Annotated in this window: 50 protein-coding genes (1 of these 50 only partly in view); 23 read left to right on the forward strand and 27 right to left on the reverse strand. The window is 46.5% G+C overall.

Annotated features, from left to right (window positions below; all coding sequences use genetic code 11):
* Positions 1 to 90 precede the first annotated feature (90 nt).
* From NLX73_RS21215 to NLX73_RS21240, 5 genes are all read left to right on the forward strand, one after another.
* A complete protein-coding gene (locus NLX73_RS21215; protein ID WP_254327263.1) occupies positions 91 to 435 on the forward strand; it encodes a DUF805 domain-containing protein in 345 nt (114 codons plus the stop codon).
* A 152-nt stretch (positions 436 to 587) separates the two neighbouring features.
* On the forward strand, positions 588 to 2,183 hold the full coding sequence (locus NLX73_RS21220; RefSeq protein WP_254327264.1) for a spore germination protein: 1,596 nt from the start codon (positions 588 to 590) through the stop codon (positions 2,181 to 2,183).
* A 36-nt stretch (positions 2,184 to 2,219) separates the two neighbouring features.
* Positions 2,220 to 3,425 carry a Ger(x)C family spore germination protein gene (locus NLX73_RS21225; protein WP_254327265.1) on the forward strand — a complete coding sequence of 402 codons (1,206 nt, stop codon included), beginning with the start codon at positions 2,220 to 2,222 and terminating at the stop codon, positions 3,423 to 3,425.
* 303 nt (positions 3,426 to 3,728) lie between these two features.
* Positions 3,729 to 4,850 (forward strand): GerAB/ArcD/ProY family transporter, encoded by a 1,122-nt coding sequence (locus NLX73_RS21235; RefSeq protein WP_254327267.1) that lies wholly within the window; start codon positions 3,729 to 3,731, stop codon positions 4,848 to 4,850.
* 240 nt (positions 4,851 to 5,090) lie between these two features.
* Positions 5,091 to 5,489, forward strand: a complete 399-nt coding sequence (locus tag NLX73_RS21240) for a hypothetical protein (RefSeq protein WP_254327268.1) — start codon at positions 5,091 to 5,093, stop codon at positions 5,487 to 5,489.
* Between the two features lie 82 nt (positions 5,490 to 5,571).
* Here the strand turns inward: NLX73_RS21240 and pyk are convergent, their stop codons facing one another.
* The gene (pyk, locus tag NLX73_RS21245; protein ID WP_023986598.1) at positions 5,572 to 6,987 is read right to left on the reverse strand and encodes a pyruvate kinase; all 1,416 of its coding nucleotides are present in this window, start codon (positions 6,985 to 6,987) and stop codon (positions 5,572 to 5,574) included.
* Between the two features lie 179 nt (positions 6,988 to 7,166).
* Between pyk and NLX73_RS21250 the strand changes: the two genes are divergently transcribed.
* The gene (locus NLX73_RS21250) at positions 7,167 to 7,955 is read left to right on the forward strand and encodes a helix-turn-helix domain-containing protein (RefSeq protein ID WP_254327269.1); all 789 of its coding nucleotides are present in this window, start codon (positions 7,167 to 7,169) and stop codon (positions 7,953 to 7,955) included.
* A gap of 292 nt (positions 7,956 to 8,247) precedes the next feature.
* Here the strand turns inward: NLX73_RS21250 and NLX73_RS21255 are convergent, their stop codons facing one another.
* The 7 genes from NLX73_RS21255 to NLX73_RS21285 form a co-directional block, all read right to left on the reverse strand.
* Positions 8,248 to 8,604 (reverse strand): hypothetical protein, encoded by a 357-nt coding sequence (locus NLX73_RS21255; protein WP_051718046.1) that lies wholly within the window; start codon positions 8,602 to 8,604, stop codon positions 8,248 to 8,250.
* Positions 8,605 to 8,643: 39 nt separating this feature from the next.
* Positions 8,644 to 9,234: a hypothetical protein gene (locus tag NLX73_RS21260; RefSeq protein ID WP_238808316.1), complete on the reverse strand. Its 591-nt coding sequence runs from the start codon at positions 9,232 to 9,234 to the stop codon at positions 8,644 to 8,646.
* Between the two features lie 477 nt (positions 9,235 to 9,711).
* Complete coding sequence (locus tag NLX73_RS21265; RefSeq protein WP_013308350.1) at positions 9,712 to 11,130, reverse strand: sucrose-specific PTS transporter subunit IIBC; 1,419 nt, start codon at positions 11,128 to 11,130, stop codon at positions 9,712 to 9,714.
* 67 nt (positions 11,131 to 11,197) lie between these two features.
* Complete coding sequence (locus NLX73_RS21270; RefSeq protein WP_165179601.1) at positions 11,198 to 12,673, reverse strand: glycoside hydrolase family 32 protein; 1,476 nt, start codon at positions 12,671 to 12,673, stop codon at positions 11,198 to 11,200.
* A 180-nt stretch (positions 12,674 to 12,853) separates the two neighbouring features.
* Entirely contained in the window at positions 12,854 to 13,876 is a 1,023-nt protein-coding gene (locus NLX73_RS21275) for a LacI family DNA-binding transcriptional regulator (RefSeq protein WP_165179600.1), read from the reverse strand.
* Positions 13,877 to 14,050: 174 nt separating this feature from the next.
* Positions 14,051 to 14,893 carry an aldo/keto reductase gene (locus NLX73_RS21280; protein WP_165179599.1) on the reverse strand — a complete coding sequence of 281 codons (843 nt, stop codon included), beginning with the start codon at positions 14,891 to 14,893 and terminating at the stop codon, positions 14,051 to 14,053.
* 31 nt (positions 14,894 to 14,924) lie between these two features.
* Positions 14,925 to 16,121 carry an MFS transporter gene (locus NLX73_RS21285; RefSeq protein WP_061830747.1) on the reverse strand — a complete coding sequence of 399 codons (1,197 nt, stop codon included), beginning with the start codon at positions 16,119 to 16,121 and terminating at the stop codon, positions 14,925 to 14,927.
* 187 nt (positions 16,122 to 16,308) lie between these two features.
* Between NLX73_RS21285 and NLX73_RS21290 the strand changes: the two genes are divergently transcribed.
* Complete coding sequence (locus tag NLX73_RS21290) at positions 16,309 to 16,674, forward strand: winged helix-turn-helix transcriptional regulator (RefSeq protein WP_069292048.1); 366 nt, start codon at positions 16,309 to 16,311, stop codon at positions 16,672 to 16,674.
* Positions 16,675 to 16,754: 80 nt separating this feature from the next.
* Here the strand turns inward: NLX73_RS21290 and adhP are convergent, their stop codons facing one another.
* Complete coding sequence (adhP, locus tag NLX73_RS21295; RefSeq protein WP_061830749.1) at positions 16,755 to 17,771, reverse strand: alcohol dehydrogenase AdhP; 1,017 nt, start codon at positions 17,769 to 17,771, stop codon at positions 16,755 to 16,757.
* Between the two features lie 224 nt (positions 17,772 to 17,995).
* Between adhP and NLX73_RS21300 the strand changes: the two genes are divergently transcribed.
* The gene (locus NLX73_RS21300; RefSeq protein WP_165179598.1) at positions 17,996 to 18,835 is read left to right on the forward strand and encodes a carbonic anhydrase; all 840 of its coding nucleotides are present in this window, start codon (positions 17,996 to 17,998) and stop codon (positions 18,833 to 18,835) included.
* Positions 18,836 to 18,946: 111 nt separating this feature from the next.
* On the opposite strand, the gene NLX73_RS21305 is transcribed toward NLX73_RS21300, so the two are convergent.
* On the reverse strand, positions 18,947 to 20,233 hold the full coding sequence (locus tag NLX73_RS21305) for a Gfo/Idh/MocA family protein (RefSeq protein WP_254327270.1): 1,287 nt from the start codon (positions 20,231 to 20,233) through the stop codon (positions 18,947 to 18,949).
* 138 nt (positions 20,234 to 20,371) lie between these two features.
* Between NLX73_RS21305 and NLX73_RS21310 the strand changes: the two genes are divergently transcribed.
* Entirely contained in the window at positions 20,372 to 21,208 is an 837-nt protein-coding gene (locus NLX73_RS21310; RefSeq protein ID WP_165179596.1) for a helix-turn-helix transcriptional regulator, read from the forward strand.
* A gap of 10 nt (positions 21,209 to 21,218) precedes the next feature.
* Here NLX73_RS21310 and NLX73_RS21315 read toward each other — a convergent pair whose 3' ends face one another.
* The 4 genes from NLX73_RS21315 to NLX73_RS21330 form a co-directional block, all read right to left on the reverse strand.
* A complete protein-coding gene (locus NLX73_RS21315) occupies positions 21,219 to 22,049 on the reverse strand; it encodes a carbohydrate ABC transporter permease (protein WP_013308340.1) in 831 nt (276 codons plus the stop codon).
* Positions 22,039 to 22,911 carry a carbohydrate ABC transporter permease gene (locus NLX73_RS21320; RefSeq protein WP_061830759.1) on the reverse strand — a complete coding sequence of 291 codons (873 nt, stop codon included), beginning with the start codon at positions 22,909 to 22,911 and terminating at the stop codon, positions 22,039 to 22,041. Before NLX73_RS21320 ends, NLX73_RS21315 begins: the two co-directional genes overlap by 11 nt.
* A gap of 38 nt (positions 22,912 to 22,949) precedes the next feature.
* Complete coding sequence (locus NLX73_RS21325; RefSeq protein WP_165179595.1) at positions 22,950 to 24,248, reverse strand: ABC transporter substrate-binding protein; 1,299 nt, start codon at positions 24,246 to 24,248, stop codon at positions 22,950 to 22,952.
* Positions 24,249 to 24,497: 249 nt separating this feature from the next.
* Entirely contained in the window at positions 24,498 to 25,055 is a 558-nt protein-coding gene (locus NLX73_RS21330; protein ID WP_165179594.1) for a GNAT family N-acetyltransferase, read from the reverse strand.
* A gap of 165 nt (positions 25,056 to 25,220) precedes the next feature.
* Here NLX73_RS21330 and NLX73_RS21335 point away from each other — a divergent pair, with 165 nt between their 5' ends.
* A complete protein-coding gene (locus NLX73_RS21335; protein ID WP_254327271.1) occupies positions 25,221 to 26,096 on the forward strand; it encodes a hypothetical protein in 876 nt (291 codons plus the stop codon).
* Positions 26,089 to 26,703 carry a hypothetical protein gene (locus tag NLX73_RS21340; protein WP_165179592.1) on the forward strand — a complete coding sequence of 205 codons (615 nt, stop codon included), beginning with the start codon at positions 26,089 to 26,091 and terminating at the stop codon, positions 26,701 to 26,703. Before NLX73_RS21335 ends, NLX73_RS21340 begins: the two co-directional genes overlap by 8 nt.
* 71 nt (positions 26,704 to 26,774) lie before the next feature.
* Here NLX73_RS21340 and NLX73_RS21345 read toward each other — a convergent pair whose 3' ends face one another.
* The 9 genes from NLX73_RS21345 to NLX73_RS21390 all read right to left on the reverse strand — a co-directional run bounded on the left by NLX73_RS21345 (position 26,775) and on the right by NLX73_RS21390 (position 36,513).
* A complete protein-coding gene (locus NLX73_RS21345; protein WP_165179591.1) occupies positions 26,775 to 27,230 on the reverse strand; it encodes a hypothetical protein in 456 nt (151 codons plus the stop codon).
* 49 nt (positions 27,231 to 27,279) lie between these two features.
* Positions 27,280 to 28,242: an ATP-binding cassette domain-containing protein gene (locus NLX73_RS21350; protein ID WP_483311712.1), complete on the reverse strand. Its 963-nt coding sequence runs from the start codon at positions 28,240 to 28,242 to the stop codon at positions 27,280 to 27,282.
* Entirely contained in the window at positions 28,235 to 29,272 is a 1,038-nt protein-coding gene (locus NLX73_RS21355) for an ABC transporter ATP-binding protein (RefSeq protein ID WP_069290854.1), read from the reverse strand. Before NLX73_RS21355 ends, NLX73_RS21350 begins: the two co-directional genes overlap by 8 nt.
* Before the next feature lie 75 nt (positions 29,273 to 29,347).
* Positions 29,348 to 30,193 carry an ABC transporter permease gene (locus NLX73_RS21360; RefSeq protein ID WP_254327273.1) on the reverse strand — a complete coding sequence of 282 codons (846 nt, stop codon included), beginning with the start codon at positions 30,191 to 30,193 and terminating at the stop codon, positions 29,348 to 29,350.
* A gap of 4 nt (positions 30,194 to 30,197) precedes the next feature.
* The gene (locus NLX73_RS21365; protein ID WP_023986565.1) at positions 30,198 to 31,148 is read right to left on the reverse strand and encodes an ABC transporter permease; all 951 of its coding nucleotides are present in this window, start codon (positions 31,146 to 31,148) and stop codon (positions 30,198 to 30,200) included.
* Positions 31,149 to 31,220: 72 nt separating this feature from the next.
* Positions 31,221 to 32,840: an ABC transporter substrate-binding protein gene (locus NLX73_RS21370; protein ID WP_254327274.1), complete on the reverse strand. Its 1,620-nt coding sequence runs from the start codon at positions 32,838 to 32,840 to the stop codon at positions 31,221 to 31,223.
* Positions 32,841 to 32,997: 157 nt separating this feature from the next.
* Positions 32,998 to 33,360, reverse strand: a complete 363-nt coding sequence (locus NLX73_RS21375; protein ID WP_061831915.1) for a DUF1304 domain-containing protein — start codon at positions 33,358 to 33,360, stop codon at positions 32,998 to 33,000.
* Positions 33,361 to 33,490: 130 nt separating this feature from the next.
* Positions 33,491 to 35,002: a methyl-accepting chemotaxis protein gene (locus tag NLX73_RS25030; protein ID WP_220026707.1), complete on the reverse strand. Its 1,512-nt coding sequence runs from the start codon at positions 35,000 to 35,002 to the stop codon at positions 33,491 to 33,493.
* Between the two features lie 257 nt (positions 35,003 to 35,259).
* Positions 35,260 to 36,513: a cation:dicarboxylate symporter family transporter gene (locus tag NLX73_RS21390; protein ID WP_061831913.1), complete on the reverse strand. Its 1,254-nt coding sequence runs from the start codon at positions 36,511 to 36,513 to the stop codon at positions 35,260 to 35,262.
* Between the two features lie 211 nt (positions 36,514 to 36,724).
* Here NLX73_RS21390 and NLX73_RS21395 point away from each other — a divergent pair, with 211 nt between their 5' ends.
* Positions 36,725 to 38,029 carry a sensor histidine kinase gene (locus tag NLX73_RS21395; protein ID WP_250267207.1) on the forward strand — a complete coding sequence of 435 codons (1,305 nt, stop codon included), beginning with the start codon at positions 36,725 to 36,727 and terminating at the stop codon, positions 38,027 to 38,029.
* 5 nt (positions 38,030 to 38,034) lie between these two features.
* A complete protein-coding gene (locus NLX73_RS21400; RefSeq protein ID WP_061831911.1) occupies positions 38,035 to 38,964 on the forward strand; it encodes a response regulator in 930 nt (309 codons plus the stop codon).
* Between the two features lie 79 nt (positions 38,965 to 39,043).
* Here NLX73_RS21400 and NLX73_RS21405 read toward each other — a convergent pair whose 3' ends face one another.
* Both NLX73_RS21405 and NLX73_RS21410 read right to left on the reverse strand, forming a co-directional pair.
* On the reverse strand, positions 39,044 to 39,547 hold the full coding sequence (locus NLX73_RS21405) for a MarR family transcriptional regulator (RefSeq protein ID WP_250267206.1): 504 nt from the start codon (positions 39,545 to 39,547) through the stop codon (positions 39,044 to 39,046).
* A gap of 103 nt (positions 39,548 to 39,650) precedes the next feature.
* Positions 39,651 to 41,150: a monooxygenase gene (locus NLX73_RS21410; protein WP_254327275.1), complete on the reverse strand. Its 1,500-nt coding sequence runs from the start codon at positions 41,148 to 41,150 to the stop codon at positions 39,651 to 39,653.
* Positions 41,151 to 41,459: 309 nt separating this feature from the next.
* On the opposite strand from NLX73_RS21410, the gene NLX73_RS21415 reads away from it, so the two are divergent.
* Both NLX73_RS21415 and NLX73_RS21420 read left to right on the forward strand, forming a co-directional pair.
* Positions 41,460 to 41,957 (forward strand): DinB family protein, encoded by a 498-nt coding sequence (locus NLX73_RS21415; protein WP_023986557.1) that lies wholly within the window; start codon positions 41,460 to 41,462, stop codon positions 41,955 to 41,957.
* Between the two features lie 203 nt (positions 41,958 to 42,160).
* Entirely contained in the window at positions 42,161 to 43,360 is a 1,200-nt protein-coding gene (locus NLX73_RS21420) for an MFS transporter (protein ID WP_254327276.1), read from the forward strand.
* 21 nt (positions 43,361 to 43,381) lie between these two features.
* On the opposite strand, the gene NLX73_RS21425 is transcribed toward NLX73_RS21420, so the two are convergent.
* Together NLX73_RS21425 and NLX73_RS21430 are read right to left on the reverse strand one after the other, a co-directional pair.
* Entirely contained in the window at positions 43,382 to 44,203 is an 822-nt protein-coding gene (locus tag NLX73_RS21425) for an endonuclease/exonuclease/phosphatase family protein (protein ID WP_254327277.1), read from the reverse strand.
* Positions 44,204 to 44,208: 5 nt separating this feature from the next.
* On the reverse strand, positions 44,209 to 45,873 hold the full coding sequence (locus NLX73_RS21430) for a PTS transporter subunit IIBC (RefSeq protein WP_250259879.1): 1,665 nt from the start codon (positions 45,871 to 45,873) through the stop codon (positions 44,209 to 44,211).
* A gap of 242 nt (positions 45,874 to 46,115) precedes the next feature.
* Here NLX73_RS21430 and NLX73_RS21435 point away from each other — a divergent pair, with 242 nt between their 5' ends.
* The 8 genes from NLX73_RS21435 to NLX73_RS21470 all read left to right on the forward strand — a co-directional run.
* Positions 46,116 to 47,123: a LacI family DNA-binding transcriptional regulator gene (locus tag NLX73_RS21435; protein WP_103048414.1), complete on the forward strand. Its 1,008-nt coding sequence runs from the start codon at positions 46,116 to 46,118 to the stop codon at positions 47,121 to 47,123.
* A gap of 154 nt (positions 47,124 to 47,277) precedes the next feature.
* On the forward strand, positions 47,278 to 49,560 hold the full coding sequence (locus NLX73_RS21440) for a glycoside hydrolase family 65 protein (protein WP_254327278.1): 2,283 nt from the start codon (positions 47,278 to 47,280) through the stop codon (positions 49,558 to 49,560).
* A gap of 26 nt (positions 49,561 to 49,586) precedes the next feature.
* On the forward strand, positions 49,587 to 50,252 hold the full coding sequence (pgmB, locus tag NLX73_RS21445; RefSeq protein ID WP_025722091.1) for a beta-phosphoglucomutase: 666 nt from the start codon (positions 49,587 to 49,589) through the stop codon (positions 50,250 to 50,252).
* Between the two features lie 250 nt (positions 50,253 to 50,502).
* A complete protein-coding gene (locus NLX73_RS21450) occupies positions 50,503 to 51,981 on the forward strand; it encodes a spore germination protein (RefSeq protein ID WP_254327279.1) in 1,479 nt (492 codons plus the stop codon).
* A gap of 4 nt (positions 51,982 to 51,985) precedes the next feature.
* On the forward strand, positions 51,986 to 53,140 hold the full coding sequence (locus NLX73_RS21455) for a Ger(x)C family spore germination protein (RefSeq protein ID WP_254327280.1): 1,155 nt from the start codon (positions 51,986 to 51,988) through the stop codon (positions 53,138 to 53,140).
* Complete coding sequence (locus NLX73_RS21460) at positions 53,140 to 54,258, forward strand: GerAB/ArcD/ProY family transporter (protein ID WP_254327281.1); 1,119 nt, start codon at positions 53,140 to 53,142, stop codon at positions 54,256 to 54,258. Before NLX73_RS21455 ends, NLX73_RS21460 begins: the two co-directional genes overlap by 1 nt.
* 193 nt (positions 54,259 to 54,451) lie before the next feature.
* A complete protein-coding gene (locus NLX73_RS21465) occupies positions 54,452 to 56,107 on the forward strand; it encodes an SWIM zinc finger family protein (RefSeq protein ID WP_254327282.1) in 1,656 nt (551 codons plus the stop codon).
* Positions 56,104 to 57,671: the 5' portion of a DEAD/DEAH box helicase gene (locus NLX73_RS21470; RefSeq protein WP_254327283.1), read on the forward strand. 1,396 nt of this gene lie beyond the right edge of the window; 1,568 of the gene's 2,964 nt are visible here — the first part of the coding sequence; its start codon is at positions 56,104 to 56,106; its stop codon lies beyond the right edge, outside the window. The genes NLX73_RS21465 and NLX73_RS21470 overlap by 4 nt, the downstream gene beginning before the upstream one ends.

Here is a 57,671-nt window from a genome sequence, read left to right on the forward strand (position 1 = left end):
TAAAATTCTATATGTTTCCTGCCGATATACCTAAAAGGACAATTTTACGTGTATAGAAACATTTAGATTTTATAAGGAGGTGAAAAATATATGCAATGGTATTTAAATGCATTAAAAAACTATGTAGGATTTCAAGGTAGAGCAAGACGTACAGAGTATTGGATGTTTATCCTATTTAGTGTAATCGTTAGCTTTATAATCAGTCTAATCGATAGTCTTGTAGGCTTATCACCGATATTGACTTACATTTATTCTTTGGCTGTCCTGCTGCCATCCTTGGCCGTCCTGGCCCGTAGACTGCATGATACAGGCAGAAGCGGATGGTGGATTCTAATCGCTCTGATTCCTCTGGTAGGGTCAATTATTTTGATTGTATTCACATGCCAAGACAGTCAGCCTAACGACAATAAATATGGGAAAAACCCTAAATTGTAATGGTTGTAGATGTCTAAAACCTCTTTCACTTTTGTGAAGGAGGTTTTTTTCATATCTGCATCTCCCCATCGAAATTTCAGCAGTAAGTTTATCTAGATCCCCCGGCGTCCATACTGGATTAAAAAGTATCCTCAAAGAGAGGGAGAACGTGCATGCGTTTTCGGAAAAGAACCCCCCCTAACAAAATTAAAAAGCCGCCAGTCCAGCACAGCGAAAGTAAGTCTGAGCATTCAGGAGAGCAGCTCAGTGCGAATATCGGAAGCAATCTTCAGCAAATCAGACAAGCACTCGGTAACAGCACTGACATCATCATAAGAGAAATTCGTATCGGCAAGGATGGTGACCAGCTCATTGCAATCCTCTATACGGACGGTTTGGCGGACAAAAATATAGTCTCCGACTTCATTATGGAATCGATGATGCTGGATAGTAGCTTGTCCAGAGACGTAGAGTGCAGGCTCCAGAACTCCTCTAGTGTCATGCAAGTATTAAAAGATTACGCTCTAACCATCGGGGGCATCCGGGAGATTATCGACTTTGAAACCTTATATAATGCGCTGTTGTCCGGGGATGCTGTCATTTTGATTGACGGTGAGACACAGGGAATAGTAGCCAGCGCACGTGGATGGAAGGATCGCGGTGTCACCGAGCCTGCCTCGGAAAATGTCGTCCGTGGGCCGCGGGAAGGATTTTCTGAGACACTGCGCACGAATACGGCATTGATTCGGCGTAAGATTAAAGATCCGAATTTGTGGCTGGAAACCAAACAAATCGGTCGTGTAACCCAGACCGAAGTCGCTGTCATGTATATCAAGGGGATTGCAAACCCTAAATTGGTCGAGGAAGTGCATGAGCGATTGAATCGCATTGATGTGGACGGCATTCTCGAAAGCGGGTATATCGAGGAGTTAATCCAAGACGAAACTTTTACGCCTTTTCCGACAGTGTACAACTCTGAACGCCCGGACGTGATCGCCGCCGAGCTGTTGGAAGGAAAAATCGCGATCCTGGTGGATGGAACCCCGTTTGTGCTTGTCGTGCCTGCGCTGTTTGTTTCCTTCCTGCATGCCGCGGAGGATTATTATCAGCGTGCAGACATTAGCAGCTTCATCCGGGTTCTTCGTTACACCGGAGTTTTTATCTCCCTGCTCGGTCCGTCCTTATATGTTGCCATCACTACGTTTCATCAGGAAATGCTGCCGACCTCACTGTTGATCGGTCTAGCGGCACAGCGGGAGGCTGTTCCCTTCCCTGCCTTTATTGAAGCACTCATGATGGAACTGACTTTTGAAATATTGCGGGAAGCTGGCGTTCGTATGCCGAAGTACATCGGGGCAGCCGTCTCTATCGTGGGCACACTCGTCATCGGACAAGCTGCCGTCGAGGCGGGCATCATATCTGCTGCGATGGTTATTGTCGTATCGATTACCGCGATTTCCAGCTTTGTACTTCCTGCCTATAATATGTCCATCGCTTTTCGTATGCTGCGGTTCCCCTTGATGGGACTTGCCGCTTCCTTTGGGCTGTTCGGAATTATCGTTGGAGGCATTGCCCTGATCCTGCATATGTGCAGTCTTCGTTCGTTCGGCGTTCCCTATATGACTCCTTTTGCACCTCTAATACCGACGGACACCAAAGATACCATATTTCGACTCCCTCACTGGATGATGATTTCACGTCCCCGGTTAGTCGATCAAAAGAATGTCAAACGTCGAAACAGCGCTCCACCTCGCAAATCAAGGGAATAAAAGAAAAGAGAAACAGTCGGAAAGGAGTGGATAATCATGAAGCGGAAGAAAGCGATTCTGTTCCTGATTCTTGCACTCGTTTTACTTCTGACGGGCTGTTGGAATCGCAGGGAGTTGAATGAACTTGCCATCGCCGTTGGTATGGGGATTGATAAACAAGGAGATCAATTCCGGGTCTCTCTCCAAGTGGTGGACCCTGGAAAAGCATCGGCCAAAAAAGGATCAGGCGGCGGCGCTCCAGCCACCTTGTATACAGAGGAAGCGGATACCATATTTGAAGCGATCCGAAAAATAACAACGATTAGCCCCCGGAGAATGTATTTTTCTCATCTGCGTATATGTGTAATCGGTGAGTCGATGGCCACCGAAGGAATGGCGAAAGCTTTAGATTTACTCTCCAGATATCATCAGTTCCGAACCGATTTTTATATTGTAGTGTCCAAGGGCACTAGTGCGGAGGATACATTAAAAATTATGACACCTTTAGATCCGATTCCCGCAAATGACCTTTTCTCCTCTCTGGAAACATCACAGAAAAACTGGTCGCCCACTACGACAGTAACTTTGGATGAATTGGTATCAGCACTCACCAGTGAAGGAATGCAGCCTGTCTTGACAGGACTCCGGATCGTTGGCAATAAAGAAATGGGAGAAACCAGCGGCAATGTGCAAGAGATCGCCCCATCCGCCCGATTACAGTATTCCGGACTTGCTGTATTTAGAAAAGACCGATTAATCGGTTGGTTAAATGAAACTGAAAGTAGGGGCTACAACTTCATCCTCGGCAAAGTGCAGAGCTCTGTCGGCTTTGTGGCTTGCCCCGAAGGCGGCAAAGTCGTCTCGGAAATCATTCGAACCCAAACCTCTATAAAAGGGAGCGTTTATAGGGGGGAGCCCCAGATTAATATAAAAATGCAGGTTGAGGCCAACGTGGGGGAAGTTGAATGTACTGGCCTGGATTTGACCCAGGTGGGGACGATTTATGACCTTGAAAACAAAGAGGAAGAAAAGATAGAAGAGATTATGAAAATGGCTGTAAGAAAAGCCCAAAAATCATACAAAGCTGATATTTTCGGATTCGGTGAAGCCATTCACCGTGCTGACCCGAGAACCTGGAAATCCATTAAAAAAAATTGGGATTATGAATACTTTACAGAATTACCTGTACATATCAAGGTGGATTTCAAGATTCGGCGCTTGGGTACGATTGGCAGCTCATTTTTGAATGATATTAAGGAGTAAGATCCCTTACCCTACAAAAGAAGGTGTTTTCCAAGATGCTGTCTCATATGGTGAACGTTTTGGGCATATTACTGATCGCTGCTGCAATCAGCTTGGTCGAGGTCCCCTACATGTGGAAAAAGGGATTAAAAAAAGAACTTTGGTTATTTTCCATCCTTCTCTTTGTTGCGGTCGGAATCAGCTGCGCCAAGGCATTACACTGGCTTATTCCCACTCCCCTGGATTGGATAACAGCCGTATATAGGCCATTTAGCGATTTCCTGACCTATATGGGTTTAATCAGATAAGACGAGGTGAACATTGGTGCCCGGACAGATTAAAATTTCAGCACGCCAAATTATGATATTAACAACTTTATTTACGATCGGGAGTGCAATCCTCATCGTCCCTTCGGGCATGGCATCGGTAGCCAAACAAGATGCGTGGATTGCCGCGCTCGTTGGAGTCGGGGTAGGGCTCCTTATCTTGTATATGTACAGCAAGATTGCATCTCTGTATCCAGAGATGACCCTGATTGGGATTATGGAAACCCTGCTCGGAAAATGGTTAGGCAAAGCGGCAGGTCTTCTGTTTTTCATCACACTATTCATCAATGCCCCTGCACCTGTTTTATTTTATATAGGAAATTTTATGACTACTCAAATGATACCGGAAACACCGATTCTAGCGGTAAATATTCTCTTTGCGCTTATTGTAGTATTGGCTGCTCGACTGGGTCTCGAAGTGCTGGTCCGTTCGGCTGAACTGCTATTTCCGTTATTTACTCTGCTTTATATTTCTTTTGTAGGTTTAGTGGTGTCCAATATTAAGCTGGAAAATGTTCAACCTGTATTGGAGGCGGGAGTTGGACCTATTTGGCCTGCTGCCCTGTCCTTTGTTAGCACTGTGTTTATACCTCATATTATTTTGCTCATGATCTTCCCGGCTTCTATAAATCGTTCCGCTCAAACCCGTAAAGCTTTTTTCATAGGCAGCGTGATTGGCGGATTGATGTTGGTCGTGGTGGTTGCATTGGCAATATTGGTATTAGGTCCTGAATTAACGGCAAGAAATATATATCCTAGCTATGCGTTAGCCAAAAAAATTAGCATCGGCAATTTTCTACAGCGCATCGAAGCAATCATGGCTACTATGTGGTTTATTTCGCTCTTTTTTAGAATTACGCTGTATATGCACACCACGGTGACAGCAATAGCCCAAATCTTCCGTTTGAAAGAAGACCGACAATTGGTGCTTCCTCTCGGAATGATTTTAGTCATCCTGTCCATCATCGTGTATCCTAATGTCCCTTACCAACACACCTATGATACAAAGACGTGGGTTCCTTACTCACTATCCATCGGGTTGTTTTTCCCCTTACTGCTGCTCTGTATTCATGGGATACGAACAATGTGGTCAAAGAAAAGGGCAGAATCCAAAGGGTAAATCACATCCATTATTCGCATCCGTGAATTTTTTTTGGCTTTACCTGTTTACATCCTCCTCTTTTAGTTTATTTTAAACGAGTATTAAGCTGGCGCTAAGATTGGGTGTGTATGATGTATATTAGAATCTGGTAACTACATAAGCCGGATCGGCTAAAGGCATAAACATTACTCCCGTTGGATATCCATATAAGGCTCCACCCTGTCAGAAATTGAATGAACACAAAGGAGATTTACACTTATGAATCGAAAACGAATGTTGGTCATCTGTACACTGTTGCTGGCGTTATCTATTGGGCAGTCTTCTACTTGGGGAAGTCGGGCTAATGCTGCTACACTGGCTCCAGAGAGAGCCCCTCAGGTACAGGATAATGAAGCTTCCAAGGATGATGAACTTTTGAAAACACTGGGCGCATCCTCGGATGAGCAATTGTATGAAGCGTTATATAACGGTCAAACCTTGGCAGATATTGCACAATCCAATAAACAGGACGCACAGGCTGTCGTTGATTTACAGGTAGCTCAGTTAACGGAGCAGTTGGATCAACGACTGGCCAATAAGAGCATTACGCCTGAGCAATACCAAGCCCATAAGGCAGAATTGACACAGGTCGTTGCTAAAAGTGTGTTCGGGCTGTAAGTTAGTGACATGACAGAATGTGAAAAAGGCGCTGAACCCATGGGGACCAGCGCCTTTTGGCTTGTCTATATTTGGTTGTAAATTACACTTGGTATACTCGGATCAAGTTAGTGGTGCCCGCCTCAGCGACAGGAACACCTGCTGACAGGACTACAGTATCGCCTTTATGGATATATCCTGCATTCAGCGCGTTACGGATGGAGGATTCGAACATTTCATCCGTTGTTGCTACTTTATCCCCCTTGATCGGGAATACGCCGGATAACAGGCAGATTTTAGCGAATACCGTATTATTCGGAGTAACCGCAATAATAGGTGCCTTCGGACGATATTTGGATACCATACGTGCCGTGAATCCGCTGGCAGTCGATGTAATAATTGCTTTCGCATCCAGCTCCAGGGACGAACTCACCGCACCCTGACTAATCACTTCGGTGATGTTGGTGCTTTGACGTGCTCTGCGCTTATCGAACTGCTCCTGATAATCGAATTGCGATTCTGCTCTGGCAGCTACAGCGGCCATGGTCCGTACAGACTCGACAGGATATTTACCCGCAGCTGATTCGCCCGACAGCATAACAACATCGGCTCCTTGCATAACGGCATTAAACACGTCACTAACTTCGGCTCTCGTCGGACGCGGGTTCACCTGCATGGATTCCAGCATGTGGGTAGCTACGATAACGGGTTTGCCGACCAGATTACACTTGTCGATCATTTCTTTTTGCATCACAGGCACATCTTGAATCGGCACTTCGACACCCAGATCGCCACGGGCTACCATAATGCCATCGGAAGCTTCGATAATATCATCCAGGTTTTCCATGCCTTCAGCATTTTCAATTTTGGAATAGATTTGTACATGCTCAGCATGATGTCCCTTCAAAATCTCACGGATTTCACGGATATCGTCGCCTTTACGCACAAAAGAAGCCGCAATAAGCTCAACACGCTGCTCCACCCCAAATTGGATGTGCCTCACATCTCGCTCCGTCACGCCTGGAAGGGTCGTATGAATCCCTGGCAGGTTTACACCTTTTCTCGGTTTCAAAATACCGCCGCTTACAATATTACAAATCATTTCCGTACCTTCGATGGAGGTTACAGTCAGATCAACCAAACCGTCGTCAATGAGAATGCGGTCGCCTGGTTTGATGTCCTTCGGCATATCCGGGTAATTTACTGAAATACGATGCTCGTCCCCTAGGATCTCTTCTGTGGTCAGAATGAGCTGGCTACCTGGTTTCAACAGACAAGATGCCTCTCTCAGCTTGCCAATCCGTATTTCTGGTCCTTTAATATCCATCATGACAGGTATAAAGGTATTCATTTCCTTCGCAGCCTGACGCACATTTTCGATACGTTTAACGTGATCTTCTAGCTCCCCGTGAGCCATATTCAAGCGGGCTACAGTCATACCAGCCTGGATCATTTCTTTTAGCAAATGAATGGAGTCACAGGCAGGTCCCATAGTACAAATAATTTTCGTTTTAAGCATAGTAATGTCATCCTCCTGAATGTCTTTACTGTATGGTTTTCTATTCCACTTTGCTTCTCTATCTACATTAAACTTATATAGCTCTATTCTACCTGTACCCGTGCACCAAGACTATGAACTATAGTATGATGAATGTACTACAGTATAATGAATGTTGAAGACATCGGGGAGTGAGTTTCGTGATTACATTGGTGGATATTCGGCAGGACAACGGTGTGGACTGGTATGAAAAGGCTGGTGCAAATAGCGACAACGATGACTTACTGTTCATTTTGGTCACCTTTGGCAAATGTGTATATTGGGTGAACGATTGCAAATTCATTCTCGGTAAGGGTGAAACACTGCTTTTACCCAGTCATCTGGATTACTATGGCAAGAGCATTCCTACGCTTTTTCATACCAAGTATGTGATACATTGCCGCAAAACATGTACGAACAGCACACTTCCCATATTGAATACTGACAAGCCGTTGTTGATCAAACCTGGATGCTACGATATGCTGCATGAACGGATCAAATCGATGTACTATCAATGGACTGAACACCCAAGCTACTACACCCTGATGGCTGACTGTCTGCTGACCGAGGCAATGATATATATGAATCAGGAATGGGACAAAGGCGCCATTTCTTGCGATCGAGAGCGACATGTGGAACATATGAAACAGTATATCCAGAACCACTACCGTGAAAAGGTAACCAAGGAGGAGCTTGGCGACGCCATCCGTAAAACCCCCAATTATGCCGCGACGCTGCTGCGTGAGGTAACACGCCAAACGATCAGCGAGCATGTACATACGCAACGTATTAAAACCGCCATCTACATGCTGACCGAGTCCCGGCTAACGATTCGTGAAATTTCGGAGTATGTGGGATATAGTGATGTTTCCTATTTTCATCGGATCTTCAAACGATTGACAGGCTGCTCGCCGTCCGAATTTCTGGATGAACGTTCCTCAATCGTTTAGGTGTGTCTCAAGCTATAAATAAAGACTAATTATTAGTGAAATAAAGTTGTGGGAAGACAATAAAAACACGATCTTGGTGCATCTTCAGAAAGAGAATGCTCACTTAGTCATTCACGCCTAGATACAATGTGGTTGCGACTCGTTTTCCTACAAGGAGCCGTCAGGCAAAATGCTCTTTAACAATATTGAACGTCTAATATCATGCAATTTAATCACGATCTGGTTGGCTTGAGTTTGGGAATATACTCTAAATAAAAAAGAACGCTCATTTTTATGAGCGTTCCAGGAAAAATCAGTTTTTCCCATCTTTTTTTTCGTAAACAAAATTATTCACGATAACTTGCTTTGTCTCAGCTGTTATCTGCTCTTGATTATCCCGATTTGCAACTTCATCACTTGGATACTCATTCGGAACTTCGACAGGGAGAAAATCCCCATGTTTTGAGTGTAAAATTTCCGCTGGTGAAGAAAACACTTTTTCATTTATTTCCTTCTTTTTTTCAGGCGTTAGCCAGTCAGGCTCATTGTTAGTTTTGGTTTGAAGCGTACTACTGTCTGCAAAAGTCTGACTTTTGATGACGGCAACCGCCCCTCCGACAACGACAGTTAGACTTAAGACAATAACAACCGTTCTGAATCGCTTGTTCACTCTCACTCCTCCCTTCTAAAAGTAATCTAGTTAAAAAAATTAATAGCCAATGAATCCATTTCCAGAAATAGTGTAGTCATTTAAATTATTTACTAATATTTGATATGTCCCAGGTCCTGGCGCTTTGATTTCAAACTTTGTATTTGTGCCCGTATATCTTCCGGAAACCAAGTGAACCTTGCCCAAATAATCTTTATTCACAAGTGTATAACCTACATCGGGTTGTGACCAAGAACTATCATCTCCCCACTGCACCACATTTATAGGCATAGTTATTGCATAATCAACATAAAACTTATCAGTCCAATATCCATCGTGCTTAGCAAGGTGGTCAAATGCCCAAGATGTCAGGGCCATGGGAGAAATCTTCTCGATTGATTGAGTTTTATCGCTTTCGCTTTTTACAATTACTGACTCTAGTGGTACTGCATTTGTTATAGCTTCATTATACTCTTCAAGCGTCAAACCGCTCAAGAGCGTATCAGAATTAACAATTGAAGAATACGGCGGGAATAGGGACTGGTTAGAAGAGTCTTTAGCAGATGAGGATGAATCTGCATAAGAACTTGAAGGATTCAGCCCGATTGCTACCAACATAACAACTAGCATAGTTACAAGAAATTTTTTCACAAATAACTGCCTCCCAATGCTAAATTTTAACAACTATTGTATAATAGCACAATCAACCCCCCTTGAATATATATTTTTTGAAATTTTTACATTAATGTTACATTTTTTTGAATATTCGAGATTCTGATGATACAATACATTCAATTCCACACATAAGCAAATACCCAAACTATCAGTTGTTGGCCAAGCATATAGGGGTCATCTGTTTAACTTATAAAATTATCAAACAGGAGATGAAGAATAAAAATTGGGTACAATCTATATATCAATAATTAGATGATGCAGCACTACTGCATTGCAATAAAAGGCCTAAATTGCGAATAACCATCCATGCTTAATGGAAAAATGGTCGCTCCACTTGGAACCCTGCTCTAGCAGTCCTTTTTGATTAGGGACCAAGAGCGTTCCATATAGAACGACCATCATATTTATAATTACGCGTATAAATCTGCGTGTATTCGCATTACTTGGGTGGTGTTAATTGGAGGAACCCGCTGTTTTGACCTCTTCCAACATTTTATCGTTATAGCCAAACATCCAGGTCAGGACAAAGGCTACAACCATAGCAGCCAAGTTCGCCAAAATGTAAAGCGGAAGCTGATGATTCATGTAGAGCAACGTCCCTGGAATGACCGTAACTGCCATGCCTGTAGCCGCCAAATGGAAGACAGAAGCGATAAAACCGCCAACCGCCCCACCGATAAGGCCCATAACAAAAGGCTTCATGTATCTCAGGTTGACCCCGAAAATAGCCGGCTCCGTAATCCCCAGAAAAGCAGACAACGAGGAAGGAAGTGCCAACGCTTTCAGCTTGCTATTCTTCGTTTTCAGCCCAACCGCCAGACAGGCAGCACCTTGAGCAGCCATAGCGCAGGTAATGATGGCGTTAAAGGCATTTACTCCGTTCTTTTCAAGCAGTTGAATTTCCAAGAAATTAAATATATGATGCACACCTGTAACGACGATAATCTGATGCAAGAAACCGATGACAATCCCTGCAATACCGAAAGGCAAATCCAGCACAAACGTTGTTCCGTGCAGCACCCATTCTTCGAGTGAATGGAAAATCGGACCAATGGCAAACAATCCCAAAGTGATCATGATCAACAGTGTTAAAAACGGTGTGAGAATCAGATCTAGCGCTTCAGGCACCCGTTTGCGCAGCGCTCGCTCCAGCTTGGCTCCGATCAAGCCCACGAAGAAAGCTGGCAATACCGAGCCTTGATAGCCCACTACAGGAATGAACCCGAACATCGTCAACGGATGGGCTGAGCCGTCCGCAACACTATAAGCGTTGGGCAAGGCCGGGTTTACCAGCATCAGACCGAGAACGATACCCAGCACTGGACTACCGCCGAATACTCTAAAGGCTGACCATGCGACTAACGCTGGCAGAAAAGCAAAGGCCGTATCCGTTAATACTTGTGTGTATAATAGAAAATTGGGTGAAATGTCCTGTGGCGTCATGCCGAGTAGAGCGAGAATTTGCGGCTGAGTGAGCAAGCCACGTAGCCCCATGAACAGCCCCGTAGCAACCAGCACAGGAATAATGGGTACAAACACATCGCCAAAGGTACGAATGGAGCGTTGGAAGACGTTACCTTCCTTTTTCGCCTGACTCTTCACCTCTTCTTTAGATGAACCGGTCACGCCAAGCTTTTCGACCTCTTCAAAAATTCGATTTACCGTACCTGTACCAAAAATAATCTGATATTGCCCGGAATTGAAGAAAGCACCCTTGACCTTGTCGATCTCCTCAACTTTTTTCTGATCAATCTTCTCCTTGTCATGCACCATAATCCGCAAGCGCGTCGCACAATGAGCAAAAGATGCAATATTTTCTTGCCCACCGATTGCCTGGATCACTTCTTTAGCTATTTCTCTGTTTTCCGCCATGATGTTCATCCTCTCGTTCATCCCGTTATGTTTGATGATTAACGAACCACTTGATGTTTCAGCCTACTCATGTAAAATCCCATTTTACCGCCTGGAAGAGAGCCTCTCCCTTGTCGGCAAAAAAGCGTATTTCGTCACTCTCTGGATGCGGAAAAATACGACTGGTGAACACCTCTTCCCCATCGTTGACGAAAATCTCAACTGAAGACGCATCTACAAACAAATGTAGTTTGATATGATCTTTATCCCATGGACACTGCCGTACCTCACCATACGAAGTGGCTACAGGCTCACCCGATTGCGAACGGTCCAATACAAGTTTGCGACTGACGGCATTATATTTAATCACCGTCTTCTCAGTCTCACTCGCACGGAATTCAATACCAAACACCTTAGCGCTCAAAAGATCTACCTCACAGATCAGCTCATAGGCCGTACCTGTAAATCCTTCATAGGTTTTGCTCTCTGAAAATAACGTGTCAGCTACCCGATCCTCACGATTTCTACGCAGCGTAGTCAGCTCAGGGATCGGCCGCTGCAAGAGTTTGCCCTCATGAAGCGTAAGCTCCCTTGGTAATGTCAGACAATGAGCCCATCCGTTCGGATCTGTGGGATATTCGATATCCGGCAGGCCCATCCATGCCACCATAATACGCCGCCCCTGTGGGTCAATCATCGTCTGTGGCGCATAGAAGTCAAAGCCTCTATCGAGCTCGTGGAATGCACCGTGCTCCAGCGTTCTTGTTTCGGTATCCAACGGCTTGCCGATTACGTAGCCCGATTGATAAATATTGCGATTTTCATCCCCAGAAGGCTCCAAGCCCTGAGGAGAAAAGATCAAGACTCCCGCTTCGTTCAGTTCAAAATAATCCGGACATTCCCACATGTAGCCAAACGACTCCAGGCCTGTGCACAATTCTCCCTCAAACTCCCACGTACGAAGGTCGGTTGATCGGTAGAGGACGGCACAGCCTGTTAAATTCGTTCTCTGGGCACCAATCACACAGTAAAAGCTATCGCCGTCTTTCCATAGCTTGGGATCACGAAAATGGTCTGTATACCCTTCTGGCACATTGGAAATAACGGGGTGCTCCCATTTAGTAATGTGACCATTCTCGTCCATAACAGCCATGCATTGATAAGGATGTCTGATCCAGTCTTCATCTCGTGCATTTCCCGTATACAGCATATATAACTTGCCCTCATGCTCCAGTGCGCTGCCCGAATAAGCCCCATGTGAATCAAAATAATCCCCAGGTGCGATGCCAATACCCGCACTATTCCATGTGACCAAATCATTGGATTTCAGGTGATACCAATATTTCATCCCGTGATCCGTTCCGAGCGGAAACCACTGATAAAATAAGTGGTATTCACCTTGGTAATATGAAAAGCCATTGGGGTCATTGAGCAAACCTGTCGGTGGTTGGATATGAAATGCCTGCCGCCAGTGACATTGCTCCACTTTCTCCTCCAAGCCGGCTATTTCACCGGGCTCTGCCTGCTCGATCATTCGATACTTTTGTTCTCTTGTCATTTTCATAGTTGTACCTCATTTTTATTAAAACTTCGCTTTGGGAACCGGTTCCAAATTAATGAAAAAAATATTTGATCGGAACCGGTTCCTATACGATTAAAAAAATGCTATCTATGGATTTGCAACCGATTCCATTTGTGCCCGAATGCTATGGAACCGGTTTCGTAGAAATTATAATCCACTTGTTCAGCGTTTGTCAACGCTTTCTCTTTCGATAAGAGAATAATTCATGACCGTCACTTTTTCTACCGATTTATGTTCTACCAGCCGCATAATATTTTGCGCTGCTACACGTCCAGCCTCCATATACGGATATTGAACGGTTGTCAGGGCAGGGTGAATGACCTCCGTAATATCGTATCCCCCAAAGCCAGTTACCGACAAATCCAACGGGATAGCAATCCCTCTGGAATAAGCCGCATTGATTACGCCCAGCGCGATATTATCTGTAGCACACACCATTAACGTTGGCTTGAAATGGTCCAAAATGGCGGATGCAGCAATCCGTGCATCGGACATTTTAAATCCGGTCTCATAGTATCTGATATCATACCCTGCTGCTCGCATCGCATCGTCCGTATGAGACTCAGCAGGCAATGCATCGCGAACAGCCTGCCTAAAGCCCTCCTTGCGCTGCACACCGACGGCAACATCCTTTTCAGTAACACCAACGTAGGCAATTTCGCGGTGTCCCTGTGACAAAACGTACGTGCCGATATCATATCCTGCACGATAGTCATCATGGATAAGACTATGAAGCTGCTCGTGCTGCTGGCCCACCAGCAACACCGGAATACCAATGTCACGAATCGCGGCCAGATGGTCGTCTGTAATTTGAGCAGCCAGCAAAATGATGCCCGAAATCTTTTGTCTTCCCAGCTCATAAATGGCTTCGATTTCACGCTGTACATCCTGGCTCGTATTAGAGATCAGCATCTGATAATGCTGAGAACGCAGTTCCTCATCAATCCCCATCAGCGTATGAGATGTCGCAAAAGAATCCAGACGCGGCACAACGGTGCCGATGATGTTGGTCCGCTTCGCCTTAAGACTCTGGGCAAAGGCATTGGGCACATAGCCCGTGGCTTTAACCACTTTTTCAATTTTTCGTTTCGTATCCACGCTGACAGACCCGCCGTTCAAAAAACGGGATACCGTGCTCTTGGATACGCCAGCCATTTGGGCTATATCTGCAATCGTCTTATTCATGAAGTCCCCCGGTGATTTTTCGTATTCACAAGCTTCCAAAACATCTCTTTTCATATAACCCTATAATACCATATGGCGGGATTGGATTGCTGTAGCCCCAGACCCATCATGCACAAACAAAACGCCGTCCCTTCAGTGAAGAAGGAAACGGCGTCTTATGATGAACGTAATTTTTTAAAAATCAAAGTTATCCGGATCTGGACCTACCCGAAGATCGGCATTTAAAGCCTGGATTCGATCCATATCCTCGCCCGTCAGTTCGAAGTCAAAAATGTCGGCATTTTCGACGATCCGATGCGCCTTGGTAGACTTGGGAATGGTGACAACTCCCTGCTGCACATCCCAGCGTAAAATCACTTGCGCCACCGATTTGCCGTACTTGGTCGCTATGTCTTGCAGTACCGGATGATCGAGCAATTGGCCTTGCATTAACGGAGACCAAGCTTCCATTTGAATGTCGTTCTTTTGACAGAATTGCAACAGCTCGGCTTGCGTTAATTGTGGATGGAATTCCACCTGATTGATCATGGGCTTAATTTCGGCATCCTTCATGAGATCTTCCAAATGATGAATCTGGAAGTTGCTGACTCCAATGGCCTTAATCCGTCCTTCTTTATATAAGGATTCCAACGCTCTCCAAGCTTCTTTATACTTTCCTTGAACTGGCCAATGAATCAGATATAGATCCAGATATTCCAGACCCAGCTTGTCCAGACTGGCTTCATAAGCTGCTCGTGTCTCTTCATAGCCTAAATCTGCATTCCACACTTTGGACGTGACGAACAGTTCTTCTCTGGGCAGATTATTTTCCTGAAGGGCTTCCTGAATAGCCTGCCCTACACTGCTTTCGTTCGCATAGATTGCAGCTGTATCTATACTGCGGTAGCCATGCTTTACAGCAGCCTTTATAGCATCGACCAGCTCCGAACCTTCTTCCACTTTAAATACCCCGATGCCAAACCAAGGCATGCGAACTCCGTTGTTTAACAATGTTGTGCTTTGTAAGTTTTGTGTCATTTTGAATCTTCCTCTCTATTTTTTAAAAGCTTTAACCTGTAATGGGGGTTGTATCCCTTTTTTCGAGCATACGACTCCAGCCTGTGAGCAAAACCGCAACGAAAACCATAATGCTCCCGATCCAGGCCGTATGAATGAGACCGAGTGAATCCGTTACAATCCCGCCTACATAAGCTCCGATTGCTATCCCTGCGTTGAAAGCTGCAATATTAACAGCAGAGGCAACATCGACAGCTTTGGGTGCAAACCGTTCGGCTAACATGACGACATATACCTGTAGCCCGGGCACGTTCATAAACGCAAGCAATCCCATAAAGAAGATCGTAATCAGTCCTGCCGTTTTAAAAGGTGCCGTGAACAACAGGAGAAACAGGATCACTGCTTGAATCAGAAACATGTAAAACAAAGCTGAAAGCGGCTTGCGGTTTGCTGCTTTTCCGCCAATAACATTCCCGATGGCAATCGCAATTCCATACAGCAAAAGTATAAACGTTACCGTACTTTGCTGAAATCCGGTTATGTCGTGAAGTAATGGAGATAAATAAGTAAATACCACAAATGTGCCTCCATACCCCAAAGCTGTAATGATAAATGCGAGTAGCAAGCGACCATTGGTAACCAGTTTGACCTGCTCGCGGAAAGGAGTCTTGTTCCCTTTGCGCAGCGTAGATGGCAGCAGAATCAGATTGGCGATGAGTGCCACTACACCGACGACCACAATCGCCATAAATGCTGCCCTCCAACCCCATTGCTGCCCAATGTAGGTACCCAAAGGTACGCCTGTAACCGTGGCTACGGTCAACCCGGAGAACATAATGGAAATCGCACTCGCTCGCCGATCATCCGGCACAAGATCGGCCGCGATGGTGGAACCGATGGACATGAACACCCCATGAGCGAACGCCGAGATCACACGTGCAATCAGCAGCAAGGCAATTCCGCTAGAGACCGCAGCGAGGCTGTTGCCTGCAATAAATATAATCATGATCCACAGCAGCAACGTTTTACGGGGAACACTTGATGTTAATGAGGTCAAGACAGGTGCCCCGATGGTGACCCCTAATGCATACAGCGTTACAGTTAGTGCAGACATCGTTACAGATATGTGCAAGTCTTCAGCAATCAGGGGAAGCAGTCCCACGCTGATGAACTCAGTTGTCCCAATCGCAAAGGCGCTTACGGCTAGAGCCAGTAATGGCCAGATACTTCGTTTTGATTCTGGCGACATGTTTTTCACTCCTATCTATAGAAATCTTCGACCAGCAGATGTTATTATGAGTTATTCAAGCAAATATGAACAGTACGTACTTTTTAGTGATATAGGTACTAAAAAGTACCCTAAATAAAGTTCTTTTTAATCAAAACAGGCTGTTAAGGTATGTATAACAGAAGCGATACACATGGGGGGATCGGCATTGGGGAAGAAAAAATACAATATCTCTGTTGAGGCGACGTTAGAGGTGATCGGGGGGAAATGGAAATGCGTCATTCTGTGTCATTTGACACATGGAAAGATGCGGACAAGCGAATTAAAACGGATGATGCCTTCCATAACACAAAAAATGCTGACTCAGCAGCTTCGTGAATTAGAGGAAGACGGCATTGTCAATCGGATTAGCTATAATCAGGTTCCACCCAAGGTGGAGTACGAGCTTAGTGAATATGGATGTAGTCTGAAAGGCATTTTAGATTCTCTTTGTGCTTGGGGAGAAAGACATATTATTAAAGAATACGGGGATAAATCTGCGGTTTTGGAAGATAACATTCTGAATAATTTGTAAAGCCAAAAAGAGCGCCCGCAATACATCAGCAGGCGCTTTCTCTCTCTCCGAATTCCAAGGGTTACGAATTGGACATCATTTTAATTTGTGAAATCAATGACCATGCGTCCTTGAATTTTGCCCTGCTCCATCTCCTCGAAGATCTCATTAATGTCTTCGAGCGGACGTTTTTGTACAAGAGGGACGACTTTACCTTCTGCAGCGAACTGGAACGCTTCTTTAAGGTCTTCACGAGTGCCGACCAAGGAGCCAATAACTTGAATGCCGTCCAGAACCAGGCGTGGAATGTCCAGATCCATCTTATCGGTTGGGAGACCTACAGCTACGACACGCGCGCCGGCCTTCACAACGTCGATGGCCTGGTTGAAAGGTGTTTTGGCAACAGCAGTAACCACGGTTGCATCCAGACCAGCACCGTTTGTTAACTCCTTAGCTCGAGCGACCGGATCTTCTTTCATGCTGTTAACGATATAGTCAGCACCAATTTGTTTGGCCAGTTCTAGTTTTTCATCACTGATGTCAAAGGCTACAACTTTAGCATTGAATACATTTTTGGCGTATTGCACAGCCAGGTTACCCAAGCCACCAATGCCGAAGATACCGATCCATTGTCCTGGTTTGACTTCACTTACTTTAACTGCTTTATATGTGGTAACCCCTGCGCAAGTTACACTACTTGCAGCGGCAGGATCAAGACTATCTGGTACTTTGACCGCGTAGTCAGCTGTGACAATACATTGCTCTGCCATTGCACCGTCTACCGTATATCCGGCATTTTTAACTTCACGACACAGCGTTTCCCGCCCGGTTAGGCAATATTCGCAGTGACCGCAGCTTTGGAACATCCAGGCAATACTTACGCGATCACCAATCTTAAGACTGGTTACTCCTTCACCTAATTCAATGACTTTCCCAATACCTTCATGCCCCAGAACTCTGCCTGTGACATCACCGAAATCTGCATTTTTTACATGTAAATCTGTGTGGCAAACTCCGCAATACTCGACTTGGACTAACGCTTCCCCATGCTTCAGGGAGCGTAAAGGTTTCTCTTCTACACTGACTTTCTTGTCTTTTGTAACAATTGCTGCTTTCATGTAGATCTCTCCTTTAAATAATATGGAATTATTTTGTAATGCACACTCCATTATTATAGTAACTCTTGCCCAAAAAGGACAAACATAAATCTAACTTACTAACTTAAAACTATTTAATCGAAAAATGCTTCTTTCTAAGTCCTTGGACCCTTGTAGGAACTTTGTACAATAATTTACAATGTAAAAAGTTTCACATACTCTATTTGGAAGAAGGATAAAGAAACATGAAAAAAAACTGGAAAGGTTGCCTGTTCAGCATATTTGCCATTATCTTGGTTGTGTCAGTAACAGGATGCAATTCACAGCCCGCCATTTCTAGTACCACCAGCACTTCATCCTCATCAGCTACCAACGCTCATGCGGTTGTTCAAAAAGGCCCGCACTGGTCTTATGAAGGAGATCAGGGACCGGAGCATTGGGGAGAGCTGGAAAAAGATTTTGTTGCTTGTGGTAACGGCCACGAACAATCTCCTGTCAATATAGAGCATACCCATTTGGAAGCATCGCAAACGCAGCAACCGCTGCAAGTTCATTACACTAATACGAAAGCATCCATTTTGAATAATGGGCACACTGTGCAAATCAATGTTGCCGATGCCAGCAATAGCATCATGCTGGACGGTACTAAATTCACTTTAAAGCAGTTTCATTTTCATCACCCGAGCGAACACCAAATAGATGGTAAAAATGCTGAGATGGAGCTTCATTTTGTCCATCAAAGCGACAACGGAAGCACAGCTGTCTTAGGAGTCCTTATCCAAAGTGGCAAAGAAAACAAGGCTTTCAACCGCATTTGGTCCAAACTACCGAAGGATAATTCCCAAGAAGCGACGGCTCTAGATGAAGAAATAGATCTCGCTGCGCTGCTGCCAAAAGACCTGCACTCCGTTCGGTACAATGGATCGCTGACTACCCCGCCATGCACAGAACATGTAAATTGGACAGTGCTGGAGCAGCCTATTGAAATGTCCGCAGACCAAATCAACCAGTTTGCTGCCATTTTTCCGGATAACCATCGTCCTGTACAACAACTGGGAACCCGGGAACTGACTGCCGATAAATAATAAAATAAAGTGCCGTAAGATGTAAGGTGCATTCTATATATAAATACACCCCAAAAGCCCCCTCTATTCATCTAGTTAGAGGGGGCTTTTCGGTATTACATTTACTGCTCATTACAAGCGCACCAGTTCCTCCACCTTCACCGGTTGACCTGTACGCATAGAACGGTTGGCGGCAATGCCTGTTAAAATGGACCATGCACCGTCAATATGTGAGGCCGCACGATGAAACCGATCCTCTGCCGGCTTATCGAAAATATCACGCAGCATAACTGGATCTCCTCCGCCATGACCACCCTGGCCTTCCTCTACTTCGACTTCATAAGGCGCTGCAAAGTGGGGATAGATGGTGATGGTCTTCTCTTTTAGCGCACCCTCATCTGCCTTGCTGCCACCGGAATTAACATAGGATTGCTCGGATACCCGAACCTCCATCCGTCCCTTCGTGCCGTTAAATACGATGATAAAGCCCTCCCAAGGCATGTAAGCATTCAGCGAATAGTTCATTACCGTCTTGTTCTGATACTTCACCATGACACTCAGCGTATCTTCAATGCTGATATTGTCGCCAAATACGCTTTGATCCCGCACATAGCCATCCTCATGCTCAGCATCCAGATACATGCTTTTTAGATGCTCGTTACGGTCCAGGTGTAGCGCAAAGGGGTCATTTTCCGCTGCCTTGCTGCCGTAAGCCCGTTGATAAAACTCCGTCACGCCACGCTGCTCCGCATTTTCCCGGCCGTAAAATTTCAGATCTCCCATCGCATACACCGTCTCCGGTTTCGAGCCAAGCCAGAAGTTCATCAAATCAAAATGATGCGTCGATTTATGCACCAACAGACCGCCGCTATTGCGCTTGTCCCGGTGCCACCGACGGAAATAATCCGCGCCATGCTGTGTATTCAGCAGCCATTCGAAATTGACTGACAGCACCTCTCCGATCGTTCCGTCCATGATCAGCTCACGGATTTTCGTATTATGCGGCGCATAGCGGTAGTTAAAGGTGACGCGTAGCTTCCGTCCCGTGCGGTCTATGGCATCCAAAATGTCTTGGCATTTATCTTCATCCACCGTCATCGGCTTCTCGGAAATGACATCACAGCCCAGCTCCATCGCCCGGATAATATACCGATGATGCACCCGGTCAATGGTCGTGACAATGACGATATCCGGCTTCGTCTCCGCGATCATCCGATCAAACTCGTGAGCTTTATAGGTCGGAATCGGCTCATGCTCGTATTTCTCCTGCAGCAGCTGATTGGCATAATCCATTCTCGTCTGATTGACGTCACAGAACGCGATCAGCTCCGAGGTATCTTTGAAAACGGTAACAACTTCACCGTAAAAAAATTCGGCTCTTCCTCCAGTACCCACAAGTGCATATTTGATTTTAGCCAATTGGTTCACACCCTTTACATGAATTGCTTTTATTTTATAGTATAAGAAAGAGCAAAATCTTCGCTTTTATTATGATTTTTCCCGTAAAGTATACATATATTATCCTTATGTATTCCTTCATTAAAGGAGACTATCGATATGATCGCTACACCCCGTTTTGCCATCGAGCAAGCGTTGCGGAAAGTGCCATTCAGCATGTCCGCCGACCATGTCCACCAAGCGCACGAAATCTATTATTTGCTGGCAGGAGAGCGCTACTACTACATTAATCAGCGGGTATATGCGCTCCAGAAGGGCGATCTGATTTGGATCAGCAAACATGATTTTCACCGTACGAGTAACAAGGGTAGCGGTAGCCATGAACGGATTTTGATTAACTTTGATGAAGAATTTGCAGCCTCGTCAATAACCGTCTCTCCCTCCAGCGATCAGAACCAGCTTCTTCTGCCAGAGAAAAGCTTTCTGCTTCGCCCCTCCGCGGAAGAACAATGCGAGCTGGAGCACCTATTCCGGCAAATGCTAGATGAATACCACCAAGAACATGCCTACCGCCAGCTATATCTCCAGAGCTTGCTACTCCAGCTCCTTATCCGCATCCGGCGCATACAATCGGCCACTGCCGATACCATTGCACCGGAACGTAGCGAAAAGCAGCAGCGCGTGTACTCGGTCATCGCATACTTGCATGCTCATTATGACGAGAGCCTGTCGCTAGATCAGCTGGCTGAGCATTTTTATATTAGCAGCACGTATTTATGCCGTATTTTCAAGCAGACAACAGGTTTTACCTTAGTAGAATATCTTCAGGATGTGCGGGTCCAGCAGGCTCGGGCGTATTTAAGAGAAACAAGCTGGAAAGTGACTTCCATTGCTGAAAAAACGGGTTTTGACAGCATCGCTCACTTTGGTCGTGTATTCAAGCACCTTACCGGGCACACCCCACTACAGTACCGAAAAAAATACAAAAAGGAGTAGAGAGATGCCCCTACCCCTTAATTCCCGTCAAGGTGATGCCTTCAATAATTTGCTTTTGGGCAATGATGTAGACGATTAGCACCGGGACGACAGAAATGGTGGTACCCGCCATCATCAGTGACCAATCGGCGGTATATAACCCTTTGAAATTGTTAAGTAAAAGCGGAACCGTGAATTTCTCCGGTGTATTGAGATAGATAAGCGGATCAAGAAAGCTGTTCCAGGCACCCAAAAAGGTGAAAATCCCTATCGCCGCCAATGCCGGACGAATGAGTGGCAAAATGACGCTCCAGTAAATACGAATGTAGCCCGCCCCATCCATTACCGCCGCTTCCTCTAGATCGCGTGGGATACCCATGACGAACTGGCGGAGCAGAAACACTGCGAATGCATTAAACAAGGCTCCAGGTACGATCAGCGACCAATGCGTATCCAGCCAACCGATGCGATCCATCACCAAATATAACGGAATCATCGTCACCTGCTTGGGCACCATCATCGTAGCGAGGAACAAGATAAACAGTATATTCGAGCCCGGAAATCGGATTTTAGCAAAAGCATACGCCGCCATAGACGCGCTAATCAGTGTCGCTGTCACGATGATCACCGTAATGTAAAAGCTGTTCATATACGCCTGCACGAAGGGCATCGCCTCCAGCGATGCCGGATAGTTGCTCCATACGAACGGATCAGGAATCCATTGAGGTGGGACGACGAAAATTTGAGAAATATCCTTCAGGGAACTTAGAACAGTCCACAGGAATGGAAAAAACATGACTAAAGAGCCGACAGCGAGCAGCACATGGCGCAGGAATACCCTACCTCTGGAACTAATCTCCATAGTGCACCCACCTCTTTTGCATTTTAAATTGCAACAGTGTAAATACGAGAATGATCACGAACAAAATCATTGCTGCCGCGGCACTTTCTCCCATCGTGAAGTCAATGAACGCCTGATCATAAATGTGGTACACCAGTGTATAACTTGCTTTAGCTGGCCCTCCATTCGTCATGACAAACGCCTGATCGAACACCTGAAAAGAACTGATGACCATCATGATGGTCACAAAAAAGGTCGTTGGTGACAACAGCGGCAATGTAATATACCTTAGCTGCTGGAACTTGCTGGCCCCGTCAATTTCCGCTGCCTCGTAATAGCTTTTGGAGATACCCTGGAGTCCTGCCAGAAAAATGACCATATTATATCCCAGTCCCAGCCATATGCTCAAAAGCGCAATCGACGGAATCACCCACTGCGTATCGGTAAGCCACATCGGGCCTGTAATCCCAATCGCTCGCAGCAGATGATTTAAAATGCCAAATTCGCCGTTCAGTATCCACATCCAGATGACACCAACCGATACCGAACTGGTTACGACAGGCATGAAAAAGAACAAGCGATAAATTTCCTTGCCCTTCACTTTGTTGAGCACGATGGCTACGAGCAGGGCCAATATAATCCCCGCCGGAATGACCAGCACCATATAGTACATCGTATTGATGAGTGCCTTCCAAAAATCAGGATCAGATAATTGGCCCTTGAAATTGTCCAAGCCGACAAACAAGGGTACGCCAAATCCATCCCAGTTTACAAAGCTTAAGTAAAGCGCATATAGCAACGGCAACAGCGAAAAACATAACAGACCCAAAAACTGGGGGCCAATGAATAGATAGCCCCACAGCGCTTGATGCTTTTTCTGCATCTTGTCACCTTCCTCCCCGGTCACGGCCCATCCCGTGCCTACTTGACCGCCTTGGATATGATCTGATTCAACTTTTCAATGGTTGCCGCAGCATCCTGCTTGCCCAGGAACATCAGGTCGATGGTTTCCGTGATATCCGAGTTCAGCCCTGGCACCTGAGCATCATAGGCCAGTGCAGATCCATGAGCATGCCCTATGTTACGTCCTTCGGTCAAATAGCTTGAATGCTCAATTGTCGCCTTTTTCATAATGCTCTCATCTGCGGCAGCAAGCGTACCCATGGCATTCCCACCTTCAACCAGCCGGGCCTCCTGCCCCTTCACAGAGACGTAGAATGCTGCCAACTTCATGGCCTCTTGCACATGCAGACTATTTTTGTTTACAGCTACATAGGCAACCGGAATGGCAACGGGCTCATTCTTACCGGTATTGGATGGCCAGTAGATATAATCGAAGTCGAGGCTTTTATTTTGGCTAAACAAGGGTTCCAGCCATCTTCCCGCCGCCAGCATACCGACTTGATTGGACATGAACATCGCGTCAGCCCCTTGCCCTTTGGGAAGCGAGCCGAGATATACCGCATTTCCCTTTTTCACCATATCGTACATAAAACCGAAGGCTTCCTTGCCCTTTTCATTGTGGTCCAGCACATATTTGCCTTGTTCATCAAAGATCTGACCGCCATTCGACCACACCCATGAATACCAGTGAGCCCACCAGTTTTCCGCAATATAACCCTGCTTTCCGGCTGCCTTCAGCTTGGATGTAACCTCTTCAAAGGCGTCCCAATTCCACTTGCCTTCGTCATAGTATTCTTGCGGCGTCTTCACGCCTGCTTCCTTAAATACCTTTTTGTTGTAATACATGACCATTGGGTTTGAGTCGGGAGTGACCCCATAAATTTCCCCATCACGCTTTGCCGGTCCCCACAATCCTTCCGGAAAATCCTCAGCCTTCACATCACTCGCATCACTTTTTAAAAACTCACCCAAAGGCTGTACCTGCTTCGCCCCGATCAAACGCGCAATCGTCGATTCATACGAATAAAACACATCCGGTCCGCGACTTCCCTGAAGCTGTGTCAACAGCTTTTGCTCATATTGGTCTCCCGGTACAGGCACCAGCTTAACCTCGATATTTGGGTTTTCCTTTTCAAATGCATCCAGCGCCCGCTGATACACCTTCACCTCCGCAGGATTACCCCAAGCCTGCATTGTAAGTCGCACTTTTTGCCCTTCTGTCTCCTCTATTTTGGGAGAGGTACTGCATGCCGCTGCAAGTAAAAACAGAACGCTGAGGAAAAATCCAATCTTTATCCAGCTCATGTAATTGTCCACCTTAACCGCCTCCTGTAGCTTCGCATGGTTGTATGTCGCTCTTCTTTTGAAGCGCTTACAAAACTTTCCCTATCATCATATGTAGAAGGGGGAGGCGCGATATCCCCATTTTCATTTTTATATAATTTTTTCTTTTGGGGGCTCTGATATGACAGCGACCAAGAGAAAGTAAAGGGCTATACAGCAAAAAAAGAAGAATGCAGATCACCTGCTTCCTTCTTTCGTATTCCTTCAGTATGATTCCGTTTTCTATGACTTTATTAGCATCTTTTCAAAAATATTATAGCCGTTCGTTTCGCCTATATACGTATAACCGCATTGTCTGTAAAACTCACTAAGCTTGTCATTGCCCGCAATACAGTCTAAACGGATTCGATCCTTGCCTGTGAAGTGGATGCCTTGTTCAATCCATTGCATCAGCTCACGGCCTAGCCCCTTCCCGGTGCTATCGCGATCCACAACCAAACGATGCAAATATACTGAGGTTCCTCCTTCAGAATCCGTTTCGTCTAGTCCCCACAACTTACGGTCCCATGCACTGGGCTGCTGCTGTAAGATCACTGCGCCTGCCAAGCTATGATCCTCTGATGCTCGGAAAATAACCACTTCTCCGCGTGCAATAGCGCCGCCTAGGTTATGATCATCTTTACCTTTTAGTAAGCGTCCCCATTGCGTAGAGCCTTTACTGTGCAGCCATCTGGCCGTCTTTAAAATTAACTCCTGAACCTGCTCCTGATCTTCAGTGCTTGCCTGAAAAGCCATTAATCCTGGTTTGACGGATGATTCGACAATATTCATTGATGTCATGCTGCACCTCAACTCTCAAATTTTCCTTATGTATAAAATATAGCATAAAAAATGAGCGTCTGATGATCTGGCAGAGCGTAAAAAATATGAATACTACTATACTCTTATCGGTCATTTATGGTGAAAAATGTAACCTTTCTAATCATTTCAACCGATGATATCCGTATGAGAACAGTTGGAAAGGTTGTGAATGAGGTGCCAAGCCGTAATCCATATCTCCTCAAAAAGATATTTGGCATAAACAAAGAACGTATACTCATCTTCGCGCTGCTGCTGATCCCCGCTATCGCTGCCTTTATTGGAACAAGGCCTATGCCTGCGCAGTATATTTTGCAGGGAGAAATGCATCCGGTCAAAGATCTTGGCGTTCAGGGAAGCGTGTTTTTTGCGTCTGTGCAAACGGGTATTGCTAACAATCTCCTGGAGCGTTGGAATGTATATTCCAGTGAAAATGTATCTGGGGGAGCGATTAAATTTGAACCTCTTGCCCCTGATGAAGTGGACTCTTATTTGAAGGACCTTACAGAGACGGACACGCTAAAATATTCTGCCATGCAAGCCGTACATGCAGCGACGGAATTAAGCGTAGACAGCGACACAGCTGGGGCTACGGCGACTTTCTCGAATCTTAACAAATTGGAGGATGCTCGCTATGCGGAGCTATTGACTCATTTGCAGGATCTTTCGGGAAATTCCTTGGGTCTGATGACAGGTATCGGACTGTATGAGGAAGCCAATAATATCGACTTTTCAGATGGCGGACGTCACAAAATCGCAGGCTCTGGCACGATGGAAGAATACGGAGATGTCGGATCGGTCGGTGGGCTGGAGCAAAAGCTGCTGGGAGCCGAGGCGGCAAAGGTTGATCTATTCTTCGTACCGGCAGATTATGAATGGTACGGTGAGGAAGGCAACGAAGCAGAGGCTGCCCGAGTTCAAAAGGAGCATGGACTCAAGTTACGCATTATCCCCGTAGAAACACTGGAGGATGCTATCGTGTATTTGAAGCAACTAGACTGGGAGGAAGTACATCTTGAATGATCCAGATTCCAAAGCATTCCCATCTAAGACAGCTGGCAGCGTACATCAAGCCTTACTAGCAGTGGGCACTATAGGCGAATTTCTCATCCTTATTTTTACATTAGTGTATATCTACGCAAATGATTTTTATTATGATCATCTATACGAGCTGGAGCAAAAATTTACAGTTTTTAGCTTTGTGCTGTACTACTTGTGTTTTGTAACCTATCTGATCTGGCTAGTTCAAGTACATAAAGCCATCCGGCAAAAGCATTCCGATTATCCGATTCGTACCGTGGGAGCCATTGCTCGCATGATTCCTTTTATTAACTTGTGGGGATTCTCTAATACATTCACCCATATTTACAGGTACTTTGCGCTCCACCCCGAATTGGAGCGCAAAGCCCGTTATATTCAAAAGATGATTGTTCCGCTATATTTTGTCTGGTTTGGTGAAGGAATTATTAATCGGATTCTTATCCGACACTTTTCCGATATGGAATCGATGTCCATGTTGTTGGGAGCTATAATGCAAACCGCCAGAATGGCCTGCTTTTACTGCATGACACGGGTTATTCACAATAGTCTGGTTATGCTGAATAAAAAAGATGAAGAAGGATTGCATTAAAAAAAACGAGCTGGCCTTCACGGTCAGCTCGTTTCCATTTCTGGTGAATGGTGTTACTCCATCCCCATGATTTAATTCGTCTGTGCAGCAGGCACGATTCGGTATAATCCTGAAGTCTCGCCCGCCGCGGGATGTACTTCCTGGATGAACCATCCTAACGAAAGCACTCTCTCCAGCCGATCATACTCAGCCTTCGTCAGTTCGGATGTAACGGCTTCGCTTCCTTCCTCTAGTGACAGCTCAGGCTCCCGCCCGAACGCAACGGCAATCCACGAACGAATGCCCCGGATCGTATTGTACTTGATCTGATATCCGTCCGTTACCGTGCTGACAAACACCTCCGGCTCTTGGGACGCCAGCCCGGTGACAAGCTCTGTATAATCAAAATCGGATGGTCCGTCCGTTGGCAGCTCATTTTGCTGCACGCGACGGATTAATTCCTCTTGGGACCAGCCTAAAGAGCGTAATGATTCCAGCAAGAGCGCGTCCCATTGGGAAATACGTACTCTTTTCGTCGATTCAGTCATCGTTTTTTACCTCCTTTGGGTCATGCACATCATACAACCGATCTTAACCCTAAAGGTTAACCGGGTATGCTACATAATGGCCGGGACTGATTTCTCTCAGCTCGGTTGCACTGTTGTTATCCTTGTCCCATACTAATGAACCGTCTGGTTGGGCCAAGCCTCCTCCCAGTCCCCCTTGCTCTCCGACCGCTCTCGGATCAGGCACAGGGATGGAGGATAGCAGCGCCTGCGTGTAGGGGTGAGCGGGCTGCTCATACAGTTCATCTGCATCAGCTACTTCTACCAGTCGCCCATGGTACATCACACCGATTCGGTCTGAAATATGCCGCACCATCGACAAATCATGGGCGATGAACAGATAAGTCAGACCGAACTCCTGCTGGAGATCCTCCAGCGTGTTAATGACCTGCGCCTGGATGGACACATCCAGCGCTGAAATCGGCTCGTCACAGATGATGAACTCGGGATTCACGGATAGAGCACGAGCGATGGAAATCCGCTGGCGCTGCCCGCCACTGAACTCGTGCGAGTAGCGGTACAAATGCTCCCGCTTCAGCCCTACTTTTTCAAGTAAAGCCACCACGGCATCCTTACGCTCACTGCCCTGATGCACTCTGTGAATATCCATCGGCTCACCGATCAGGTCAAGCACGTTCATACCCGGATTAAGAGAGGAATACGGGTCCTGAAAAATGCTCTGAATGCGCCGACGCAGCGGCTTGAGCTGCTTATCGTTCAGCTTGGAAATATCCTGACCGTCAAAGCGTACCGTACCTTCTGTATAATCGTATAACCGTGTCAGGCAGCGTCCAACCGTCGATTTACCACTCCCCGACTCGCCGACCAGTCCGAACGTCTCGCCACGCTTGATTTGGAAGCTCACACCATCCACCGCCTTGAGCACCTCAGAGCTACGCCCTAACAAATCCTTTGCGGTCACAAAATGCTTCTTAAGCTGGTGTACCTCCACCAAGGGCTGTTGCTCACCCAATACATCGTTTGTTTCACTCACCGTCATTCCCTCCTTCCGCGTGGCCCGCTTTCGGCGTCTCGCAGACTCCGGCAGGCACTGCGTCCGGCTCGTTCAACCAGCAGGCTGCTCGCTGATCCGGGCGCAGCTCCACCATCGGTGGCCGCTCTACACAGCGGGCAAACGCGTGTGGGCACCGTTCCATGAACGGACAGCCTGATGGCGGGTTCAGCAGGTCCGGCGGCGTGCCCTCAATCGGCACCAGCCGCTCGCGGAAGCCGTTCGTGCGCTGGGGCACAGAACGCAGCAGGCCCTGCGTATACGGATGGCCCGGACGATAGAAGATATCGTCCACGCGTCCCTCCTCCATCACCATGCCGCCGTACATGACGATGACACGGCTGCACACCTGAGCGACGACGCCCAGATCATGGGTGATCAGAGCAATGGACATGTCGGATTGCTGCTTTAGCGTCTTGAGCAACTCCAAGATTTGCGCCTGAATCGTTACGTCCAGCGCTGTAGTCGGCTCATCTGCAATCAGCAGCTCCGGGCTGCACGAGAGCGCCATGGCAATCATCACCCGCTGGCGCATCCCGCCGCTGAATTGATGCGGGTATTGGTTCATTCGGCGCTCCGGCTCGGTAATGCCTACTTGTCGCAGCAGTTCTACAGCTGCTTGCGTAGCCGCTTCCTTGCTCAGTCCTTGATGTCTGCGAATCACCTCAACCAGGTGATAGCCAACCTTTTTGACCGGATTCAGCGAGGTCATCGGGTCCTGAAAAACCATTGCAATCTGGTTTCCGCGTATTTTGCGCCATTGCTTTTCCGTCAGAGCGGTCAGGCTTTGTCCCCGGTAACGAATATCGCCGTTCAGCCGCTTGCCCGGCGGGGCAATCATCGACATGATCGCTTTCGCTGTAACACTTTTGCCGCTGCCGGATTCTCCTACGATTCCTACCGTTTCTCCAGCATCAATATGAAAACTAACCCCTCGAACTGCCTGATTCTCCCCTTCACGAGTGAAAAAGGAGACCTCCAGCTGTTCGACGGACAGTAGATGTTCTGTCATTGTGTTTTCGCTCCTTCCTGTCGCTCCTGGAGCCATTTGTAATGGACCTGTACTATGAATCTATGAAACTATGAATCATCGTTTTACTAATTTGGGTTCAAAGCCTACACGCAGCACATCCCCCAAAACATTAAAGCTCAACACAGTCAGTAAAATAAGTAGACCCGGGAATAATGCCATATATGGGGCCTGTGCAATATATCCTTGGGCATTATTCAGCATACTGCCCCATGTAGCGTTCGGCAGCTGAACACCAAAGCCGAGGAAGCTCAGTGACGATTCCATCATAATCGCTGACGCGATATTGTTCGTCGCCCCTACAATAATTACCGGAATCAGATTCGGTACGATATGCTTCATAATAATACCAAACGTACTTTGTCCCGAAGCTTTGGCGTATAGTACATACTCCCGTTCGCGCAACGTCATTGTCTCTGCACGAACCACACGGGCAATGTTCATCCACATGAGCAGTGCGATAATGACAATGATATTGCCGACGCCCGGCTTCAAAAACACACTCAGCAGCAAAATAACCAAGAAAGACGGAATTGACATGATCAGCTCCAAAACCCGCATAAGCAGATTGTCGATCCATCCTCCAAAATACCCGCTCACAACCCCTACCACTGCACCGATACTGGTCGCAATAATCATGGACGCGAAGCCTACCAGCAATGATACACGTCCGCCGTACAGTGCTCTTGTAAAATAGTCCCGCCCATAATCATCCGTCCCAAACCAGTGTGCCGCTCCCGGTGGTTGGAGACGCTCCAGCACGTTCAACTTATTCGGGTCCTGCGGCGATAAAAATGCGAAAATCGCCCCCAGCGAGAATACGATCAATAGTATGAGGGCGACGGCGCCCATTTTGCTCGTCATCAGCTCGATCCCGATGTTGCGCCATTTGCTCCGATTCATGAATTCACCTCGTTGATTTAATTCTCGGGTCCGCAATGCTGTACAAGATATCCGCAAGCAGATTACCCAGGATCAGCAGCAGAGCGGAAAATAAAGTAATCCCCATGATGACGGGATAATCCATCCCTTTTACCGCCGTCATGCCCAGCGAGCCAATGCCCGGCCAGGAAAATACCGTCTCCGTCACAATGGCTCCAGCCACCAGGTCCGCAACCGACATTCCGAGCAGCGTAATGATGGGCAACAGCACATGCTTAAGCACATGTCGAAACAAAACCAGTCTTTTTCCAGATCCGAACGCGTATTGAATCTGCACATACTCTTCCTTGAGCTGCGTAATCGTGCTGGAACGGATGTACCTCACATACACAGACAGAAAGCCGAAGGCCAGTACAAAACATGGTAAAATCCCATGCTTGATTACATCTAGCACCGAGTCCGTACCGATGGTACGCATTCCTGTACTCGGAAGCCAATGCAGATAAATCGCAAACAAATAAATAAGTAAAATACCGAGCCAAAATAGCGGAACAGAAATTCCGATGTACGACATCAGATTAATGAGCTTGTCGATCCAGCGATTCCGATTAGCCGCAGCCGTCAAACCGAGCGGAATTGCAATCAGCACAGCCAGTATGATGGAGGCGCCCATCAACCCGGCTGTAGCCGGCAGACGATCGAGAATCTGATCCAGCACAGGCTGGTGATTAATTAGCGAGTAGCCGAGATCACCCGTCAGGCTCTTTTTAAGCCATAATATGTACTGCACATAAGCAGGCTGGTCCAGCCCCAAGCTATGCCTCATTCGTTCAATGTCTTCCAGATGCATATTCGGTGTAACAAAAGAGAGAACCGGATCACCTGGAGCCAGCTTGATCAAGCCGAAGCAGACGATGGACACAAAAAATAGCATCGGTATAACTTGCAGCAACCTTCTGGCGATGAGTTGTCTCATACGTTTCCCTTCCCCTTGCTGTTTTCGAAAAAAATAAGCTGGTTAGCCCAGCTTATTTTTGAAAACCCTGTCTTATTTGTGATAAATTTTGGACAAATCCTCGAAAATCACGACCGGCTTTAACACAGCCTGATCAATACCGCCATACTGCTTGTCGAAGGCTACAATAGTCTTGGTGTAAGCAATCGGGTAGATGACAGCATCCTCAGCCAGCAGCTCTTGTACCTTTTTATAAATTGCTCCACGTTTAGTCGTATCCGACTCACCCGCACCCTCTTCCAGCAGCTTATCTACTTCTTTATTTGAATAATGTGAATAGTTGGAAGATGATCCGGTGCTATACAAAATACGATATGCGTCAGGGTCATATCCCATGATATAGCCGCTGATCGCCAGATCGAAGTCCTTAGCATTCGTATCGACGAATTTTTGCGACCATGCCGAGGAATCCATGCTGTTCACGTCCAGCTGAACGCCTATGTCCTTTAACTTCTGCTGGATATAGAGCGCTTGTGCTTCTTGTACCTTGTTGCCGCCCGGAATGATAATGCGCAGCTTCAGTCCTTCAGCTCCAGCCGATTTCAGCAGCTCTTTTGCCTTGTTCACATCATTATTGAAAAATGCAACGTCGTTCGTGTGATACAGTACATCCTGTGTCAGAGCAGATTTTGCAGTATCTGCATAATCCTTGGAGCCATAGGATACCTGAATCAATTCATCCTGATTCAATGCATAAGAAAGCGCCTGCCGTACTTCTTTTTTGTTCAACTGCTTCGTATCACTGTTTTCATTAAACATCAGATAAGCCAAGCGACCTTCGCTGTAAGGGAAAATGTCAAACTTATCTGTTGCTTTAATGGTCTCCACATTTTGCGGATCGAGATAGTTTACATTGATCTCACCATTTTGAAGGGCCAAATTCGCAGCATTTGAATCTTTAACAATCCGGTATGTTACTGAATACAGATGCGGCTTTCCGCCAACATAGTTATCGAACCGTTCGAGTGTAACGTACTCACCGGTTTTGTACTCTTTAAATTTGAAAGGACCAGATCCAATCGGAGAGTTGTTTTTTGTGCTTTTCTCAATATCCGCTTCATTCTCGAAAATGTGCTTCGGAATCGGGGATACCTGTACCAGTGCTGCCTCAAAAGCAGGAGCTGGCTGAGGCAGCTTGAAATCCACCGTTGTATCATCAACCTTGCTCGCCTGAACCGGTTTGCCATTAACCATAAAATTACTTCTCAAAAAGCTGTGCTGCTTCTCGTCCAAAATTTTGTTAATGGTGAAAACAACATCGTCAGCTGTCAGCTTCTCGCCATCATGCCAAGTCAGATTTTTTTTCAGTTTTAGTGTATAAGTCAGCTTGTCTGCTGAAGGAGTCAGACTGTCTGCCAAATAAAATGTCTTTTTGCCATTGTTCACTTGAAACAATGGTGCGAATATCGCCTGATCTATCGTAAGACTTACCCGATCACCCGCATAATTCGGATTCAGCACCACCGGATCAGCTTGTACGCCAATGATCAGGCTGCCGCCATCTTTAGGCTGTCCGTTATCAGCTGTTGTGGTAGCTGTACTGGGTGTATTCCCATTCGTCTCAGACGTAGATCCAGAATTCCCGCCGGAGCATGCACTTACAATCAACATCAATACAATAAATACCAATACACCAGTCAAATTACGACGCATCGCTCTAGCCCCCGTGTCCTCTTAGTATGTAATAAATTTATTATAAATCGGAATAGTCGGATTTACAATCGGTCAAAAACTGTTTATTCCCCTTGTCATTAGCATTCCAGACATTATGTGATCGAATCTAGGAAAAAGACACCCGTTAAGGGTGTCTTCAGAGTATCCACAAACTGATTAGTGCCAGGATGGCAGGCAGGCCTTGCTTTAATAAAATAGACTTATTGGCAGTTAATGCACCATACAACGCAGCCACTACCACACAAATGACAAAGAATAATTGGATTTGCCGCCCGAATACAGTATCCGGATAGAACAAGCCCCACACCAATCCGGCTGCCAAAAAGCCGTTGTACAGCCCCTGATTTGCAGCCAGGGATTTGCTTGCTTCCGCCAGCTCCTTCGAGGTGCCGAACGTACGCATCGCCCGCGGAGTCGTCCACAGAAACATTTCCAGTATTAGAATGTACACATGCTCCAGAGCTACAATTCCGACCAATATTGAACTAAGTAAGCTCAAGTATATTCCTCTTTTCCACATAAAGTTACTATGAGGTGATTTTTAGATCTATCCTCGAAAAGTATAGTTCATCTTCCAAAAACAGTAAAGAGACCGAGCCTAAGGCCCGGCCTCATTTCTACATGAAGCCTTACATCGTTCTTGCAAAATCCAACAAAGCTTTGGACATGCTGTTGATCTCGTCTGTAGATGCATTCACTTGTTGCGTTAGCGCGGCTTGTGTTTGTGTCAGCGTAGACATATTACCGATATTGTGCAAAATCCGCTCAATGAGTGTCTTCATTTCGTCCAGACTGGTCTCGATATTTCCGGTCGCATCAGCACTGTGTATGGCGAGTTTTCTCACTTCATCTGCAACTACCGCAAACCCCCGTCCCTGCTCGCCCGCACGCGATGCCTCAATGGCGGCATTCAGACCCAGCAGATTCGTTTGATTCGCAATCTCTTTAATGAAGTTGGAAATGTTTTGTGTCTCTTCTGCACTGACTTTGGCTTGATTCGCTGCCTCTGTCGATTGCTCCTGAGCCGTAGCCAGCTCCTGCGCCTGGTTACTAACCGAGTTAACGCCGTTCACCATTTCCGTAATGGAATCGGAGAGATGCTGGATTTTGAGCGTCAGCTCATCCGCAACAGCCTGCTTTTCCTTTTCGACAGTAATATCACGAATAGTACCCGCAATACGAATAGGCACTCCCTTGCTATCGCGTATGCTTCTTCCACTGTTTTGATACCAGCGATATTCGCCATTTTTACTTTGCAAGCGACATACCATGTCATATGGCGTACGATCTGAATAGTCATTTAAATGGTCAACTACAGCCTTAAACGCATGCTCGGCATCGTCAGGATGTATACGTGAGCTCCAACTGCTTAGTACACTCGGGAAGTCCTGCTCATCCTTAAAGCCCAAGGTGTGGCGGAATTGCTGGGACCACCAAAATATATTATCCGGGTTCTCAATGTCTCCATCAGCCAGAATGACATCATATGGAGCCTCCACCAAAACACGATTGATGAGATCATATCTTGTAACTAGAGCCTGAAGCTCCTCGGACTTAATCTTCTGGTCGTGCACATCCAATAGAGCGCCCGCAATCCGAAGCGGCACTCCCTGCTGATCGCGGATCGTCGTTCCGGTAGCCCGGAACCAGCGGTATTCTCCATGCTTCAGCTTCAAACGATACTGTACGTCATAAGGCGTCTTTCCCGTAAAATCCAGCAAGTGATCCGACAAAGCTGCCAATGACCTGTCATGATCTTCGGGGTGCAGCCGGGATGCCCAGCTGTTTAATACATTGGGGAAGTCCTTTTCGCTCTGATACCCCAGCATAGCACGAAATTCTTCTGACCATGTGAACGTATTACTTGGATTGACGGGATCACCCGCAACCACCTCCATGTCCCATAAGCCAATCTCTATAGCCTTGGTAACAAGCTTCAGACGGATGTCAACATGTTGAGCATCCTTTTTCATGGACTCAAGCGCTTGGTTTACATTGTTTGCGATTTCTTGAACCTCGGAAGATTTGGATGAAACTTGTATTGCGGCAGAATAATCCTTCTGCTGTATTCTTTGTGAAAGTTTGCGGCTTTCTTCTACTAAAGGAGCAAGTGAGTGGGTCTCATTTTTTTTAAGAAACATATATGCTCTTCCCTTCTAAGCCAATATATAAAACGATATAGTTTAATATCGGAATTTTATTAAGAATCATTATAAATAAATCTAAAATCGCATAGGTAATAAGAATCATTTTTATGTCCATATACCTATATATTCATACAAAAAACATCGAAAAATGTCGAAAAAGGAAAGGTCTTAATCAGTCTGGAAATGAAAAGAACACCTTCGCATTACTTCGCAAAAGTGCTCTTTCTGGTAACTATTCAGTTCGTTACATCTTATTTAATTGAAGCAACGTATTCCTCGCCCTTTTCTTTATCATATTGGCCTTCCCATTTGGACATGACCACAGCGGCAAGCGAGTTACCTAATACATTGACTACCGTACGCGCCATATCCAGAATGCGATCAATACCAGCAATAAAAGCCAACCCCTCCAGCGGGAGGTTCACTGCTCCAAGTGTAGCGAGCAAAACGACAAAGGAAGCACCTGGCACCCCTGCAATACCTTTGGAGGAAATAATCAAAACGAGCACCAGCGTGATTTGTGTCGTGATTGGCAGGTCAATGCCGTACATTTGGGCAATGAAAATCGCAGCCAGTGCCTGATACAGGGTGGAACCGTCCAGATTAAAAGAATACCCAATCGGAATGACAAAGGACGTAATTCCTTTAGGACATCCGAACTTCTCCATCTTCTCCATGATCTTAGGCAGTACACTTTCCGAACTGGCCGTCGAATATGCAAGCAACAGCTCACTTTTCAATATTTTAACCATGGTCCAGAGTCGGGTACCGCAAAGCTTGGCGATAATTCCAAAAACAATCACAATGAACAGTATCATGGAGCCGTACACCGACAAAACAAGCTTCAATAAAGGCCATAACGAGGCCAATCCAAACTTGGCCACTGTCGTTCCAATCAGGGCAAATACACCGAACGGAGCCAGGCGCATGACCTGATTGGTTACCCAGAACATGGCGTCGGCTACGCCTTCAAAGAAATTCAGCACAGGCTTGCCTTTGTCACCAATCGCCGCTACCCCTAATCCAAACAGTACGGAGAAGAATATAATAGCCAGCATATCTCCCTCGCCCAGGGCGTGAATAACATTGGTAGGAACAATATGCACAATCGTATCTATAAAGCTATGGCCTGACTTCTCTGCAGTCTCCACATAGGAATGGATATCACTCTTCGCCAGGTGGGACATGTCCACGCCGTCACCCGGTCGAACCAGATTGGCAACAAGCAGTCCGAAAAGGATGGCGATTGTCGTTACAATCTCAAAGTACAGAATAGACTTTCCGCCGAGTTTACCCAGTTTCTTCATATCTCCGACGCCGGCTACGCCGATAATGAGCGTTGAGATCACAATAGGCACGACAATCATCTTGATCAAGCGGATGAAAATATCACCGATTGGCTTTAAGTAGACTTCCACCCCTGAATTGCCGTAAAATAAGGCACCAATAATAATACCTAAAGCCAGACCGATAAAGATTTGCATCGTCAAATTAATCTTTTTCACTTCGTGTCCCCCCTGGCTGATTTGTATATTTTTGCAGTATGCTGTTCTTAATATTCAAATGATGTTATTTATACTACAATCTGATCTATAAAAAACGACAATTATCTACAGCTGCATTTATTTTTTTCTATAAATTCACAAACTTTAACGGCAAGCCTGTGAATTTAGCTCACATTGCCTTTCTGACTGAATACCCAGGAGGTGAATATGGATGAAGTTAAATACGCTCCTTTTCCTGCTTATGCTTGTATTTGTACCGCTCGCAGGTGAGCTGAATATTCACCCGTTCGCTAATACATTCCGTCTCAGCTTTGGTACGCCTGTATTTTTTTTCTTTCTGTTATCTATTCGTCATATTCCGCCTGCATTATCGGGAGTGCTTGCAGGGATAGCGGTAGTCGCCTTTCGCATCTTACTCAATCATTACACTCAGCCCGGCCTTCCCTTCGAAGAGTTGCTGACACTGCACGGCCCTACCTTTTTTTATTACATGGTCTACGGCCTGCTCTTCCAGGTCCTTAACATTAATGCTGAGCCTTACCGCGCACTCCGCGTGGGCATCCTCTCTGTAGGGATTGAGGTTGCCGCAAGTGTGTCGGAACTTAGCGTCCGGTGGAGCATGGACGGCGATTTCTGGGACATCATTAAGATCAGCAAAGTAGCTTTCATGGCTATGATCCGCAGCTTCTTCGTGCTTGGGTTTTATAATATGATTCGGTTAAATCAATCGGTCCAGCATGAAGAGGCACAAAGGCAGCAGACGGAGCGAATTTTACTCCTTGTATCGGACTTGTATGAGGAGTCGGTCCAGTTAGGCAAAACGCTGTCACACGCAGAACAAATCACTCGTGAAAGCTACGAGCTGTACCGTGAGTTGCAGCAGGATGAATCTCTGAAGGATAGAGAACATTACGCCAGACAGGCACTTCGTATTTCCGGACAGGTTCACGAGATCAAAAAAGACAGCCAGCGGATTTTTGCTGGTTTGTCCAAGCTGATTGATGCCGAAAGCGGAGTGCATTACATGGCTTCTCAAGAGCTTGGGGAGCTAATTATCCGAACGAACAGCAAATACGCCCAATCGCTGGACAAGTCTATTCGTTTTACCCTAGATGTCGATCCTTTGTTGCCCAAGCTGCATGTTTATACCGTTTTGACACTTATTAATAACCTGACAGCCAATGCGGTTGAAGCGATGAAGGACAGTGGAAGGGTTGACGTTTCCATTCGCTTTCTAGCGGGAAAAGAGGATATAGCTTCCTTTAGTGTTACCGACAACGGTCCGGGTATTCCTGAACGGAAACGGGAAATGGTCTTCACACCAGGGTATACGACCAAGTATGATGAGGAAGGACAGCCGTCGACCGGTATGGGATTGTTTTATGTACGTGAGGTCGCGGAGAGCCTTGGAGGAACGATTGAACTGCAACAGGATGAAGAAGAGAATACAGATAGATTACAGACCACTTTTAGAATTACATTGCCTTTACGGAAACTGACGGAGAAAGGAAGATAGCCCGGATGCGTTTTTATATTGTGGATGACGATCAGGGAATTCGTTCTATGCTGGCAGACATTATTGAAGACGAAGGTCTAGGAGAAGTCATCGGGGAAGCAGAGGATGGTACCTACGTGAATAGCGGCCTCCTGGAGCTGAACCGGATTGATGTATTGCTGATTGACTTGCTGATGCCGCTTCGTGACGGCATTCAGACCGTGCGTGCACTCGGCGATCAATTCAGCGGCAAAATCATTATGATTTCTCGCATCGAATCCAAAAACATGATCGGCGAGGCATACTCGCTCGGTATTGAATATTATGTGGCCAAGCCTTTGAATCGACTGGAGATTATTGCAGTTATTCATAAGGTGGCTGAGCGTCTGCGCATGCAGCAGTCGATTACGGATATTCAGCGCACGCTTCAAGGGTTGTCGATGTTCACAACGAATAACCCAACGGCAACAATTGAACCGACCCGAAACATCGTAACTTCCGGGCAGTTTCTGCTCTCCGAAATGGGGATGATCGGCGAAGCCGGGAGTATGGATTTACTGGACATGCTGGAATTTCTGGACCAGTATGAGGAGGAAACAGGCAATTTATCTCCCTATCTGTTCCCGCCGTTGAAGGATATATTTGCTAATGTAGCGTCCAAACGGTTAGGGGCTTCAGCCTCAGCAGTAGAGCTGAGTAAGGAAATCAAAGCATCGGAGCAACGTGTCCGCCGTGCTATTTTCCAGACGCTAAGCCATATAGTATCGCTCGGATTGACTGACTATACCCATCCTAAATTTGAAAATTATGCATCCAAATTTTTTGATTTTACAGAAATCCGCAAAAAAATGCTGGAGCTGCAAAACAATGTGGAGCCTTCACTGTCCCAAGCCCGCATTAATACGAAAAAGTTCGTACAGGTGCTCTATATGGAAGCAAAACGGCTATTACATTAAAAGAAAAGCACCTGCATCTCCCCATGTATCTATTACTTGGAGATTAACAGGTGCCCATCGTTGATGATTCGATATCCCTTTAGTCCAGACTCTTGCCCTGCCACTCCATAGCTTCCAAGAGATCTACACCATCGGACAGCAGACGTTTCAAGACATTCAGATCTTCCGAGCTATAACGATTTAAAAATTGAAATAACTGCTGCTGTACCTTAACATGCAGTCGTTCATGCACAAGAAAGAGTCTTTTCCCCAACGGGGTTAACCGAAAATAAATTTCTTTCTTGTTGTCGTTAAGCTGGGTTCTGCGAATCCAGCCTTCCTTGAGCAGCTTGGTGCTGACTTTCGAAACTGTACCCTTGCTCAGCTCAATTCGATCCGCTAATGTCGTAACATTAATCGGCTCATGCCGCCCGATACAATCCATAACGTGCACATCCGTCATATTGAGCGAAGTCATTCCATCAAAGTGCTCGCGGATTTCTTCGAGAAAGGTCATGCTCTCTCTTTGCTGATGCTGCTCCCACTGATGATTCATCTTAATAAGCAAATCATAGACATGCTGAACCGATGTCGCCTTTTCCATACGAACAAGTAGTCACTCCTTTGGCATACTCCTCCTTTCATTATAGCCCACATTTGTTTCACAAGAAACAATATGGTCATGTTATGAACATACCCTTTCCCCTTTATACCAATGTGGCAATGCCGTCCTTAATCACACTCAATATATCCGTTTGTTTCATAGAAATGGCCCAAGCGATATACCCATCCGGACGGATGAGAACCGTATGCACATCTCTCCATCCCACGGGCAATTCTTCGGCTACGGCCTCCACATATGAAATATGTGAAAGTGAGCTATGGCGAAACTCATTCGATACCTCATTATCCTGTGCAAGATGGAGAAGTACAAAGCAGCCTTCATGAAGAAGATCGTAAGCATACGATGTCATTCCGTCAGGCAAATGCAATTCAAAATCAGCAAACCGTTTCCCGTTCAGTGGATGCTGCGGTATATTGCCAGCCGCCGGATAACATACATCCAGTGCACTAATCTGCTCTGCCATAGATTGATTAATTCCCGGATGGCGGAACCATTCCTCATGTAATTGGCGGTGTGCCAATACAGCAGGCGTAAAGCCCAATAAGCGGGTCTGAACCTCGGTATTCCGTAAGAACTGCGTATTAACCGGATAACGTTCGTCATGATAGCTACTCAGCAGCGTGTCTGGAGCCCAGCCACGAATCACTCCGGCCAGCTTCCATCCCAGATTTGCCGCCTCTTGCAAGCCAACATTCATTCCCTGCCCACCTGCTGGGAAGTGGATATGCGCAGCATCACCTGCTAGCAGGATTCTCCCTTTACGATAGGTCTGCGCCTGCCGCGTTGCATTCCCGAATCGAGATAACCAGCGAGGATTGGATACGCCAAGATCTGTACCGAGCAGATCATACAGTCCTGTCTGCACTTCTTCCAGCGTCACAGGTACGTCCTTCGGAATCTCCATCATTCGCGGTGTAGTCAAAATAACCCGATAAATATCTGGATACACGGGGGCAATCATCACCCCACCTCGTTCACTATATTCGGAATGTACGCCACTTTCAGGCGGATTGGCTAACTCTACATCTGCCAATACAGCGGTCAGAGTCGTATCCGTGCCCGGAAAAGCAATCCCGGCTTGTTTACGCACGATACTCCCAGCCCCATCCGCTCCTACGACATAAGCAGCAGTCATCACCGATACATTGGCTTGTGGTCCAGATGTGCATACACCTACCACCTCTACGCCCTGCTCGTGCTCTCGCACAGATACCACTTCCATGCCACGATGGACGACAACTCCCAGCTTGAGCGCATGCTCCTCGATCACTTGCTCTGTAATCACCTGTGGAATAAACAACGTGTAATTAGAAGAACTATCAAGCACAGAAAAATCCAAGCGGGTATTCAGCATTGAAAAGTGACCCGTACGTATAGGTCTGCCGCGCTTCATAAACCGCTCCTTCAATCCACGCATATCAAACATCTCAAGCGTCCGTGGATGTAGCGTAAGCGCACGCGACTGGCCACTAGGCTCCTCTAAACGTTCAATTACACATACGCTTACGCTTGCTAATGCCAACTCAGCAGCTAACCACATTCCAACAGGTCCGCCGCCTACTACAATCACTTCGTAATCCATGTTCACACCCCTATCTAAAATCTTTATTCCTACCACCTAATTGTTTCGCATGAAACAATATATACATACAGAAAGCTCCCCTTAACATTTCCGTATATATCAAACAAACATATACAGCCATTTTTTATTGTTTCTATTGAAACAATATTATTGTAATTTAATTGAGAACAATTATCAACCACTTTATTAAAAAGATTTCTACCCTTTACTTTAAATCATGCATTCATTTCCATTTTATAAAATATAATTGTATAATCGTAAAATGAGAATAAGCTAGAAACAAGTTCTCCATAGAAGGGATGATGATACATGTCGGATGCAAACCAATTATTCGGTCAAGCACTGGTTAAATCACTGGTCGGGGAACGTGGACATATTCGAGTAGCTCGGGCTTTACCAGACATCGACGTCGAGCTGGCAGGGAAGAAAAATGCAGAAATGCCTTACAGCATTTATCAACTGCTGAAGCATATGATTTACTGGCAGCAGTTCATGCTGGAGCATTTGGAAGGACGGAAGCCCCAGCTTCCGGGCAATGTCATGGAAAGCTGGCCCGAAGAGACTGGACCGCAAAGCGAAGAGGCATGGCAGGCTGTCATTAACGAATTTTTACAGGGCGTAGATCAGGCTGTGCAGATTGCCGAAACCGCGCAACTGGATGATTCACTAGCTCATTTTCCAGGTGAAACGAAAGCAGGACTGCTGCGGAATATCGCTTCCCACAATTCATATCATTTGGGTGAAATCGTGCTGCTACGCCGGATTTATGGAGCTTGGCCACCACCAGGAGGCGGCTTTCCAGCCTAAAGGCAACACCGCGCTCTAATCAAGATTCCCCCATCCGCTGCTTCATACCTCCATCAATGCAATGGGATTTAGGCACCGCGAGGAACTCGCTTGCGTACCCTATATGGGAACCTGCTAACTCGACCTGAAGCCGTTAACCCGTAATCAGAGGCAATCCGAATAACGGTTCCCATGATGCAAGATCAAAGAGAGGTTTCGAGGTTATGGTGAGACACTTATATTTAAATCGTAATATTGCCTGTATGATTGTGATCAGCCTTATTGCTAACATGAGTGGAAGTATGATCCTTCCACTCTTTGCTATTTATGTAGAGCAATTCGGGATATCCGTACTCGGCATGAGCATTTTATTTTCTCTGTTTTATGTAGGTAGATTTCTTGGTGGAGGCTTGGCAGGACGAATTTATGAAAAGATTGGCGCAAAACGCTTGGGGTTGAGCTTACTTATTGCTGAAATCGCTTGTATGCTCCTGTTTCCGATTGCAACAAGCTTCATCATTCTATCCATACTGAGACTCCTCCAAGGCTTGGTAGCTATAGGGCTAACCGTCTTTGTAAGAGTCACGATCAACCATATGAGCACCGCAGATAATCGAGGCATGCTCAATGGATATATCAGCAGCAGTGAAGGTGCCGGTATGATTTTAGGGCCTCTTATGAGTGGAGCTATTGTTTCTTATTTTTCTTTATCCATTCCGTTTTATTTCGTTGCTATTTTCTCATGTATATCCTTCGTTGCCGTCTCCAGAATGACCTTCCCCAGTCTCTCTTCCAAACCTCAGCAACAGCACGCACCCCTTCATGAGTCGAAAAGAAAAACCATGCTAACGAAACAGCTACTGCTCTATTCCACCGTTCATTTCCTTGAAATGAGTGCATTCGCTATATTTTTAACGTACTTCTCTGTATATGCAACCTACAAACTCCATTGGAGCCCCGCAGAAATTAGCTTAGCTTTTACAATTATCGGCATATCGACCTTCATATCAGCCCCCTTTATTGGCAAACTATCTGATCTACTTAAGGATCGCTTGATGCTTTGTATCATCGGTCTATTGTTGATCATGGTGGAAATCATCTTATTTCTTTGGTTCACAGAACCGTGGATCGTATACTTAGGGATGTTCATCGGAGGTATAGGAGGAGCCAGCTATCTGGATTCCTTTTACTCGCAACTAGGGGATGTTATTCCTGAGGAGAATAGAAGCTCATTTATCGGCAACGTCGTATCTTTGTCCGAATTGGGGGCCATTGTGTCTCCGATCATCGCAGGTGCACTCATGGAACAGTTTAGCGTCAGCACTCCCTTTTACTACAATTTGATTTTGGTGTTGATCGCTATAGTTATCCAATATGTCATTCGTTTCAAGTCGAAATCTATAAGAAAAAGGCCATTTGCATAAGCAATTGGCCTCCTTTCTTTCTCACAGCTCCAACTCAACTGCAACCCCAAAATGATCCGATACAACTGGTCCAGTTTTCCCGTTCAGTACAACGGTTGAGGATTGAACCTGTGCAGCCTTATTGGAGAAGATAAAGTCAATACGGAGCGGCTCCGCATTACTTTCCCAACCAGCAATAGCTTTAATCACCGTGTGGCCTTCATCACGTACTGCTGCATTCGGATAGGTGTCCGACCAGCCGGATTGCAGTACATAGTCATATCCTTCTCCGCGTACTTCAGCCGCGTTGTTGAAATCACCCATCATAAACACAGGAGTCGGAGCAAAAGAATTTAGCACTTTTGTTGTACGATCCCATAGTCCACGGAAGGATTCTTCATCATTCCACCAGTTATAATGTCCACTTACAAACCAGGCCTGCACTCCGTCCACCACAGTTTGAACGCCGACAATTTTACGTGAGCGGTAGTTGTCATAATCCTGTAGCGAGGAAACATATTCGTTCACCGTAGCTGTAATCGGTGTTTTGGACAGAATCGCCAAACCCTCGTCGTATTTGGCAAAACCAACATGTGCGGGAGCCCACGTCCACTGATAAGCATTGGACAATAGCCCGTTCAGCACATAAGCATAGTTATCACGCTTAATGACAACTTCAGGATCTGCGCTATAATAAGCGCCCAAATCGTCCGGCGACAAAGGAGCCTCTTCCATGGACTGGTTCACTTCCTGCAAAGCAATGACATCAAACTGCTGTTCATCAATAAAAGCAGCCAGCTGCTTTAGCTTATCATGCTGGTTTTCTTCCATCCAAGCATGTGCATTTAAGGTTAACAACTTCAAAGTAATCACCTGTTGAGTATGTCTTGTATATCTGATTTAAGCACATCGGCCTTCGGTCCGTAAACCGCCTGCACCCCATTATCTACTTTTATCAAGCCCAAGGCACCCAGCGCTTTCCACGTCTTTTCGTCCCCAACGGCATCCGTATCCTTCACCGTCACACGCAGACGGGTCATGCAAGCGTCCACCTCGACAATGTTCTGCTCACCCCCAAGCGTCTTGATGATATCCGTAGCCAGTTGATTTTGAGTGGAAACAGCTGCCACACCCTCTGTCTTTGTACTCCCAGCCACGGAAGTCCCTTGAGGCTCCTCATCCGTATAGTTCCCCAGTCTTCCCGGCGTAGCCATTTTGAATTTACCGATCATAAAATACGCGATAAAGTAGGTTGCTACCGCAAACACCACACAAGTCAGCACGAAGTTAATAATATCCTGCACCAAACCCGCATTTATAGACAACGGCATTCGGGTCAGCAGTTCAATCATACCAAACGAATGTAAACGCAAATGTATGATGTCGGCCATTCCGAACGCAATACCGGTAAGAATAGCATAAACCACATACAGCACAGGCGCCACGAACATAAACATGAATTCCAGTGGCTCCGTTACCCCTGTTAAAAAGACAGCTGCGGCTGCCGAAAAGATCATCGACTTGTACTTGCTGCGTTTATCTTTGTCTACACGGCGATACATGGCCACCGCTAGTCCCATAAGGATTCCTGCTCCACCGATCATTTGTCCTACCTTGAAGCGGGCAGGCGTTACGCCTTCCAACAAGCTATTGTAGGCTGTCGGATCAGTACCACGAAGCGCACTTAGGTCACTTGCCCAAGCCAGCCACAGCGGGTCTTGCCCGGCAACGACGCTTCCTGCCCCGGAACCCGTAAGTGTCGTGTAAACGCCACCAAGTTGAGTATAGTTAATAGGAACGGTCAGCATATGGTGAAGTCCAAAAGGAATTAGTAGTCTTTCCAGTGTACCATAGACAAATGGCGCTACAAAAGGAGCCGACTCCCCTGAGGTCGCTAACCAAATACCGAACTGATTAATCCCCCCCTGAACAAATGGCCAGATGGCAGACATGATCAAACTTACGATGACAGACCATAAAATCACGACAAAAGGAACAAAACGTTTGCCGTTAAAAAAAGCTAAAGCGTCTGGCAGCTTGCGGTAATTGTAGTACTTGTTAAATACCACGGCTCCGACAAAGCCGGAGATGATACCGACAAACACACCCATATTAAGTGCAGGTGCCCCTAAGACAGAGGTAAAATAGCCACTAACCGGAATGGATGCACCAAAAAGAGTGTGGGTGGTGGCACCCTCCTGGGTTAGCATTTTCGAGGACACACCCAAAATCGTTCCTGTTGAAATATTAATGAGAATAAAGGCAATTAAGGCCGCAAAAGCTCCGCCCGCCCGTTCCTTAGCCCAGGAACCACCAATCGCCACGGCAAACAGTATGTGTAAATTATTGATAATACCCCAACCCAAATTCTCCATAACCCCGCCGACGGTCAACCAGAAATGGATATCACCAGCCAACATCGCCACTACTTTACCAAGCGAAATCATAATCCCGGCTGCCGGCATAACAGCAACAACCACTAGCAGTGCTTTCCCGAGCTTTTGCCAAAAATCAAATGATAGAAGTTTTTTCATGCTCCTTCAATCCCCATCCCTTATAGTATGTACAGCGTTGTTTGTACCCTATAAACATTATGCAATCGGTTGCACAATTATTATAATGATATCGCTTTCTATTGGCAATACCCTAATTGTAAATATCTTGGCTAATGATCATAGAAATACTCGAAAAAGCCGCGAATTTGTTGATTTTCGAGCAATATCGTATGATAGAACATAATATTTCCTGCTTGAGATAGCAAAAGGAGACGAAGACGATGGCAGTAACCATCAAAGATGTCGCAAAACGTGCTAATGTTGCTACTTCCACCGTATCCCGTGTCATTCAAGACAGCCCCAAAATCAGCGAAGCGACCAAGGCACGTGTCCGTAAAGAAATGAAGGCGCTTGGCTATGAACCCAACTATTCAGCTCAGAGTCTGGCTAACCGTGTCACACAGTCAATTGGCATCATTATGCCTGAATCGGATGTGGCAATCTTTCAAAATCCGTTCTTTCCGGAAAGCCTTCGCGGGATCAGCGAATGGGTAAATGAGCACAACTATACACTGTCCATTGTCACAGGAAAAACGAGCGATGAATTGCTATCCCGCGTAAAGCTGATGACCCGGACCGGGCGTGTTGACGGCTATATTGTTCTGTACTCCAAGCAAAAAGATAGCATTGTGGAGTACCTTCATAAAGAAAAAATACCTTACACCGTAATCGGTAAGCCTCAGCAATTTGTCAGTGAAACTACTCATGTAGATAACGATAACTACCAGGCTGCCAAGGATGTGGTCACTTATTTGACTGGGCTGAATCATCAGCACATTGCTTATGTTGGCGGTGATCATGAACACATCGTGAATATTGAAAGACTCCGAGGCTACCAGGATGCGTTGCGAGAGGCAGGCTTGCCTTTACCCAAGGAATACGTGGTCAGGGAGCCATTTAATCTGGAGGACATGCGCACATTATTGCAGGCCACCCCGCCGCCTACCGCGATGATCGTTAGCGACGACCTTGTAGCCATGGCAGTACAGAAAATGCTTTCTCAGCTAGGCGTGTCCATGCCAGAGCAGTTATCCATGGTGAGCTTCAATAATCTAATGCTAGCTGAGCTGATGAATCCCCCTCTGACTTCCGTGGATATTGATATCTTCACTCTAGGTTATCAGGCAGCCAAAAGCCTGATTGAAAAAATCGAGGACCCCAAGGAATTGACCAAGCACATCATTGTTCCCCACCGAATCGTGGAGCGCAAATCCAGCCAATTACTATGATTCTTAGCGGAATGAACAAGAACTGATTTTGTGGAAACCCATAAAATCAGTTTTTTTGCGTTGACAGGGCAAACGGTTGCACTATATACTGAACTCGCTCATATACTGGTTTCGTTAAAACAACGATCTCATTTTCCGAGAGGGGTACGCAATCATGGTTTACAACCGATTATTTGACGTAGATAGCTGGAAGCTGACAACACACACTCTACATAGCACACACATGCGATTACAGGAAAGCATAACGTCCATAGGCAACGGTTATATGGGCATGCGCGGCAATTTTGAAGAAGCTTATTCAGGTGATCATCATCAGGGGACTTATATCTCCGGTGTATGGTTCCCCGACAAAACAAAGGTCGGCTGGTGGAAAAACGGCTATCCTGAATATTTTGGTAAGGTCATCAATGCCATGAACTTCATCGGCATCCGTCTGATCGTAAACCAAGAGGAAGTAGACTTATTTACGGCACACATCAGCGATTTTGTGCAGGAGTTGGACATGAAACAGGGGATCCTGCGACGCACCTGCACCGTGAATGATCAGGTTCGTATCACTACGGAGCGTTTTCTGAGCATTACTACACGTGAATTATGCCTGATTGATTATCAGGTCGAAAATATAAGCGAGCAGCCTTTAAGCATTGAGCTTGTTCCTTATTTGGACGGCAATACGAAAAATGAGGACACAAACTATGACGAGGTATTTTGGCTGGAAGAGGCCCGTGAGGTTCAAGAGCAATTCATCAGCCTGTCCACAACGACGATAGATAATCCCTTTGGTATTCCGCGCTTTACCGTAAACGCTACCATGGGTATTGTAACCGAGGGACAGGATCAGCAGACGACGGAAGAGAGCTTTTTGTATGCTGCACGCCACTATCAATACAGCGTCGATCCGGGCGACAGTATCCAGCTGCAAAAAATTGTGGCGGTTACCACCTCACGGGATATGGAAAAGGATGCGCTGATTCCACAAGCTGAACGCATCGCTGTGGAGGCTGTGAACAAAGGCTATACTTCGCTCAAGCAGGAGCATATCGCAGCTTGGGCCAGACGTTGGGACAAAGCAGATGTAGAAATCGAGGGAGATACAGAGGCCCAGCAGGGAATACGCTTTAATATTTTTCAGCTGTTCTCTACGTACTACGGCGAAGATGCCCGTCTAAACATTGGTCCCAAGGGCTTTACAGGTGAAAAGTATGGCGGTGCCACCTATTGGGACACAGAAGCATATGCCGTACCTATGTACCTGGCGCTTGCAGACCCGGATGTAACCCGAAATCTGCTGCTGTACCGTTACCAACAACTAGAGGGTGCCAAGCATAACGCAGCCCAGCAAGGGCTACGGGGTGCACTATACCCTATGGTCACTTTTACAGGTGTGGAGTGCCATAACGAATGGGAGATTACCTTTGAGGAAATCCACCGTAACGGGGCCATTGCGTATGCCATTTACAATTACACCAACTATACGGGGGACTCCTCCTATCTTCATCAGTACGGCATAGATGTACTGGTTGAAATTAGCCGCTTCTGGGCCGACCGGGTTCACTTTTCAAAAAGCCAGCAGCAGTATATGATCCACGGGGTTACCGGGCCGAACGAATACGAAAATAACGTCAATAACAACTGGTATACCAACACGCTGGCTGCATGGGTTTTGAAATATACCTTATCGGTCTTACCTCAAATTTCAGCAGAAAAATCGATGCATCTAGCGGTTACGGCTGATGAGCTTGCCCATTGGCAGGATATCATCACTCACATGTATTATCCCTATGATGAGGAGCGGGAAGTCTTCGTACAGCACGATACCTTTATGGATAAGGATTTGCAGCCTGTATCCTCCCTTGATCCCAGCAACCTTCCATTAAATCAGAAATGGTCATGGGATAAAATCCTTCGTTCCTGCTTCATTAAGCAGGCAGATGTGCTGCAAGGGCTGTATTTCTTTGGAGACCAGTTCACGCTGGAGGAAAAAGCGCGCAATTTTGCATTTTACGAGCCAATGACTGTTCATGAATCCAGTCTGTCCCCGTCCATTCATGCCGTGCTGGCTGCCGAACTCAAAATGGAGGAAAAGGCAGTCGAGATGTATAAGCGGACGGCCCGTCTGGATCTGGATAACTACAATAACGATACCGAAGACGGACTTCATATCACTTCCATGACAGGAAGCTGGCTGGCGATTGTACAGGGATTTGCCGGGATGAGAACGTATCGTGAAACATTAAGCTTCTCCCCCTTCCTGCCTCAAGGCTGGAACAAATATACGTTTAAAATCAACTATCGCGGTCGCTTGTTAAGTATTCTCGTACAGGAAAATGAAGTGATCATTACCCTGTTGGACGGAGAACCGCTGACGCTGGAGCTGTATGGAGAGCCAACGCACATTACCAGTGGACAGTCGTTAATGACGAACAGCGTTTCATAAATCGGGCAGACAGGGGGGGAAACCAAATGAAAGCAGTCATTTTTGATCTGGACGGAGTCATTACAGATACCGCCGAATATCATTTTCAGGCATGGGGCAGCTTGGCGGCAGCGCTTAGCATCCCTTTTGATCGGGAATTTAATGAACAGTTAAAAGGAATCAGCCGTACGGAATCGCTCGACAAAATACTGGCGCGCGGTAACCTGTCCGATACGTTTTCAGAAGAAGGCAAGCAAGAACTGGCTACACGGAAAAATACGGAGTATCAGCGGCTCATCTCAGCTGTAACTCCCTCGGACATTCTTCCAGGCATTAAAGCGCTTCTGACAGAGCTTCGTGAAGCCCGAATCGGCATCGCGCTGGCCTCTGCAAGCAAAAATGCAGCATTTATCCTGGAGCGACTGGAGCTAGCGTACTATTTTGACAGTGTGGTGGATGTTACCGCCATTCGGCATGGCAAACCTGACCCGGAAATTTTCCTCACTGGAGCCGCAAATCTGGGCGTTCAGCCTGCCGACTGTATCGGTATAGAGGACGCACAGGCTGGCATACAGGCGATCAAGGGCGCCGGGATGTTCGCGGTCGGTGTAGGAACACCTTCGCAAATGCAAGGTGCGGATATCGTGGTAGCCACTACTGCCGAGCTTTCTCTGAGCATGTTGGAGGCACATTTCTACGAGTTCAAAAAGTGACCTCCACTCGGAGTAGTTTATATGGCGTTATCTTAGGGATAGAGCACCCTCGCCTCATATGTATGACCAACGACGGACACCACTGGTGTTCGTTTTTGTTTACATATACTCAAAAAAACTCCCTCTGTCTCTCGCGTCTTCAGCTCCTCGATCGTCGAACACGTTAAATTACCATTCCATGAATATCTATCACCATTTTACACATATTACATGTATATCGTTGATTTAAGCTTTTGAAGGAGGACGAGTCATGGCAAGATCACTCGAGGCGAAATTGGACCATCTAAAAAAGACCCTGGGTCATCTTCCTGATGTCGTCTTCAAAAAAATGGACGTGGGACAAACGGGAATTCATGTAGTTATGGTTTATCTCTCCGGTATTGCGAATACGGGCATAATTAACGAACAAATCGTTAAGCCACTCATTTTGACTGGAATCCGTGAAAACCACTCCCAAGTTAGCCTGGAGAAAATAAAGGAGGAACTGATACAGCAGACGGCATTTACGATCGGTATGAAAGAAGGGGCTGACCTTGAAGCATGTGTAATTGAAGTGTTATCGGGAAATACTTGTCTGCTGATCGAAGGAACCGATGAAGTTTTTTTTGCTTCTACGGGCCAGTTTCCTTCCCGAAGTGTCGATGAACCAAGCACCGAAACTTTGGTTAGAGGACCGAGAGAAGGTTTTATTGAAGATTTGGAAAGCAACTTGGCAATGGTAAGGCGGCATATCAAAGATCTAAGTTTCAAAATAGATAAAATGACCATAGGAAGGAGATCTTCACGGAAATTAGCGATCTTGTACATATCAGATATCGCAAATCCAGAGCTAGTTCAGGAAGTGAAACGAAGAGTCGAAACGATTGATGTGGACGATGCTTCCGATACCGGGATTATTGAGCAATGGATTGAGGAACATTCATGGTCTCCATTCCCACAGATTCAAGCCTCTGAACGTTCGGATAAAGCTATAAATGCTTTAATGTCCGGAAGAGTTGTCATTATGCTTGATGGCACTCCTTTTGTCCTGATTGCTCCCATGACCTTCTGGATGCTGGCTCAATCCCCAGAGGATTATTACGAGCGTTTTCCTTTAGGAACATTTTTTCGTATGCTTCGTTTAATGGCTCTGTTCATTGCAACATTCCTGCCTTCGCTATACGTTGCACTTATTTCTTTCCATCCTGGATTAATCCCGCCTGAGCTGGTGATGTCTATCGTTGCCTCAAGGGAAGGAATTCCTTTTCCCGTTTTTGTGGAAGCTCTAATCATGGAGTTATCATTGGAAATATTACGCGAGGCAAGTCTGCGGCTACCTAAAGGCATAGGACAAGTCATCGGTATTGTAGGCGGTCTTGTTATTGGACAAGCAGCGGTCGAGGCGGCGGTCGTAAGTGCTTTTCTGATTATTGTCGTTGGTCTTACTGCCATTGCGTCCTTTGCAAGCCCGCAGTACAGCGGCAGTATTGGAATACGGCTTCTTCGTTTTCCCATTATGATGATTGCAGGGATTTATGGGCTGTATGGCGTGATTTTAGCCTTTATTTGCTTAGGCGTACACATGGTCCAGATCAAAAGCTTTGGAGTTCCTTACATGTCACCCCTAGCCCCAATTCGGCTAAGAGATCAACAAGATACTTTTATTCGGGCTCCTTTTAAATACCTCAGAAAACGTCCTATGATGCTAAAGACACAGGACGAAACACAATCTAACAGGAAAAGGAAGTAAGCCAATGATCTCTTACATCTTTCTGTTTCGTCGAACCCTATGGGTGCAAAAATGCGTCGCCGTATGGATCGCATGTGCTCTCCTCACCGGTTGTTGGGACAGCAGAGAGATCGATAACTTGAGTATCATTCAAGGCGTCGCCATTGATACAGATGAGCAGGAAATGCTGGAGCTTACCTACCAGCATTTAATAGCGCAGAAATCCAGAAAAAATATGTATAGCAACGTAACAACCTTTAACAAAAATTCCATTCAATCTGCTTCAAGGGAACAGGCCAAGCTGGTATCCCGTGCTCCTTTATATAGTTTTATTCGCTTGATTTTGATTAGTGACCAAGCTATACAAAAAACAAGAATCGACCAATTGTTAGATACGTTTACTCGCTCCTATAAACCGAGTCGAAAATCACTTGTTATGATCGTTAAGGGCAGTGCGAAAGAAGCGCTCAATAAGATCGGCAAACATAAAGAGATACCTTCCATTGACCTTGAAGCATTGGCTAAAAATAGCGATTTCAACTCCAAAATACCCTATAGAATAACATTAGGGGAAATTTCTACACATATTTCACAAGGATCTGACTTCGTCATTCAATGCCTAGAAACCAATGAAGGCAACCACTTCTCAGGCGCAGCTTTGGTCAGCGGCAAAACGAAGAAATTTGCTTATTGGCTAGACGAAGAGGATATTATCGGGATCAACTGGATGCTGGGAAAAACGAAGGGTTCAATTATTAGAACTGAAGGCCCAAAATCGGAACAATCCATGGTGTTTGAAGTCGAAGATGTCCATACAAAACTTATCCCCCACCTCAACGGGCAGGATCTCTCATTCACAGTTCGTATTAAAGCAGATATCAAACTAAACGAAAGCTCGGATAATTCTGTAGACTTCCTGAAGGAATCATTCATCCAAACCGCTAAAGAAGCGGCGCAAGATGAAATCAAACAAACAGTATCCCTATCGTTAAACACGCTCCAGAAAGAAATGAGAGCAGATGTAGTCGGTTTTGGCACAAAAGTAAAAGTGAACTATCCCAATTACTGGGATCGGGTAAAGGAAAATTGGCAAGATACATTCAGTCAAATACCGATCGACGTTCAGGCTAAAGTACAGATCGAACGGACAGGTGCTTATACAAAAGGAGAGGGAGCGTAATGTCCAATATACCTTCCATGAAACAGGAAAAAATATCTACTCTGCAAGCCTTATTTACCGTCACTTCGACCGTGTATGCTGTGGGTATTGTCAGTTTACCAAGAACCATTGCGGAGCAGACAAAAACGCCCGACGTGTGGCAGGGACTTTTGCTGGCAAGTCTGCTTGGGATAGGCGTCATTTTTATCCATGTTAAATTGTGTCAACGATTTCCAGGGAAGACGTTCTATGAGTTCAATCCTGTGATCGCAGGTAAATTCATCGGCCAAATCATCAATATCGCATTTATTGTATATTGCACGATGATCTGCTCGCTTGTATGCAGAATGATGGCGGAATTCCTCAAAGGCCTTGCCTTGGAGAGAACGCCAATAAGCATGATTATTTTGCCGTTTCTTCTGCTTATTGGGTATTTGACCTGGGGCGGTCTCCATGCAATGGTTCGATTGATCGAGCTTTTTTTTCCTTTAACCCTTATTGTTTTTTTATTATTGATCGTTTTCAATATCAATCATTTTGACATCGATAATTTGCGCCCTGTTTTTCATAAAGGATGGGGCCCGATCTTCCAATCTCTTAAAGTTGTACCTTTTTCGGCAATGGGTTTTGAATCGGTGCTCATATTAACAAATGTTATGGCCAATCCACAAAAGGCGTGGAAGGCTGGCTGGATCGGCTACTCGATTGCAATGGGTTTGTATCTCTTAATGGTAACGATGGTCGTTGGCTGTATGTCAGTTGAAGAAGTTTCCCGATTGCAATGGCCGGTCGTTTCTTTTGCACAGCAAATTGAATTCCCCGGTGCATTCCTGGAACGATTTGAAATATTATTTATCATTTTGTGGACGATCAAAATCTTCATGACCGCCTCAAACTATTATTTCTATATTGTTACCGGGATCAGCCAGCTCACCCAAAAGTGGAACAGGTACATCTGTTATCTCCCGTTAATTTTATTATTTTCCCTGAGCTTGTATCCCCAAAGTTTTATTGAAATAGGCAATTTCGATAAAATAACAGGTTACTTTGGCATTATTATATGCGCGGCAGTCCCCTTGGTACTTCTTGTCATCTCCATGGTCTTCCGCCGAGTGGAGAATCTGGATGGGAAACAGTAGAGGATAGCTCCCCATTCTTGCCCGATGACTCAAGTCCCCTTACGTTATAGAGTAAGGGGACCTTTTGCTTTATCCAGCGGATATCTTCGAAATTTTCCAACTCTCCCTCCACTCAATTTATATTCGTGAACTGATATAATGGAAGAGTTGAGCTACTACCTGATCAACTATTCTCTCTTAGGAGACTAATCATATGAAACCAACCTATCTTATGGATGATATACAGTGGCAACAGCTTATTCAAAACGTGGCTGACCATTTTAATGACGTGACGATCAAACGAGGTTTCCAGTATTTTAAGCAAGGAAAGGTAAAAAAATTCGCAATGCCTGATGCCGATCATATTGCAGCTGTCGTGGATGGAAGCGAGCTATACGAGGTGGATCTCCACTTGAGTGCTTTTGCTGCCAGCAGATGTACATGCCCTGTCCACACCAACTGCAAGCATATGATCGCCGTACTACTGAATTACGCGAATGAACAGGAACGTTCTGTACATGCTTTAGTGAACGCTCATTCGGCGAAATTCACCCGATTGGCGGCAAAAGCTGACACGCGTACCACACCTCCTTCCCGGTCGAATCTTTCACCGGATCACAAGGAAGCAACAAGAAACGCTCTCAGTAAAACAGCAAGCAAAATACCAGACATGCCCATTTCAGAGTGGCATGATCTGTTCGATCAGTGTATCGCCCTTAACCGTGTGAACACACAAAATTCCCAATATGTCCAAAGCGCTTTAGCCTCGATCTATGCTGTGAAGCCACCGCTTTCACCCGGCATGCAACAGCTATACGGACTGCATGCTCATCTGCGTGTGCTGGAAAAGCTGGTGCCTCAGTCTTCCATGCCGGGCTATCCCTCTCATACCTATATGGGGTATTACACGCAAATCGCTGCCGATGAGCTTAAAGAAGCTATCGAGCGTGATTTTGAAAGCCCGCTGGAGCTGACCGATGAATCGATGCAAGAAGCCCGTATCGCAGAAACCTTAGCTTATTTGCGCCGAAAAATGCTGACAGAATCGCGTAACGGTACTTATTTTTCAGACACGTATTATCAGTTTTGGCTGAACTGGGTGCACCCCGAAAGACAGGACTCCAGCATATATACGGAGGAATTACAACATTTACAGGCGGCTGAGGAGGATCTCGGTACAACTTTAGCACGACTTCCGTGGATGTTGGCTCGTAGCTGGATGCATATTTACCAATCGCAGGATAATGAAGCCTGGGTACTTCTTCAGGAAGCGGAACGAGCTTTTCCACTAAAAATCTCTTCCAACCAATTGCTTTTGTTCTTACAGGCGTTGCGCAAAGCCGAGGATTGGGCACGTCTCAAGGACGGACTGCAGCATATCGGTCCCCTGCTTCACAGTCATCGGGATGACCATTTACAGGATTATATGCATGATTGGGATGTGGTTTTGCAGCACCTTCCAGAAGCGGAGCAGGACATGTGGGACACGCTGGTGGGTATGCTTCCATTTGCCGGAGGAATGTATGAAGAGGCGCTGCTTGCCCACGAAAAATGGCGGTCATGGATCGACTATCAGCTAAGCATACGCAGTGAACCATTGAGTTTTCGAGTGAGCGTGTTACAGCCCATTGAAAAGAACGCGCCTGAGTTACTACTCCCCTTTTACCATCAAGCGGTAGAACGTTATGTGCTTGAAAAAAACAGGGCCAGCTATAAAGCAGCAGTCAAGCTGTTAAAGCGACTGTTCAAGCTGTACAAGAAAATGAAGCAAGAATCACGCTGGGAGCTGTTCTTCACGACCTTCACCAGCCGTCATAGCCGCCTGCGGGCGCTACAGGAGGAATTGCGGAAAGGGAAATTGTTATCATGAGTCAATATACCGAAACGATTACCGTGCATATCCAATTAACTACCTATGGAGACGCGCTGATCTATGGCGATTCCTCCATGAACTATAGCATTTCCGGCCAAATTCTGAAGCAGCGTTTGTTTGCTTGGCATGAGGCGTCGTTTTATGGCACCGAGCTGGAGATTCAACATGTTCAAGATACGGATATTATCCTGCTGCCTTCGGAACAGGTGATTCCTTTTCTGGCAGAGCGCGAGCTTCTAAAGCATATCGAATGGATCTGGGACGAGGCCCATGCCCCGTGGCTTCGGCTGATCCCTTTACTTGCTCACTGTATCGAAGCGAAAGCATATGTGCCCAGCTTCACGGCATTCCAGGCAGGGAAGCTGCAATGGATGTGGGATGCGGAAGCACTGGAAAACATCCAACCGGCAGAGCTTGCTTTGCTAGGCAGCTTGGAGAAGGACGAGCAGGATGGGCTGATAGCGGCGTTCTCGGCTGCCGTATTTCAGCGCTGGTACGGCACCGAAGCGGAAGCCGCCGATTTGCGAAGAGAATATCCGATTCTCTTCGCCCCCAACCGCCCGGCCGCGGCGGGTCTAGACGCGCGGGCCTGGCTCATCGCCATCGGCTGGAAAGCCGATACCGCGCCATTTCGGCCGCTTCTGCAACTGCTGGAGCCAGAGCTGGAGGACGACGAGCCGTCCTGGCAGCTCAAGCTTGTGTTGCAGGACAAGCAAGACCCGGCGTTGCTGGTGTCTGTACAGCTCGCCGATGATGGGTACGCATCCGGCTTATGGCCCGATGCCTGGACAGCACATGTCCGTGAGCGCTCAGCCGGGTGGCTAGAACGCTTGACCTCGATTTTGCCTGCCGGGCAGCGTGCCGGAAGCCGCGATGACGTGCTGAATCGCCCGCTCTCCGACGAAGCGGCGTGGCAATTTCTGACGACCGACAGCCAGCGTCTGCTGGAAAGCGGTTGGCAGGTGCTGCTCCCGGCTTGGTGGGAGGCAGCTACCCGTAAGAAGCCGAAGCTGCGGGCCAAGGTACGCCCGGGCGAAGGGGCGGGAGAGCGCACGAAGGGCAGCTCGCTGTTCGGACTGGACTCGATTGTCCAGTTCGATTGGCGTGTTGCCATTGGCGATGCCGATCTGAGCGAGTCGGAATTCGCCGAGCTGGTCGCTCGCAACGAGCGCTTGGTGCGCTTCCGCGGGCAATGGATCGCGCTCGACCCCGCGCTGCTGGCGCAGATCCGCCGGGCCATGGCCGGGATCGACAGTGCTCAGGGATTGTCCTTTCAGGACATCCTACAGCTACACCTGCTCGGCAACGCCGACGAGCCTGAAGGCGACGCCTCGGGCGAGCAGCCGGAAGATGCGGCACGCTTCCGACTGGAAGTCGAGCTGAATGCCCATCTGCTGAAGCTGATCAGCCAGCTCGGACGACAGTCGGAATGGCCTGCATTGGACGTGCCGGATGGGCTGCAAGCCGAGCTGCGAACGTATCAGCGGGACGGGTATGCATGGCTTGCCTTTTTACGGCGTTTTGGACTGGGTGCCTGTCTGGCCGATGACATGGGGCTCGG

The sequence above is a fragment of the Paenibacillus sp. CH40 genome, assembly GCF_024213605.1.
Lineage (GTDB): Bacteria > Bacillota > Bacilli > Paenibacillales > Paenibacillaceae > Paenibacillus > Paenibacillus polymyxa_B.

Bases quoted from the DNA above. Each gene is read 5' to 3' on its own strand.
- NLX73_RS25030 (WP_220026707.1), bottom strand. From the start codon at position 35,002: ATGTTTCTTAAAAAAAATGAGACCCACTCACTTGCTCCTTTAGTAGAA.
- NLX73_RS21300 (WP_165179598.1), top strand. From the start codon at position 17,996: ATGAAAAAAAACTGGAAAGGTTGCCTGTTCAGCATATTTGCCATTATC.
- NLX73_RS21265 (WP_013308350.1), bottom strand. From the start codon at position 11,130: ATGGCGGAAAACAGAGAAATAGCTAAAGAAGTGATCCAGGCAATCGGT.
- NLX73_RS21285 (WP_061830747.1), bottom strand. From the start codon at position 16,121: ATGTCGCCAGAATCAAAACGAAGTATCTGGCCATTACTGGCTCTAGCC.
- NLX73_RS21455 (WP_254327280.1), top strand. From the start codon at position 51,986: ATGATCTCTTACATCTTTCTGTTTCGTCGAACCCTATGGGTGCAAAAA.
- NLX73_RS21395 (WP_250267207.1), top strand. From the start codon at position 36,725: ATGAAGTTAAATACGCTCCTTTTCCTGCTTATGCTTGTATTTGTACCG.
- pyk (WP_023986598.1), bottom strand. From the start codon at position 6,987: ATGCTTAAAACGAAAATTATTTGTACTATGGGACCTGCCTGTGACTCC.
- NLX73_RS21335 (WP_254327271.1), top strand. From the start codon at position 25,221: ATGAGAACAGTTGGAAAGGTTGTGAATGAGGTGCCAAGCCGTAATCCA.
- NLX73_RS21315 (WP_013308340.1), bottom strand. From the start codon at position 22,049: ATGGAGATTAGTTCCAGAGGTAGGGTATTCCTGCGCCATGTGCTGCTC.
- NLX73_RS21345 (WP_165179591.1), bottom strand. From the start codon at position 27,230: ATGACTGAATCGACGAAAAGAGTACGTATTTCCCAATGGGACGCGCTC.
- NLX73_RS21465 (WP_254327282.1), top strand. From the start codon at position 54,452: ATGAAACCAACCTATCTTATGGATGATATACAGTGGCAACAGCTTATT.
- NLX73_RS21415 (WP_023986557.1), top strand. From the start codon at position 41,460: ATGTCGGATGCAAACCAATTATTCGGTCAAGCACTGGTTAAATCACTG.
- NLX73_RS21365 (WP_023986565.1), bottom strand. From the start codon at position 31,148: ATGAGACAACTCATCGCCAGAAGGTTGCTGCAAGTTATACCGATGCTA.
- NLX73_RS21405 (WP_250267206.1), bottom strand. From the start codon at position 39,547: ATGGAAAAGGCGACATCGGTTCAGCATGTCTATGATTTGCTTATTAAG.
- NLX73_RS21430 (WP_250259879.1), bottom strand. From the start codon at position 45,873: ATGAAAAAACTTCTATCATTTGATTTTTGGCAAAAGCTCGGGAAAGCA.
- NLX73_RS21370 (WP_254327274.1), bottom strand. From the start codon at position 32,840: ATGCGTCGTAATTTGACTGGTGTATTGGTATTTATTGTATTGATGTTG.
- NLX73_RS21225 (WP_254327265.1), top strand. From the start codon at position 2,220: ATGAAGCGGAAGAAAGCGATTCTGTTCCTGATTCTTGCACTCGTTTTA.
- NLX73_RS21450 (WP_254327279.1), top strand. From the start codon at position 50,503: ATGGCAAGATCACTCGAGGCGAAATTGGACCATCTAAAAAAGACCCTG.
- pgmB (WP_025722091.1), top strand. From the start codon at position 49,587: ATGAAAGCAGTCATTTTTGATCTGGACGGAGTCATTACAGATACCGCC.
- NLX73_RS21310 (WP_165179596.1), top strand. From the start codon at position 20,372: ATGATCGCTACACCCCGTTTTGCCATCGAGCAAGCGTTGCGGAAAGTG.
- NLX73_RS21420 (WP_254327276.1), top strand. From the start codon at position 42,161: ATGGTGAGACACTTATATTTAAATCGTAATATTGCCTGTATGATTGTG.
- NLX73_RS21435 (WP_103048414.1), top strand. From the start codon at position 46,116: ATGGCAGTAACCATCAAAGATGTCGCAAAACGTGCTAATGTTGCTACT.
- NLX73_RS21220 (WP_254327264.1), top strand. From the start codon at position 588: ATGCGTTTTCGGAAAAGAACCCCCCCTAACAAAATTAAAAAGCCGCCA.
- NLX73_RS21360 (WP_254327273.1), bottom strand. From the start codon at position 30,193: ATGAATCGGAGCAAATGGCGCAACATCGGGATCGAGCTGATGACGAGC.
- adhP (WP_061830749.1), bottom strand. From the start codon at position 17,771: ATGAAAGCAGCAATTGTTACAAAAGACAAGAAAGTCAGTGTAGAAGAG.
- NLX73_RS21410 (WP_254327275.1), bottom strand. From the start codon at position 41,150: ATGGATTACGAAGTGATTGTAGTAGGCGGCGGACCTGTTGGAATGTGG.
- NLX73_RS21400 (WP_061831911.1), top strand. From the start codon at position 38,035: ATGCGTTTTTATATTGTGGATGACGATCAGGGAATTCGTTCTATGCTG.
- NLX73_RS21275 (WP_165179600.1), bottom strand. From the start codon at position 13,876: ATGAATAAGACGATTGCAGATATAGCCCAAATGGCTGGCGTATCCAAG.
- NLX73_RS21320 (WP_061830759.1), bottom strand. From the start codon at position 22,911: ATGCAGAAAAAGCATCAAGCGCTGTGGGGCTATCTATTCATTGGCCCC.
- NLX73_RS21215 (WP_254327263.1), top strand. From the start codon at position 91: ATGCAATGGTATTTAAATGCATTAAAAAACTATGTAGGATTTCAAGGT.
- NLX73_RS21280 (WP_165179599.1), bottom strand. From the start codon at position 14,893: ATGACACAAAACTTACAAAGCACAACATTGTTAAACAACGGAGTTCGC.
- NLX73_RS21355 (WP_069290854.1), bottom strand. From the start codon at position 29,272: ATGACAGAACATCTACTGTCCGTCGAACAGCTGGAGGTCTCCTTTTTC.
- NLX73_RS21270 (WP_165179601.1), bottom strand. From the start codon at position 12,673: ATGAAAATGACAAGAGAACAAAAGTATCGAATGATCGAGCAGGCAGAG.
- NLX73_RS21440 (WP_254327278.1), top strand. From the start codon at position 47,278: ATGGTTTACAACCGATTATTTGACGTAGATAGCTGGAAGCTGACAACA.
- NLX73_RS21460 (WP_254327281.1), top strand. From the start codon at position 53,140: ATGTCCAATATACCTTCCATGAAACAGGAAAAAATATCTACTCTGCAA.
- NLX73_RS21330 (WP_165179594.1), bottom strand. From the start codon at position 25,055: ATGACATCAATGAATATTGTCGAATCATCCGTCAAACCAGGATTAATG.
- NLX73_RS21240 (WP_254327268.1), top strand. From the start codon at position 5,091: ATGAATCGAAAACGAATGTTGGTCATCTGTACACTGTTGCTGGCGTTA.